The organism is Methylomonas sp. MED-D (assembly GCF_050276835.1).
GTDB lineage: Bacteria > Pseudomonadota > Gammaproteobacteria > Methylococcales > Methylomonadaceae > Methylomonas > Methylomonas koyamae_A.
In genome coordinates, this window is record NZ_CP189965.1 from 4418136 (window position 1) to 4475806 (window position 57671).

The 57671-nt window shown below is 55.8% G+C and carries 23 protein-coding genes and 3 tRNA genes (1 of these 26 only partly in view); 7 read left to right on the forward strand and 19 right to left on the reverse strand.

The window, feature by feature from the left end:
• The 10 genes from ACQE3E_RS19730 to parC all read right to left on the reverse strand — a co-directional run.
• Nucleotides 1-2810 carry the 5' end (the start) of a polyketide synthase gene (locus tag ACQE3E_RS19730; RefSeq protein WP_313730583.1) on the reverse strand. Its footprint begins 2842 nt before the window's first position, so the window shows 2810 of its 5652 coding nt (coding positions 1-2810); the start codon lies at nt 2808-2810; its stop codon lies beyond the left edge, outside the window.
• 8 nt (nt 2811-2818) lie between these two features.
• Nucleotides 2819-16978, reverse strand: coding sequence for an amino acid adenylation domain-containing protein (locus ACQE3E_RS19735; RefSeq protein WP_427500986.1), 14160 nt, complete (start codon nt 16976-16978; stop codon nt 2819-2821).
• 2 nt (nt 16979-16980) lie between these two features.
• Nucleotides 16981-22233 (reverse strand): type I polyketide synthase, encoded by a 5253-nt coding sequence (locus ACQE3E_RS19740; protein ID WP_427500987.1) that lies wholly within the window; start codon nt 22231-22233, stop codon nt 16981-16983.
• 2 nt (nt 22234-22235) lie between these two features.
• Nucleotides 22236-27578 carry a type I polyketide synthase gene (locus tag ACQE3E_RS19745; RefSeq protein ID WP_313730580.1) on the reverse strand — a complete coding sequence of 1781 codons (5343 nt, stop codon included), beginning with the start codon at nt 27576-27578 and terminating at the stop codon, nt 22236-22238.
• Nucleotides 27571-32904, reverse strand: a complete 5334-nt coding sequence (locus tag ACQE3E_RS19750; protein ID WP_313730578.1) for a type I polyketide synthase — start codon at nt 32902-32904, stop codon at nt 27571-27573. The genes ACQE3E_RS19745 and ACQE3E_RS19750 overlap by 8 nt, the downstream gene beginning before the upstream one ends.
• Before the next feature lie 359 nt (nt 32905-33263).
• The gene (locus tag ACQE3E_RS19755) at nt 33264-33371 is read right to left on the reverse strand and encodes a transposase (protein ID WP_409521127.1); all 108 of its coding nucleotides are present in this window, start codon (nt 33369-33371) and stop codon (nt 33264-33266) included.
• 839 nt (nt 33372-34210) lie between these two features.
• Nucleotides 34211-34286 (reverse strand) — tRNA-His (locus ACQE3E_RS19760).
• An 18-nt stretch (nt 34287-34304) separates the two neighbouring features.
• Nucleotides 34305-34381: transfer RNA gene (locus ACQE3E_RS19765), tRNA-Arg, on the reverse strand.
• Nucleotides 34382-34387: 6 nt separating this feature from the next.
• Nucleotides 34388-34464 (reverse strand) — tRNA-Pro (locus ACQE3E_RS19770).
• A gap of 143 nt (nt 34465-34607) precedes the next feature.
• Nucleotides 34608-36842, reverse strand: coding sequence for a DNA topoisomerase IV subunit A (gene parC / locus ACQE3E_RS19775; RefSeq protein ID WP_281021424.1), 2235 nt, complete (start codon nt 36840-36842; stop codon nt 34608-34610).
• A 236-nt stretch (nt 36843-37078) separates the two neighbouring features.
• Here parC and dusB point away from each other — a divergent pair, with 236 nt between their 5' ends.
• From dusB to purD, 4 genes are read left to right on the forward strand one after another with little or no spacing between them, the layout of a single operon-like run.
• Nucleotides 37079-38056, forward strand: coding sequence for a tRNA dihydrouridine synthase DusB (dusB, locus tag ACQE3E_RS19780; protein WP_071155713.1), 978 nt, complete (start codon nt 37079-37081; stop codon nt 38054-38056).
• Nucleotides 38057-38320 carry a helix-turn-helix domain-containing protein gene (locus ACQE3E_RS19785; protein ID WP_064024856.1) on the forward strand — a complete coding sequence of 88 codons (264 nt, stop codon included), beginning with the start codon at nt 38057-38059 and terminating at the stop codon, nt 38318-38320.
• A 29-nt stretch (nt 38321-38349) separates the two neighbouring features.
• Nucleotides 38350-39912: a bifunctional phosphoribosylaminoimidazolecarboxamide formyltransferase/IMP cyclohydrolase gene (purH, locus tag ACQE3E_RS19790; protein ID WP_427500988.1), complete on the forward strand. Its 1563-nt coding sequence runs from the start codon at nt 38350-38352 to the stop codon at nt 39910-39912.
• Nucleotides 39913-39930: 18 nt separating this feature from the next.
• Nucleotides 39931-41208 (forward strand): phosphoribosylamine--glycine ligase, encoded by a 1278-nt coding sequence (gene purD, locus ACQE3E_RS19795; RefSeq protein WP_427501658.1) that lies wholly within the window; start codon nt 39931-39933, stop codon nt 41206-41208.
• Between the two features lie 58 nt (nt 41209-41266).
• Here purD and ACQE3E_RS19800 read toward each other — a convergent pair whose 3' ends face one another.
• The gene (locus tag ACQE3E_RS19800; protein ID WP_064024900.1) at nt 41267-41671 is read right to left on the reverse strand and encodes a septal ring lytic transglycosylase RlpA family protein; all 405 of its coding nucleotides are present in this window, start codon (nt 41669-41671) and stop codon (nt 41267-41269) included.
• Between the two features lie 163 nt (nt 41672-41834).
• The gene (locus tag ACQE3E_RS19805) at nt 41835-42200 is read right to left on the reverse strand and encodes a SirB2 family protein (RefSeq protein WP_313730574.1); all 366 of its coding nucleotides are present in this window, start codon (nt 42198-42200) and stop codon (nt 41835-41837) included.
• A 375-nt stretch (nt 42201-42575) separates the two neighbouring features.
• Here ACQE3E_RS19805 and ACQE3E_RS19810 point away from each other — a divergent pair, with 375 nt between their 5' ends.
• From ACQE3E_RS19810 to ACQE3E_RS19820, 3 genes are all read left to right on the forward strand, one after another.
• Entirely contained in the window at nt 42576-42773 is a 198-nt protein-coding gene (locus ACQE3E_RS19810; RefSeq protein ID WP_064024863.1) for a hypothetical protein, read from the forward strand.
• Nucleotides 42774-42929: 156 nt separating this feature from the next.
• Entirely contained in the window at nt 42930-45218 is a 2289-nt protein-coding gene (locus ACQE3E_RS19815) for a Tex family protein (protein WP_313730573.1), read from the forward strand.
• Nucleotides 45219-45299: 81 nt separating this feature from the next.
• On the forward strand, nt 45300-45683 hold the full coding sequence (locus ACQE3E_RS19820; protein ID WP_071155722.1) for an exosortase system-associated protein, TIGR04073 family: 384 nt from the start codon (nt 45300-45302) through the stop codon (nt 45681-45683).
• Nucleotides 45684-45713: 30 nt separating this feature from the next.
• Here the strand turns inward: ACQE3E_RS19820 and ACQE3E_RS19825 are convergent, their stop codons facing one another.
• The 7 genes from ACQE3E_RS19825 to ACQE3E_RS19855 form a co-directional block, all read right to left on the reverse strand.
• Nucleotides 45714-49154 carry an AAA family ATPase gene (locus ACQE3E_RS19825; RefSeq protein ID WP_313730572.1) on the reverse strand — a complete coding sequence of 1147 codons (3441 nt, stop codon included), beginning with the start codon at nt 49152-49154 and terminating at the stop codon, nt 45714-45716.
• Nucleotides 49155-49274: 120 nt separating this feature from the next.
• Complete coding sequence (locus tag ACQE3E_RS19830; RefSeq protein ID WP_281021430.1) at nt 49275-51290, reverse strand: hypothetical protein; 2016 nt, start codon at nt 51288-51290, stop codon at nt 49275-49277.
• Between the two features lie 86 nt (nt 51291-51376).
• The gene (locus ACQE3E_RS19835) at nt 51377-51850 is read right to left on the reverse strand and encodes a pilin (RefSeq protein WP_313730571.1); all 474 of its coding nucleotides are present in this window, start codon (nt 51848-51850) and stop codon (nt 51377-51379) included.
• Between the two features lie 240 nt (nt 51851-52090).
• The gene (locus ACQE3E_RS19840; protein WP_427500989.1) at nt 52091-53881 is read right to left on the reverse strand and encodes an asparagine synthetase B family protein; all 1791 of its coding nucleotides are present in this window, start codon (nt 53879-53881) and stop codon (nt 52091-52093) included.
• Nucleotides 53882-53890: 9 nt separating this feature from the next.
• The gene (locus ACQE3E_RS19845; RefSeq protein ID WP_313730569.1) at nt 53891-55240 is read right to left on the reverse strand and encodes a phenylacetate--CoA ligase family protein; all 1350 of its coding nucleotides are present in this window, start codon (nt 55238-55240) and stop codon (nt 53891-53893) included.
• Nucleotides 55237-56445, reverse strand: a complete 1209-nt coding sequence (locus ACQE3E_RS19850) for a glycosyltransferase (protein ID WP_313730568.1) — start codon at nt 56443-56445, stop codon at nt 55237-55239. Before ACQE3E_RS19850 ends, ACQE3E_RS19845 begins: the two co-directional genes overlap by 4 nt.
• Nucleotides 56432-57652, reverse strand: coding sequence for a TIGR04063 family PEP-CTERM/XrtA system glycosyltransferase (locus tag ACQE3E_RS19855; protein WP_313730567.1), 1221 nt, complete (start codon nt 57650-57652; stop codon nt 56432-56434). Before ACQE3E_RS19855 ends, ACQE3E_RS19850 begins: the two co-directional genes overlap by 14 nt.
• Between the last annotated feature and the right edge of the window lie 19 nt (nt 57653-57671).

Below are 57671 nucleotides of genomic sequence, written 5' to 3' on the forward strand. Positions count from 1 at the left end.
CGCCATGGTTGCGAAGCCGCTTCCAAATCTAGTCCTTCGGCGCCGACAAACGCCAAATAGCCGTCCGCCGCCGGCAGATCGGTTGTCGGCGGCAACAAGCAGCGCTGCCAATTAACCGTAGAGAACCAATGGCTCAAATCCGCGCTCTCGTCCCGGCAAGGCGCTTGGCTATCGGCTGTTCTCGCCTCGACCCAGTAACGCTGGCGCTGAAAAGGATACGTCGGTAGGGCCAAGCGTTGCCGCTGCTGATCTTGATAAAAACGCTGCCAATCGACCGCGATGCCGGCGCGCCAAAGCTCGGCAACACAGGCCTGTAAATCGGAACCCGCATCGGCCAAGGTGCCCAAGGCCGCTTGTCCACCTTGCAACAGCGGCTTGGCCAAGACCTGCAAGGTATGTCCGGCACCGACTTCCAATAACAGCAATTGCCCGAATTCGGCGCACAGCGTCTGCAAGCCGTCGGCGAAACGCACCGGTTTCAGCATGTGTTGTTGCCAATACGCAGCCGACGAATCGGTCGCATCGTACCAGCCACCGCTCAAGTTGGAGACAAAGGGAATGGCATTGGACTGCAGACTAAGCGTTTGGAAGGACTCGGCAAACTGGTCTGCCGCCGTCCGCATCAACGGCGAATGGAAAGCATGGGACACCGCCAAGGGATGATAGGCAATGCCTTGCTCTTTCAGGGTCGGCAATAAGCGATCGATGGCCGTTTGACTGCCGCTTAACACGCATTGGTTTTCGGCATTCACCGCCGCCAACACCAAGTCTTCAGTCAACCAGTACCGGCATTGCGCTTCCGTCGCCCTGACCGCCAGCATACCGCCGGGCGGCGCTTCCGCCATCAAGCTAGCGCGTTCCGCCACCAGCGTTAAAGCCTGTTCCACGCTAAATACCCCAGCGAGACAGGCCGCGACGTATTCGCCCAAACTGTGGCCTATCATCGCCGCAGGTGCGATGCCCCAGGAAATCAATTGCTTGGCCAAGGCGTATTCGAAAACAAATAACGCCGGCTGAGTATGTTCGGTTTGCCGTAGCCGCCACTCCGCCTGTTGCTCCTGCCCAGGCTCTGGAAACATCAAAGCCCTTAAATCCAAATCCAACAGCGCTTGTAAATAGTCGCAGCAAACGTCCACTTCCTGCTTAAACACCGCTTCGCTCTGGTAAAGAGCCAGTCCCATGCCGGCTTTTTGCGTGCCCTGGCCGGGAAACATAAACACCAGCGCCGGTTTGACGGTCGCATCATAGCCTTCCTCCTCACGGCTCAAGGCTTGCGCCGCTTGCTGCAGGTTTTCCGCCAACACGAACCGCCTTAGCGGCAGTTCTCGGCGACCGACCGCTAGACTATAAGCCACATCGGCCAGCGACAATTCTTTCCGCTGGGTTAAATGCTCGGCCAGCGACACCGCCAGCCGCGCCAAGGCTTCCGGCGATTTGGCTGATAAGGGCAGGATTTGCCGCGCTCCGCCGGCGTCGGCGGAATGCAGGATTTCGGGGGCTTCTTCCAGCACCACGTGAGCGTTGGTGCCGCCGATACCGAAAGAACTGACGCCAGCGCGGCGCGGGCACTCGGTCCGCGGCCAATCCTGCAACTGTCGGTTGACGTAGAAAGGACTTTGCTGGAAATCGATGTTCGGATTGGCTTGATGGAAATGCAGCGACGCCGGAATTTGCTGGTGCCGCAACATCAATGCCGCCTTGATCAAACCGGCGATGCCGGCCGCGGTATCCATATGGCCGAGATTGGTTTTAATCGAACCCAACGCGCAATATTGCTTTTGCTTCGCCCTGGCGAAAGCCTGTTTCAGCGCGGCCACCTCGATCGGATCACCCAGCGGCGTCGCCGTGCCGTGGGCTTCGATATAACCGATACTATCGGCCGATACGCCCGCCACGGCCAGGGCTTCCGCAATAACCGCCGCTTGGCCGTTGACGCTGGGCGCGGTAAATCCCAGTTTATCGGCACCGTCGTTATTGACCGCCGAGCCTTTGATGACCGCATAAATCGTATCACTATCCCGTAGGGCATCCTCCAGGCGTTTGAGCAACACCAGCCCGGCGCCGCTGGCAGGCACCGTGCCGCCCGCCTGGGCGTCGAAGGCCCGGCAATGGCCGTCCGCCGAAGGAATTCCGCCTTCTTGGTAGAAATAACCCGCCCGTTGCGGCACCAATAACGTCGCCCCGCCCGCGATGGCCGCGTCGCATTGATAATCCCACAGGCTTTGGCAGGCGTAATGCACGGCAACCAGAGAGGTCGAGCAGGCCGTATTGACCGCGACCGCCGGGCCTTTCAAATTCAATTTATACGCCAAACGGGTGGCGGCAAAGTCTTTATCGCTGCCGATCAGCATTTGGTAAAAATCGGTCGATTCTTTCAGCCGGTAATCGCTCAACAAATGGCTGAGCAAATAGATATTCATGCCCACGCCGACATAAGCGGCAATATCGCCTTCGAAGCGGTCAGGGTCTAATGCAGCCCTTTCCAATAGCTGCCAAGCGCATTCGAGCAAGACCCGTTGCTGAGGGTCCATCAATTCGGCTTCGCGCGGCGTGTAACCGAACAAATGCGCATCGAAATTTTCGATGCCTTCGATCATGCCTTTGGCTTTGACATAAGCCGGCTGCGCCAACTGCGACGGCGAAACACCGGCGGCAAGCAGTTCCTCGTCGGAAAAAAACCGTATGCCCTCTTCGCCCTGAATCAACAAGCGCCATAAGTCCTCGATACCGTCCGCTTTCGGAAAGCGGCACGCCATGCTGACGATCGCGATCGGCTCCAATTCGTTTTCCGCTGACTGTTGTTCGTTCATGGTTGCGCTTAGCTGTTGATTAGATTTTTACGCCGGACGGTTTTTTGCCTCGACGCTTTAAGTTCGGCTTTGGCAACGGCGGCGGAGGCATCCGCGCCGCTGTCATCCAGAAAAGCCGCCAATTTGGCTATCGTCGGATAGCGGAATAAATCAACGGTTTGTAAGGCGGGATACTGTGGTTGCAGCGCGTTCCAGACTTGCATCAACAATAACGAATGGCCGCCCAAATCGAAGAAACTCTCTTCGGTGCCGAAATCGTCGCGCTGCAATACCTGCCGCCAGATGGCCAACAGTTGTTTTTGAGTTTGGGTTTTTGGCTGACCGGCAACGGGTTTGGGACCGTCGCTACGTTGAGGTTTGGGCAAGGCTTTGCGGTCGACTTTTCCGGAATGGGTCAACGCAAACGTTTCCAAATGAATAAATTCGCTAGGCAGCATATAGGCGGGCAAATACTCCGCCAAGTAATCGCGCAGCTCGCGGGCCGACGAAAGCTTGCCGCGATAGTAAACCAGCAATTGCTGGTTGTCCGCCTGCGTTTGATTGATGACGGCCACCGCTTGCTCGATATCGGCTCTATCTTCCAGCCGGGCTTCGATCTCGCCCAGCTCTATCCGATAACCGCGGATTTTGGCTTGAAAATCGAGCCGTCCCAAGTATTCGATGCTGCCGTCAAGATGGCGAACGACCTGATCTCCGGTGCGGTACATGCGTTCGCCGGCGGCCGAAAAAGGATCGGGGATGAAGCGCTCGGCCGTCAAACCGGCGCGATGCCGATACCCCCTGGCCACGCCCTCCCCGGCTATCATCAACTCGCCGGGAAACCCCGGCGGCAGCAGATTCAAGTCTTCATCGACCACGTACAACCGGGTGTTGGCCAAAGGCTCGCCTAGTTTGATCTTGCCGTCGCCCGTTACCAGGCAACGGCTAGACCAAACCGTGGTCTCGGTCGGACCGTAGACATTCCACACTTCGCCAGCTCGCTGCCTAAGCTGGTCGGCCAAATTTAACGGCAAGGCTTCGCCGCCGCACAACACTTTAAAACCGGGCCTGCCTTGCCAACCGGAAGCGAGCAACAGGCGCCAACTGGCGGGCGTCGCCTGCATCAACGTAATATCGTGCTCTTGCAATAAAGCCTGTAAGACGTGGCCGTCAGCGCTTTGCAGGCTATCGGCCAATACCACGGTGGCACCCACCGTCAGCGGCAAATACAACTCCAACGCGGCAATGTCGAACGCCAAGGTCGTCACCGCCAACAAGCGGTCGTCGGCAACGATGCCGGGCCGTTCCGCCATGGTCAGCATGAAATTAACGATATTTTTATGACTGATTTGAACGGCTTTCGGCTTGCCGGTCGAGCCGGACGTGTAAATCACGTAAGCCAGATTATCGGGCCTGACCTTGACTTGCTCGCACCGCGTTTCGGCGGCGTCGGCCGATAGCCGGGCGACATCGCATGTGGCGACCGGAAACGCCGGCGCGGTCGAACCATACACCAGCACCAACGCCGCCCCCGAATCTTCGACCATATAGTGCAAACGCTTGACCGGCAAATTCAAATCCAGCGGCAAATACGCGGCACCGGTTTTCAATACCGCCAGCAACGCCACGATCATTTCGATGCAACGCGGCATGCAGATCGCGACGACGCTTTCGACGCCGATACCCAACGCCTGCAACTGCCCGGCCATGCGCTCGGCCCGCTGTTCCAACTCGGCATAGCTCAGCGATTGCTCGCCGAATGTCACGGCGGTTTTATTGGCGGACTGCCCCGCCTGCCGCTCGATCAGACTATGCAAACACAGTCCCGGCAGACAATGGCTGGCGACCGCCCGCCGGTCAAGCTGCACCAAATCTTGCTGCGCCGCTTGCGACAACAAGCCTATCCCCGACAGCAAAGCGCCAGGTGCGCTTAACATCCGCGTCAGGATGCCTTGCAAATGCCGTAACACACCTTGAATAGCGTCGGCGTCGAAGCGTTGCCGTTGATAGGAAATTTTCAAGCTCAATTCCCGGCCCGGCGTCACCAGCAGCGTCAACGGCAAGTCGGTTTGCTCGTAAACTTGAAAATCGTTCAGCTGCAAGATCGATGAGGACTGGCTCAGCGCTTCGTCTATCGGATAGTTTTCGAAGATGAACAGCGTGTCAAACAATGCCTGACCCGCCGGCACTTGACTCCAGCCTTGCATTTCGGCCAGTTGCAAATAAGTAAAAGGCTCACGCTCCATGCCGTCGTCCATCAATTGTCGCAACAGTTGTTCCACGGTTTGCCCCGATGCCAACTTCGCGCGTACCGGCACGGTGTTGATAAACAGACCCAGCATGTCGCCGACCCGCTCCAACTCGGCCGGCCGGCCGGAAACCGTCAAACCGAACAGAATGTCGCGGCTGCCGCAATACCGGCTCAGCAACACGACCCAAGCCGCCTGCAACACAATGTTGACCGTCACCCGTTGTTGCTGAGCAAACTGTTGCAAAGCGGCTGTCGTCTTACGATCCAAAACCGCTTGCGCTTGAGCAAACTCCGCCTGCCGGCTATGGCTGTCGCCACCGCTATCGATCGCCAGTTTGTTAACGTCGCTAAATCCATCGAGTTGCCGCCGCCAATAAGCCTCCATCGTGCGGCTATCCTGTTCGAGCAACCAAGCAATATAGTCGCGAAAAGGCCTTCTATCCGGCAAACACGGTTGCCGGCCGCTTACGTAAGCGGCATAAAGACCGAAGGCGTCCTCGATCAGTTTCGGCAAACTCCAGCCGTCCAGCAAAATATGATGATAGCTGCAAACAAACACCGATTCCGTGGCACTCAAACGCAATAGGGCAAAGCGCAATAACGGCTGGGCTTTAACATCGAACGGCGTTTGCCTGTCTTGGCGTAAAAAGCTTGCCGATAATTGCTGCCGTTCCGCCGGCGACTTTTTGCTGTAATCGAGGTCCCGCCACACGAACGGCACGTCATCAAACACCACTTGCAGTGGCTGCCGCGCGCCCGGCCAATCGAAGCCCGTCCTTAAAATCGAGTGCCGCCGGATCAATTCCCGCCAAGCTCGCCGCCAGGAATCGACTTGCAGCTCACCGCTGAAACGCCAACTGACTTGTTGCAAGTAGCTGCCGGATTGGCTGTCGAACACGCTGTGAAACAGCAAGCCTTGCTGTAACGGCGCGAGCGGATAAACATCCCGCACGCCGCCGCGCCGCCTCATGTCGCTCAGCCTTTGCTCGTCCGGCATTGCCAACTCGAAGCCGGATTCGACGGGTGCCTGGGACAAAAGGCCACTCAAATGGCGTTTAAAATCGGCGAGCAATTGCAAAACGGTCGAACGATCGAACTGTAACGGGCTGTAACGCAACTCCAGCCTTAGACAATCTTGATGTACGGCGCCATTAAAATCCATCAACAAGCCAAAATCCTGCCGGCCGGAGCGCTCGTCGCCGCGTCGTTCTTGCGCCTGGGCGATGAATACCGAAGCCTGTTTAGCCTTCTCGAAACGCCCTAAGTAATTGAAGCGAATACCGGTAGCCCGTTGTTCCGCATCCTCCAGTTTCCTTCGCAGAGTCGCGTCGGCGCTCAAATAACGCAAAACACCGTAACTCAAGCCCCGATGAGGCAAAGCGCGCATGGCCGCTTTGACAGCGGCCAAGGCCGTTGCTAGGTTTGCCTCGACCGCTAACGGAAACAGCGAGGTAAACCAGCCAACGCTCCTGGAAACGTCCAAATCCTCGAACACATTTTCCCGGCCATGACCTTCGAGTTCGATGACTAGCGTAGTTTTGCCCAAGCGTTGCCACAAGCTTTCCAGCAGCGCCGCCAGCAACACTTCTTCGACGCTGGCTTGTAAAGCTCTCGGCGCCAGCATCAAGGCTTGAGTGATCTCATGGTCGAGTTGCAAGGACTCGACGACGGTATCGGCCAAGGTTATCTTGTTGCCGGCCGCATGGTCCAAGGGCAAGCGGGCAAAGCCATACTCACAATAGCGCAGCCAATAGGCTTGGTCGGGCAAGGTATTGGACCATTGCCGCAAGCGCTCGGCCCAAGCGGGAAAGGCACTGGTTTTTTTCGGCAAATTCGGGACTTGTCCCGCGCTTGCCGCCTGATAAGCCAGCTGTAAATCTTCCAACAAAATCCGCCAAGAGACGCCATCCACCAACAAGTGATGCAACACCAAAAACAAACGGCTATTTCGGTCTTGCCCCTTCGCTTGGAACAACACGACCTTTAGCAACGGCGCATTGAGCCATTGCAGCGAAGCTTGGACGGCTTCGGCCTGCTCGGCCAAATCCTCGGCATCGCGGAAGGTTTTCAACTGAAGCACCTGCTCTATCTCACCATCGGGTGGGATATAAAGCTCGACCGGCGACCTGACTTGCAGTCTGAGGACATCGTGATGATCGAGCACCGCCGCCAAGCTCTTCCGCAATGCGGCAACGTCGATATCCGACGGCACTTCCAACAGCACTGACTGATTGAAATGCTGAACGTCCTTGGTCACCGTCTCGAAAAAGTAATGCACTATCGGAGTAGGTATGACAGTCCCCGTAACCCGTCCTTGCTCGGCGCTGGATTTTTCGGCCGCCTCGGCCGATTCGGCGAGAACGGCAATCGTCTGGGCGGAAAACAACTGCTTCAAATCCAGCCGGATCCCGGCTTGTCTTGCCTTAGCCACGATCTGAATGCTTAAAATAGAATCGCCGCCCAATTCGAAATAGTTGTCGTCGATGCCGATGCGGTCCTGGTTCAAGACTTCCCGCCAGATACCCACCAAGCGTTGTTCCACGGCATTGCGCGCTTCCCGGTAGGGCTGTTGGGCTTGAATGTCCGGTTCTTTCAGCGCTTTGCGGTCCAGTTTGCCACTAGCGGTCAACGGCAATTGCTCTAGCCTGACAGTTTGGCTCGGCCGCATGTACTCGGGCAGTTGCTGCAATTGCTGCTTGACGACCTGATCGAGGTCCGCCGCGTGGCTCACCACATAGGCCACCAGGCGCTTACTTTGCCCTTGGCTCCAAACCTTGACCGCCGCCTCTTGAATCTCGGCATGCTGTTTGAGCACGCTTTCGATTTCGCCCAACTCGATCCGAAAGCCTCTGAGCTTGATTTGGCCGTCTTCCCGGCCTTGGTATTCGATGACGCCGTCGGCCCGGTAGCGGCATATGTCGCCGGTCCGGTACAGCCTTTCGCCTTGACCGAACGGATTGGGTACGAAGCGTTCCGCGGTCAGCTGCGGCTTTTGCTGGTAGCCGCGCGCCAAGCCGATGCCGGCGATGTACAGTTCGCCGGACACGCCGATCGGCACCGGCTGCAATTGGCCGTCGAGGATGTATAAACGTAGGTTGTCGATCGGTTTGCCGATCGCGACGATGGGGCTGGCGGTGTCGGCTGCGTCGCAAGCCCATTCGCTGACGTCGATCGCCGCTTCGGTCGGGCCGTAGAGATTGTAGAGACGCGCCGATGTCAATTTGCCGTAAACCTGTTGTTGCAGGCTCAACGGTAAGGCTTCGCCGCTGCAGATGATGCGCCTTAAGCTGCCGCAGTGCGCCGCTTCGGGGTCGTCGATGAAGGCTTGCAGCATGGACGGCACGAAGTGCAGGGTGTCGATGTGCTGGGCCTGGATCAGTTTGGCCAGGTAATCGCTGTCTTTATGTCCACCCGGCTTGGCGATGACCAAACGGGCGCCGGCGATCAACGGCCAGAAAAATTCCCAGACCGAGACGTCGAAGCTGTACGGGGTTTTTTGCAAGACCCGGTCTTGTTCGCTCAATGGATAACGCCGCTGCATCCAGTTGAGTCGGTTAGCCAGCGCTTGATGGTGGTTGGCCACGCCTTTCGGTTGGCCGGTGGAGCCCGAGGTGTAAATCAGGTAGGCGAGCTGTTGCGGATGGCATTCAAGGGCCGGCGCGCCGGCCGGTTGCCGGGCCAGCTCGGTTTGCAAGGCTTCGATGACCAGCACTTGGCCGGGATAATCTTGCAGCTTGGCGGCCAAGGCCTGCTGGGTCAGACACCAGCCGGCACCGGCATTGGCGATCATATAGTCCAAGCGTTCTTGCGGGTAGTCGGGGTCTAGCGGCACATAAGCCGCGCCGGCCTTGACGATCGCATGCAGGCTGACCACCAACTCCAGGCTGCGCTCCAGGCACACTGCCACCAAGCTTTCGGCGCCGACGCCTTGCGAGATTAGATAATGCGCCAATTGGTTGCTGCGCCGTTCCAGTTCGTCGTAGGTCAATTGGCGTTGTTCGAACACCAACGCCACCGCCGCCGGCGTCCGTTGCGCCTGACGGCTTAACAATTCCGGTATCAAGGCCTCAGGGTACGCGTAGTCGGTGGCGTTCCAGTCTTCGAGACAACGCTTTCGTTCTTGGGCCTCAAGCAAGGCAAACTCGGCCAAGGGTTTAGCGCCGGCCGACAACAGGAAATTCAACGCCGATTTAAAATGCGCCAACAGCCTGTTGACGGTAGCGGCGGCAAAAACCTCGGCTTGGTACATGGCCTTGATTTGCAATTGCTCGCCCGGCACGACGACCAGCGTCAGCGGATAATTGGTTTGTTCCTTGAACTGCGCGGCAACGATTTTCAAACCCGCCTGTTCGTCATTCAGCAAGCCGGCGTCCAACGGATAATTTTCCAACACCAACAAACTTTGAAACAAAGACTGGCCGGCCGCATGGCGGCCGCTGCATTCCATGATCTTGCTCAACGGCAAATAAGCGTGGGCATCGCGCTTGAACTGTTCGGCGGTCAGCGCTTGCAGCCAATCACAGGCCGATTGCCGGTTATCGATATGGGCCGCGACCGGAATCGTATTGATGAACAAGCCTACGACAGACTCAATCCCCGGCAATTGCGGCGGCCGGCCGGAAACTGTCATTCCGAACACGACGTTTTGCTCCGAACTGTACCGGCTCAGGATCAAGGCCCAGGCCGCCTGCAACAACACCGCCAGCGTGGTGCGCTCCTGTTTAACGAAAGCGCCGATGCGGCGGCTTAATTCCGCCTCCCAAACCGTCGCCGCGTCGGCATAACCGGCAGAGGTTTTCGGCTCGACGCAAGGCAGCACGGTCGCGCCCTGAATCGCCGCCAACTGTTGTTGCCAATATTGCATGGCCGGCTGCGGGTCTTGCTGTGCCAGCCAATGCAGATAATCGGCAAACGGCCTGAGCGGTTTTGCCTGGTAGGCCTGTCCCTGCACCAACGCTTGATACTGCTTGGCAACGTCCTGCAAAACCAAAGGCAAGGACCAGCCATCCATCAATAAATGATGGTAACTCCAGAGTAAACAATATCGCTGCTCGCCCAGTTTAATTAAGCTCAAATGCGACAACGGGCCACGGCTGACGTCGAAGCCTTGCCCGGCTTGTTGCTGCTGCAATAACGCCTGCCGTTGCCGCTGTTCGTCGGCCGCCATGTAGCTCCAGTCCAGTACCTGCCACGAGCAAAACCCGGTTTCGATCAATTGCTGATAAGGCTTGCCGCCGCTTTGTTGCCAAATAAACACCCTTCTTAAAGCATCGTGGCGCAGGAAAACCGCCCACCAAGCTTGTTTAAACAAATCGGCTTGCAGATCGCCCTCGAACGTCAAAACCACCTGTTGGCAGTAAACGCCTTTGTCGTCATCGTACAAGGCATGAAACAGCATGCCTTCCTGAGTCGGCGACAAGGGCAGGCATTGGTTATCGCCATCGGCGGCGAGCACCGATTGTTCGGCTTGTTTAGCCAAGCCGGCCAATTCGGCTATGGTCTGGCCGAGGAACAAATCCTCGACGCGCAACTCAAGGCCCGCCTCTCTGGCTCTGGCCACGATCTGAATGCTTAAAATAGAATCGCCGCCCAATTCGAAATAGTTGTCGTCGATGCCGATGCGGTCCTGGTTCAAGACTTCCCGCCAGATACCCACCAAGCGTTGTTCCACGGCATTGCGCGCTTCCCGGTAGGGCTGTTGGGCTTGAATGTCCGGTTCTTTCAGCGCTTTGCGGTCCAGTTTGCCACTAGCGGTCAACGGCAATTGCTCTAGCCTGACAGTTTGGCTCGGCCGCATGTACTCGGGCAGTTGCTGCAATTGCTGCTTGACGACCTGATCGAGGTCCGCCGCGTGGCTCACCACATAGGCCACCAGGCGCTTACTTTGCCCTTGGCTCCAAACCTTGACCGCCGCCTCTTGAATCTCGGCATGCTGTTTGAGCACGCTTTCGATTTCGCCCAACTCGATCCGAAAGCCTCTGAGCTTGATTTGGCCGTCTTCCCGGCCTTGGTATTCGATGACGCCGTCGGCCCGGTAGCGGCATATGTCGCCGGTCCGGTACAGCCTTTCGCCTTGACCGAACGGATTGGGTACGAAGCGTTCCGCGGTCAGCTGCGGCTTTTGCTGGTAGCCGCGCGCCAAGCCGATGCCGGCGATGTACAGTTCGCCGGACACGCCGATCGGCACCGGCTGCAATTGGCCGTCGAGGATGTATAAACGTAGGTTGTCGATCGGTTTGCCGATCGCGACGATGGGGCTGGCGGTGTCGGCTGCGTCGCAAGCCCATTCGCTGACGTCGATCGCCGCTTCGGTCGGGCCGTAGAGATTGTAGAGACGCGCCGATGTCAATTTGCCGTAAACCTGTTGTTGCAGGCTCAACGGTAAGGCTTCGCCGCTGCAGATGATGCGCCTTAAGCTGCCGCAGTGCGCCGCTTCGGGGTCGTCGATGAAGGCTTGCAGCATGGACGGCACGAAGTGCAGGGTGTCGATGTGCTGGGCCTGGATCAGTTTGGCCAGGTAATCGCTGTCTTTATGTCCACCCGGCTTGGCGATGACCAAACGGGCGCCGGCGATCAACGGCCAGAAAAATTCCCAGACCGAGACGTCGAAGCTGTACGGGGTTTTTTGCAAGACCCGGTCTTGTTCGCTCAATGGATAACGCCGCTGCATCCAGTTGAGTCGGTTAGCCAGCGCTTGATGGTGGTTGGCCACGCCTTTCGGTTGGCCGGTGGAGCCCGAGGTGTAAATCAGGTAGGCGAGCTGTTGCGGATGGCATTCAAGGGCCGGCGCGCCGGCCGGTTGCCGGGCCAGCTCGGTTTGCAAGGCTTCGATGACCAGCACTTGGCCGGGATAATCTTGCAGCTTGGCGGCCAAGGCCTGCTGGGTCAGACACCAGCCGGCACCGGCATTGGCGATCATATAGTCCAAGCGTTCTTGCGGGTAGTCGGGGTCTAGCGGCACATAAGCCGCGCCGGCCTTGACGATCGCATGCAGGCTGACCACCAACTCCAGGCTGCGCTCCAGGCACACTGCCACCAAGCTTTCGGCGCCGACGCCTTGCGAGATTAGATAATGCGCCAATTGGTTGCTGCGCCGTTCCAGTTCGTCGTAGGTCAATTGGCGTTGTTCGAACACCAACGCCACCGCCGCCGGCGTCCGTTGCGCCTGACGGCTTAACAATTCCGGTATCAAGGCCTCAGGGTACGCGTAGTCGGTGGCGTTCCAATCCTCCACAACCTGCGTCAGTTGCGCTTGAGTCAACAGCGGTATGCGCGCCAACGGCAAACGCGGGTTCTCGGCCAATTTTTCCAACGCATTAGCCAGCGCCGACAGCAAGGCCGTGATACTGGCTTGCTCGAACAAATCGCTGCTGTATTCCATCGCCAGCGACCAATGCTGGTCTTCTTCGGTCGCATATAACGTCAAATCGCATTTCGCCGTGGTGCTGGGCAAAACCATAGGCTGGACGTCCAAATCCGGCAACGAAAAAGCTTGCTGCCCTTGGCTTTGATACACGAACATCACCTGGAATAACGGCGAAACCGCCAAATTCCGCTCCGGCTGTAAGGCGTCGACCAAACCTTCGAAGGGATAATATTGATATTCGTAAGCCGATAACGCGGTCGCCTTGACCTGATCCAGCAATTGTTCGAAAGACTGCTGACCGTCGAGCTTGATCCTCATCAACAAGGTATTGACGAATAAACCGACCACATCCTGCACGTCCTGTCGATCCCGGTTCGCCACCGGCGTGCCGATCATGAAATCCGACTGCCCGCTATAGCGGTATAAGACTGCCGCAAATGCCGCCAGCAGCAACATGAAGTCGGTTGCCCCCTGCTGTTGCGCTTGCGCGTGCAACGCGGCCCGAATGGACGCCGGAATCGCGTGAAATTGCATCGCGCCGCGGAAAGTTGGCAGCAGCGGCCGGCTGTGGTCGTAATTCAATGCCAAGGTCGTCGGCGCATCGCCTAAAGCCGTCAACCAATAATCCTTAGCCGCCTTAAACCAACCTTGTTCGGCCAGCATCCTTTGCCAACGGCAGTAATCGCCGTATTGCACCGGCAAATCCGGCAATTCGGCGGCGGCGCCCGTCAGGCATTGGCGATACAAAAGCGATACGTCGTGCAGCAAGACCTTAACCGACCAACCGTCGGCCACGATATGGTGCATGACCAGCAACAGCAAATGGTGCCGAGGGGCGATTTCCAATAAACATGCTTTGAAGACTTGCCCGGCGGCCGGATTCAAACCGCTATTGACCTCCCGGCGCAGGATGGTTTCCAGCCCTTGGGCGGCGACCTCCAATTCGCTGTAGCGCACTAATTCCAATGGAGCGGGCGGTAACACCTGTTGCCGCAAGCCAGATCCTTCGCCGAAAATCTTGCTGCGCAAGGCCTGATGCCTATTCACCAAGGCTTGCAAGGCACCTTGTAAGGCCTCGCGGTTTAAGTCCCCATAGACATGAAAAGCCAGCGGAATATGGTAAACGCCACCGGCATTTTCCAGACTATTGACGAACCATAAGCGTTCTTGTGAGAACGATAAGGGCGCATCCGCCCGGTCTTGCGGCGATATCGCCGGCCAAGCCAGCCGCTGCCGATCGCCGTCCAGCAAAAGCTCGCTTAAGCCTTGAATACTGGGATGGTTGAAAACATCTTCTATGCTGAGTTTGATGTGAAAAACCGCCGCCAATTTGGCGATCAAGCGTAACGCCAGCAGCGAATGGCCGCCGACATAGAAAAAATTGCTGTGAATGCCGAACTCGCGGTGTTGCAGTAATTGCTGCCAAATATCTGCTATTTGCCGCTGCAAGTCGTTTTCCGGGGCGCTAAGGTCTTCATCCTGACTTACTACGTCCATAGCCGGCAAGGCTTTGCGATCGACTTTGCCGTTAGCCGATAAAGGCAGCTCGGGCAGCACCATAAATGCAGCCGGCAGCATGTAATCGGGCAAAAAGCCTTGCATGAACTCGCGTATCGGCTTAATCAAGGCCGGCGTATTGTCGACGCCGTCCCGCAAGGTCAGATAGGCCAGCAAGGCTTTTTCGCCGCGAAACGATTTAGCCGTCAATACGCAGTTTTGCACGGCCGGATGTTGTTTTAAGACCGCTTCGATTTCGCCCAACTCGATCCGAAAGCCTCTGAGCTTGATTTGGCCGTCTTCCCGGCCTTGGTATTCGATGACGCCGTCGGCCCGGTAGCGGCATAGGTCGCCGGTCCGGTACATACGTTCGCCTTGACCGAACGAATTGGGTACGAAGCGTTCCGCGGTCAGCTGCGGCTTTTGCTGGTAGCCGCGCGCCAAGCCGATGCCGGCGATGTACAGTTCGCCGGACACGCCGATCGGCACCGGCTGCAATTGGCCGTCGAGGATGTATAAACGTAGGTTGTCGATCGGTTTGCCGATCGCGACGATGGGGCTGGCGGTGTCGGCTGCGTCGCAAGCCCATTCGCTGACGTCGATCGCCGCTTCGGTCGGGCCGTAGAGATTGTAGAGACGCGCCGATGTCAATTTGCCGTAAACCTGTTGTTGCAGGCTCAACGGTAAGGCTTCGCCGCTGCAGATGATGCGCCGTAAGCTGTTGCAGTGTGCCGCTTCGGGGTCGTCGATGAAGGCTTGCAGCATGGACGGCACGAAGTGCAGGGTGTCGATGTGCTGGGCTTGGATCAGTTTGGCCAGGTAATCGCTGTCTTTATGTCCGCCCGGTTTGGCGATGACCAAACGGGCGCCGGCGATCAACGGCCAGAAAAATTCCCAGACCGAGACGTCGAAGCTGTACGGGGTTTTTTGCAAGACGCTGTTTTGGCCGCTCAATGCGTAACGGCGCTGCATCCAGTTGAGCCGGTTGGCCAGCGCTTGATGGTGGTTGGCCACGCCTTTCGGTTGGCCGGTGGAGCCCGAGGTGTAAATCAGATAGGCGAGCTGTTGCGGATGGCATTCAAGGGCCGGCGCGCCGGCCGGTTGCCGGGCCAGCTCGGTTTGCAAGGCTTCGATGATCAGCACTTGGCCGGGATAATCTTGCAGCTTGGCGGCCAAGGCCTGCTGGGTCAGACACCAGCCGGCACCGGCATTGGCGATCATATAGTCCAAGCGTTCTTGCGGGTAGTCGGGGTCTAGCGGCACATAAGCCGCGCCGGCCTTGACGATCGCATGCAGGCTGACCACCAACTCCAGGCTGCGCTCCAGGCACACTGCCACCAAGCTTTCGGCGCCGACGCCTTGCGAGATTAGATAATGCGCCAATTGGTTGCTGCGCCGTTCCAGTTCGTCGTAGGTCAATTGGCGTTGTTCGAACACCAACGCCACCGCCGCCGGCGTCCGTTGCGCCTGACGGCTTAACAATTCCGGTATCAAGGCCTCAGGGTACGCGTAGTCGGTGGCGTTCCAGTCTGCCAATAGCTGGCGTCGATAATCGGCGTTCAGCAGCGGCAGCAAGACCGCCGGTTTGTCTTGAAACTCCGGAAAGGACTGTAAAACGGTTTGATAATAATCGGCGAGTCTTTGGGCATCGTCGGCATCCAGTACCTCGCTATTGAATTTAAGCGAACCGACTAAGTCGCCGCCCGCTTCCATCAACTCCAACGACAGATCGAACTGCCCTTCCTGTTGAAACAAGGCATAGGGCGCCAACGCCAAACCACCCCAGTCCACGGTTTGCCCGGCAGTTCGACCGCTGCCGCTGGCATCGAGCAGTAGCTGGGCTTTTTGCAATTGCTGGAACACGAAAGCGGCCTGAAACAACGGCGGACGGCTGGTATCGCGGGACAGCGCCAGCCGCTCGATAATCAAAGCTAACGGGAAAGCCTGATGCGCCATGGCCGACAATACTTCCCGACGACAGGCGCGAACGAAATCGGCGACCGTTTGCCCGGCGGTTAATTCCGATAACAGCGGCAAGGGATTGACGAAATACCCCACGACGCCGGCATAACGATCGTCATCCCGACCGGCCAGCGGCGTACCGACACAAAGCCGTTGCTGACCGCCGCAGCGGTGTAGCAATAACTGATAAGCCGCGAGCAATAACACGTATAAGGTAACATCCAGCTCGACGGCTAGCGCCCGCAAGGCGGAGACTGTCCGGCTATCGATACGTAAAGGATACGAGGCGCCGCGGTAATTCCGCCGCGCCGGAAAAGGCCGCTTGGTGGGCAGGTTTAATAACGGTGGGGCTTGCACGAATTTATCGCGCCAATACCGCCAATCCGCTTCCAACGTTCCTGAATCAACCTCGGCCACCTGTGTTTCGGCATATTGACGATAAGAAAGCGATAACCTCGGCAAATCAGGCTCACGCCCGGCCACTAAGGCCGAATACACCTGAGCGAGTTCGTCGAGCAACAGCCACAGCGACCAGCCGTCGCCGATAATATGGTGAAAAACCAGCAATAACACCGATTGCCGGGGCGCGCATTGAAATAAACCTACCCTGAACAACGATCGCGAACCGTTCAAATCGAATGGCGCGGCGTAATGTCCGACCACCTGATCGCTTAAGGTTTGCTCGTCCCAGCCGGACGCATCGATGTGTTGAAAATCGATGCTTGCGCCAGGATCGATGAACTGGCGCGGCTCGCCGTCTTGCGCTTGAAAACGTAAACGTAGCGCAGGATGGCGCTCCGCCAAATAGCGCAAGGCTTGCTGGAAGCACTCGATGTCGACCACTGACAATATCCTGGCCGAGAAAGCCACGTTATAAGCCGCGCTATCCGGCGCCGTTTGGTGCAGAAACCACAAAGCCCGTTGCCCGTAAGTCAAGACAAAGGGCTCCCGCCGCAAGGCTTGAAAATGCTCGATTAAAGCTTGTTTATGGCTTTTAAGCGCGTCCAGCAGCGCCTCGTTGATGGCTTGTTTGGGTGCCCGGTAACGTAATTTATCGCCTTCCAGCCACAGTTCCACCCGATTGTCGGCCAAATCCCGCAGTAACCCTTGCACGCTCAAATTTCCCCCTCCAGCATATCTTCATCCTCGGCTATCGAGGCGGTCTTAATCCGCTCTATCGGCGATAGGTTCACTTGCAGATAATCGACCAAACCCCAACCTTCGCACTGCAATAGCTGGCTGACCGGCACTTCGGTTTGCAGGGTTTTGCGCATGACTGCGCGTAACTCCACGGCGGCCAAGGAATCCAAACCCAGAGAACTCAGCGAGCGGCTCAATTCGCATTGCGCCGCCGATAATTTCAAGATTCCCGCCAATTGCCGCTTGAGCCAATCGCCCAACATCGCCTTGGATTGTTCTGAGTCGGCGGAACGTAAAGCCCGCAAATATTCGTCGCCGTCAACGGCCTCCACGCCGACAGCCGGCATCAGTTCCGCCAGTAATCCCTCCGCCGCGCCATGCCCCGCGCTCTTGGCGGCCTGCCGCCAATCGAAATTCACCACGCAAACTTGCCCGGTCTGGCGGCCGCCGAGTAGCGCTTGCAACACCGTTCCGGCGCGTTCGCCATCAATCAAGCCCAAACCCGATTGGCGCCAAAATGTACGCACAGCATCGCTGCTCTGTTGTTGTATCCCGCTCTGCCAAGGGCCCCAGTCGATAGCCAGAGCCGGAAAGCCGTCATGCCCGCGTTGCCATGCCAAGGCGTCCATCGCCGCATTGGCCGCCGCGTAAGCGCCTTGGCCGACATTGCCCAACAAGGCGTTCAACGACGAATACAGCCAGAAAAAATCCAGCGGTTGGTTGCGGGACGCTTGATCCAGCAAAACCGCCGCTTGTAACTTGACCCGATTCAATTGTGCCAACCGCAACGCCGATTGCTTTAGCAACAGATCGTCGTCGGTAAAACCCGCGCAGTGCACAATGCCTTTTAGCGGCCTGCCGCTATGTTCGATGTTAGCAAACAGCCGCTCGACGGCCAGAGGTTCGCAAACGTCCAGCGTCATTACGATTAACTCGAGATCGGCATATTGGCCTTGCAAATCCAGCAAGCGGCTCGGCAACCGCGCATGCTCCCGGCGACTGGTCAGATAAAGATGACGGGCACCTTGCTCGATCAACCAACAAGCGGTCGTTAACCCTAAATCGCCCAAACCGCCGCTCACCAAGTAATTGGCGTGTTGATCGATCTCGACCGGCGAGTCGGTCGGCGGTTTATGACGCTGCAATCGTTGCGCCCATAGTTGATCGCCTATCGCGGCCAAGCGTTGCTCGCCGCTGTTGTCCAATAAGCCGGCTAGCAATGCCTCAGCGCTATCGGCATCGATGATGCGCGGTTTCAGCTCGCTATGCTCCTGGAACAAAACCGCCGCCATCCCCCACAACGCGGCACCGCCGTAATTCATTTGTCGGCAAAATTCGCCTTGCGCGTTGCGGGTCGTCAGCGTCAAATTCAGGCGATGGCCTTGCAACAACGGCAGCAAGGCCAACAACTGCCCCGGCGCCTCCATGGCATGTGCCGCGCCATCCGCCGCTAAAAAACCGCTCAAATCGACCAACTCATCGACGCCGAGTAAATCGGCAGCACTAAGCTGATTGAAAGCGACGACGCTAACCCGATGGCCTTGCCGGGTTAAGGGCTCGACCAAGGCCGGCTGGTCTTGGCCGGCAATGAACAGCCAGGACTTTCCGCCCCGGCCGACCACGGCACGATGCGGCCGCCAAACCGGTTGATAGAACCAATCGGGCTTGGGCGACAGCATTTGTTTCACACGACTTTCGCTGACAGTCGCCACTTCGACGCCGGCAATCGAAAACTGCAATTGCCGCTGAGCGTTGAAAATCGCCAAATCGGTCTGCCCTGATTCATTCAAGGTAGCGCTAGTCCAACAACTCTCGGCAAAATCCCCTCGCCAGCATTCGATCCGCCGGATACGTACCGGCAAACGCAACCCCCGGCTGTCCGGCTCGAACACCGCAGCCATCAATTGCAGCGCCGAATCGAGTACGACCGTATCCACTGCGGTAGCGTCCACCCGCTGCTGATTCAGCTGGGCAACGGCCCGACCTTGCTGTTGCCAAAGCGTGGCGATGCCTCGAAAACGGGATCCGTATTGCAAACCATGTTCGGCAAACAAGCGATACAACTGTTCAGCTGAGAATTCGTCCCCTTGTTCCGACAAGCCTGACGATACGGTGGCAGTATCGATGCTTGTGCCCAAGCGCTGCAAGGCGGCGCTGAGATGCTGCCTCCATTGCTCGCCATCTTCCTCCCGGCTGACTATTTTCAAGTCAGCCGAGTCGCCCACGCCGCTGAATATCCATTGCACGTCGACAGACTCACGCTCGGGAATCAGCAGCGCACGTTCTATTTCCAGATCGACGATCGCAAAGCCTGAGTGACCATCGCGCTTGAATAACGCTTGGTAAATCGTGGCGATCAACAAGGCCAGCGGCGCGACAACCAAACCATAAACCCGGTGTTCGCTTAGCCAAGGCTGGCTAGCAAGACTTAATGTCCAGGCGTAAACACTGCTATTTTCCGCAAAGGCCGGACTACTCAGCCAACGGCCTTGCCGGTCAACCGGCGGCAGCGTGTCAAACTCGAACCAATCGGGCCAATAACGCTGGCGCTGCCAAGGGTAAGTGGGCAGATCCGTCAGTTGGCCGGCGTTAAGCGATTGCCAATCCAATTCCAAACCCGAAGCAACGACCTCGGTCAAGGCTTGGTTAAATGAGCTTTCGTATCCGGGGCAAGCCGAAACGGCAGTCACATTCGTCGCCTGTTGCCGGATCAAGCCGGTCAACACCGGTTTAGGACCGATTTCCAGCCATAAATCCACATCCTGCCGTGCCAAGGTATCCAGGCTTTGTTGAAATAACACCGGCTGGCGCAAATGCCGTAACCAATAATCGACCTGGGCGTAGCAAGCCGTTTCAAGGCCGCCGGTCAAATTGGCAATCATCGGAATCGAGGCGGCGCTTAACGCGACCTCGGCAAAACAGGCGGCAAATTCTTTTAATATGGGCTGCATGCACGGCGAATGAAAACCGTGCGAGGTGTTAAGGCGGCGATATTCCAGGCTATGCTCGGTACACACTTGCAAAAACCTGGACAGTTCGGCCTCCTCGCCGGAAACCACTTGATTTTCCGGACTGTTATAAGCAGCAATACTCAAGCTTGGAAAGTCGGCCAACATCGTTTGCAGGCGCTCGGCAAACGTAAACACCGCCGCCATGCCGCCCCGGCCGGGCGCTTCTTGCATCAGTTCGGCCCGCTTTACGATCAGTCGCAAACCTTGTTCCAAATCGAACACGCCGGCAATACAGGCCGCCACGTATTCGCCCAAGCTATGGCCTACCAGGCACACAGGGGCGAGCCCCCAAGCTTGCCATTGTTTGGCCAGGGCGTATTCGAAGGCAAACAAGGCCGGCTGAGCGTTTGCACTTAAATGAATGTCCTCGGCCGATGGCTCGAGCAACAAGCGCTTCAAATCGATGGTACTGAACTGGCGCAGCAACCGATCGCAGCAGTCGATTTGCCGGCTAAACTCCGGATAAACGTCGTACAACTGCGCCGCCATCCCCGGCCATTGCGAACCTTGTCCGGTAAACGCCAAACCCACTTTAGGCTTGGCTCGCGAGACATGGCGATAGCTTGAAAAACCGGCGCCCTGCTCCGCAAACTCCAACAAACGCGACTTGAACTCGGCCGCCGAATCGGCCGTCACGGCCAAACGGTGAGCGAAACGCGAGCGCCGGGAATTGGCGGTATAACAAATATCGGCCACCGCCGCAGTTTCCGAGCCGAATAGCCGAGTCGCATAATCGAACGCCAGTTGCTGCAAAGCCGGCAAGGTTTTCGCGGATAACAGCAACAGGTTTACGCCCGCGGACGCCCCTGCGTCTATCGGTTCGGAAGGCGGCGCTTGTTCGAGTATCAGATGAGCATTGGTCCCGCTTAAACCGAACGAGCTGACCGCCGCCAACCGGGGTTGTCCTTCGGCGGGCCAAGCCTGGCGGGTTAGGGGAATATTTACCGGCCAGGCCTGCCAATCGATATGCGAGCTGGGGCGGCTGAAATGCAAATGCGGGAACAATTCGGCTTCGTGCAGCGACAACGCGGTCTTGATCAAACCGGCAATCCCGGCGGCCGCTTCCAAATGGCCTAAATTGGTTTTGACCGACGCAATGTACACCGGGCTGCGGTCAGGATGTTTACCGTAGCAGGCGGCTAAGGCCCGCATTTCGATCGGGTCGCCCAACGGCGTTCCGGTACCGTGCGCCTCGATATAGCCGACTTGTTCGGCCTTCACCCCGGCGGTCGTCAGGGCGGCATTGATCACGGCCTGCTGGGACGGGCCGGAGGGAATAGTCAAGCCGCCGCTGGCGCCGTCCTGATTGACAGCCGAGCCGCGAATCACGGCCCAAATGCGATCGCCTTGTTTTTCGGCATCGGACAAACGTTTTAATACCACCGCCCCGCAGCCCTCCGAGCGAATAAAACCGTCGGCGTCTTCGGCAAAAGTCTTGCACCGTGCGCCCGCCGAAAGCATCCCTGCACGGCTGAAAGCCACGTAAGTTTCGGGCGCCAAAATCACATTCACGCCGCCGGCTATTGCCATATGGCATTCACCGGCACGCAAACTCTGACAGGCATTATGTACGGCGACCAAAGACGAGGAACACGCGGTATCGATGGCCATGCTCGGCCCGGTTAAACCCAGCCAATAAGACAAACGACCGGCCAACATATTCAGCGAAGCGCCGGTGCCCAGATAAGCATCGACCTGATCCGACGGCAATTTTTTGGCCATAACCGCCGCAAAATCAAAGCTACTGGCGCCGACGAAAACCCCGGTTTGAGTGGCAAACAAATCGCCGGGAACGATATTGGCATGCTCCAAGGCTTCCCAGCAGACTTCAAGCCACAAGCGCTGTTGCGGATCCATGGCCATGGCCTCGCGCGGCGAAATACCGAAGAAATCGGCGTCGAAGCGATCCAGCTGCTCAATAAAGCCGCCTTCGCGGACATACATTTTCCCGGGTCGTTCCGGATCGGCATTGAAATAATCGTCCACCCGCCAACGCCAAGTCGGCATTGGCCCGATGGCGTCCATCCCGTGGCGCAACAAATCCAGATATGCCGCCAAACCCTCGGCCCCTGGAAATCGGCAGCCCATGCCGACAACGGCGATGGCTTCCCGCGATTGTTGGGCGGTTTTAAGTTTTCCTTCCAAGGCATCGATCTTGCGCAACGCCTCCAGCATCAAGGCTCGATAATCGGTTTTCGGTTCGCTCTTTTCGGTCATCTTCAATCCATAGCCGCCAAACGCCGTTCCAATAAAGCCGAAAGCTGCTGTTCCGAAAAATCGTCGAGATTGTCGCTCAAGGGCTCCTCTTCCGCGCCGAATTCCGTTGCCAACTGTTGACTAAGATAAGCCAACAGCGCCTCAATGGTCGGATAGTCGAAAAGCATAGTCGAGGCCAGTCGCAATTCCAACGTCTGGCCTAATTTTCGGCTTAACTCCATCGCCAATAAAGAGTCGAAGCCGATATCGAACAAACGCTGCCGGGGCGCCAACCCAAGGCTTTCCGGATTCCGCAACACCTGGGCGATTCCCTGCCGCACGGCTTGTTCCAATAAAGCCGGCCGCCGGGCAGCGTCGCTTTGCCGCCATTGTTGAATCAAACTCTCCGACTGAGTATCGTGGCCAGCCTCGTTAGCCGCCATCGTTCGATAATAATTCGGCACCTCGAACGGTAAGGCGGCAAAAAACGCCGGCCAGTCCACCGGCATCACCGCCGCCTGCGGTAAATCTTCAGTCAACAAACGCTCGAATAAAGCCAAGCCCTGCCGCGGTTGAATCAGGGCCAAGCCTTTTTCGGCCATCGCCTCAGCCGCGCCGGCCAGCATGCCCTCGCCGCTCCAGCCGCCCCAGTTAATTGTCAACGCCGCTAAACCTTGCTGTTTTCGGTTCAGCATCAGCGCATCGGTATAGGCATTGGCCGCCGCATAATTGCCCTGCCCCGGCGCCCCGGTCAATGCGGCCAACGATGAAAACACCGCGAAAAACGCCAGTTCCGGGAACGATTGATCTAAAAACCGCAACGCGCTGACTTTAGCCCGCCAAGGCCGCTCGAAATCGGCTTGATTCATCTTCAACAAAGACGCATCGCTCAATGCGCCGGCGGCATGGACAATGCCTGCCAAGGGCGGCAAGGACTGTAATTGCGCCATCAAAGCGCTGACGCCTTCCGCTTGCGCCAAGTCGGCCGCGACTCCGATAATTTTCGCGCCTTGAGCTGCCAATGCCTGCAACTTCAACGGGTCGATGGCGGTTAAGCCCTTGCGGCTGGCAATCAGCACGCTATCCGCGCCGTGTTCAACCAGCCACTCCACGACCGCAAAGCCCAAGGCGCCGGAACCGCCGGTAACCAAATACGTCTTGTCGGCCGCTATGGTTAATGCCGCGCGGTTTTCCGGACGCCAAGGCAACAATCTCGCGGCATAACATTGCCCGCCCCGCAAGGCCAACTGTTGTTCGCCGCTGATGCCGGACAACAACCGCGCCAGCTTGCCATTTTCGGCGGTATCGATAGCGTCTACATCCAATGCTTGCCAAATCCGCTGCGGAAACTCCAGTGCCGCGGTCTTAAGCAAAGCCACGCAAGCGCTTTGTTTCGGGCAAACGGCCTCGAGGTCGATCACAGCACCTCCCCGAGTCAGCAGAGTGACTTTAGCCGCGATATTCCGAATTTCCAACGTCTGAACCAACGTTAAAAAGCCTAAACAGACGCTGCTGTCCTCTTCGCCTAAAAAGTCTTCGGCGCAATAAACCAAATGCAGTGATGTCGAGCTTGGTGAAAAATCCCGCCAATACCCGGAATCTCGCAACTGTTCGGGACTCATCAAGCTCAAGCCCACGACTTGGGTCCCTAATTTAGCCAGCAAGCGGTTTGCCGTTGCCGTGCCGATGCACAATACGTGCTCGCCAGCCGGCTGTTCGGTCAGGTCGGTATCGGCTAGCAATGTCCAACCCGGCCGACAAAGCCAATCCTCCGGCCGTTGATCCGCCGCTACCGCCAACGCTTGTTTGGCTAATGGCTGAAAACTGACGCCTTGCATAGCCAATGTCAGGTTATCACGGTCTTTCAGGATCACATCGACCTGACAAGCCCGGTCTGTTCTGGACGACAATCTGGCAAGACATGAGCCGCTAAACTCGAGCGGCCGGTAAAAATCGATACGCTCTACCGCGAACGGTAGCCAGGTTTCGTCGCCGGCGGTTTCGCCGACCGCTATGCCGGCGGTTTGCAGACAACCATCCCAAATAGCCGGATGCAAGAGATGTCCCGGTTCACATGCTCTGGGTTTAAAGCCGGCAAAGACCGTCTGTCCGGCGATCTCAATGCTCTCCAGCACCTTAAAGGTCTCGCCGTACACGATGTCTTTTTGCCGAAATTGCCGGTAGAGCTTGTCCGCTGCTAGGCGTTGCCGCTCGTCGCCAGCCGCCGGCGCCTCGAAATCGGTAAAGCTCATGCAAACATCGGTTTCGGCACTGATATGACGATGCCAGCCGGCAGCGTCCAAGCGGGAAAAAATACCGAGTTGATATTGGCCGCCGACGGCCTTAGCCTTAATTTGCAACTGAGTTTCGCTATCCCGCGACAAAAGCAAAGGCCGTTCGATCCGCAGATTTTTCAGCGCCAGGGCCGACGATTTACTCAACTGTTGTCCGGCTTCGAACAATATTTCCAGCAACACCGCGAACGGTGCCAATAGCCGGCCGAAGACTTGGTGTTCGCTCAAATAAACCTGTTCCCTCGGCGCCAGCCAAGTTTCGAAATAAACCGACTCCGAATCGGCTAGCTCCAAACGCTTGCTCAGTAACGGCGATAAGGTTTGCGTTGTTTCTACTCGTCTACTTTTTAACGCGCTGTCGGGCAGCCAATAACGTTTACCGGAAAAAGGGTACACCGGTAGCGGCGGGCAACACACATTAGGCTCTTGGCCGAAAATCGCTTGCCAATTCAAATCAAAACCGCAGGTATATAAGCGGGCGGCGCAATGCAGCACACTATCGGCTTGCTTGGGCTGCAAACTGGCAAATATCCGCTCCGCCTCGATCGCGTTGGCCGACAACATCGGCGCCAAAACCGGCTTCGCTCCGCATTCCAAAAACACGTCGCAACCCAATTGCCGTAACGCGCCCACATTGTCGGCAAAGGCGACCGGTTGCCGACAATGTTGCAGCCAATAATCGGCCCAAACGATGTCATCGCCGATGATTCGTCCGGTGACATTAGACATCAACGGCATGAAGGCTTTGCCGTACGCCGCTTGTTCGAAGATCCGCCTCAACGCCGGTAATACTGGCTCCATCATCCGGGAGTGAAAAGCATGCGAGACCGCTAGCGGCGTACACTGTACGGCACTCTCCGAAAAATATTGCCTAGCCTGCTCGATCAGTACGCTAGAGCCCGCCAAGACGCAATGCCTAGGCGAATTGACCGCCGCGATGTCCAACTCCGGCCAGTTAGCCGCCAATAACTTGCCAACCTCTTCGCGGCCTGCCGCGACAGCCAGCATCGCGCCTTCGGCCGGTGCTTGCTGCATCAGTTGCGCCCTGGCGGCCACCAAGCTTATAGCCTGTTCCAAGTTGAATACGCCGGCAACGCAAGCGGCGACGTATTCGCCCAGACTGTGCCCCATCACCGCATCCGGCTCGATATCCCAAGACAGCCATAGGCGAAACAGCGCGTAATCGACCGCGAAAATGGCCGGCTGCGCATAGCAGGTTTGTTGCAATTGCGCGTCGCTGCTGTCGAATAACAGTTGCTGCAGCGGTATAGGCAACGATTTTTGCAAATATTCGGCGCATTGATCGATGGTTTGCCTGAAAACCGGCCAGCGCCGGTATAAATCTTGGGCCATGCCGGGATACTGCGAACCCTGACCGCTGAACACCATCGCCAATTTTGGCTTTTGCCGGCCTTGCCCGGAGCGGTATAAACGCCCATCGTCCCGACCTATTGCTAACGCCGACAAAGCCTGTTCGATCTGCTGTCGATCGGTGGCGACGATCAGCGCGCGGTGTTTCAAATCCGCCCGGCTAACGGCGGCGCGATAACACACCGCATGTAAATCGGCATCGTGCGCAGCCAGCCAGTGTTGATATGCCGCCGCCAGCGCCGTTAAGGAAGCCTCGCTGTTGGCCGAGAGCTTTAGCACCAAACCCCGGCCCCGTTCGACAGGGTGTTCCGCATTCCGAGCCGGCGCTTCCGCCAGCAATACGTGCACATTGGTGCCGCTCAAACCAAAGGCGCTAACGCCGGCTATCCGCGTTTGTCCTTCCTCCACTTGCCACGCCTCGAACTTTGTCGCCACTTTCAGCGGTATCGCCTGCCAAGGAATATGGGCGCTGGGGGTGGTAAAGTTTAAATGCGGCAGCAGCATGCGCTGTTGCAACATCAAGACGGCCTTAATCAAACCGGCAATCCCCGCCGCGCCTTCCATATGACCGAAATTGGTTTTCAAGGAACCGATATAAAGCGGATTGACCTCGGCTCTATCGCCGCCCAGGACGCTGTTCAAGGCGCCGACCTCGATCGGATCGCCCAAGGCCGTACCGGTGCCGTGGGCTTCGATATAACCGACATCGGCCGCCGTCAACAGCGCATCGGCCAAGGCCGCTTTCAATACGGCTTCCTGTGCCCGTTCGCTGGGTACGGTCAAACCGCTGCTACGGCCGTCGTGATTGGCGGCGCTGCCCTTGATCACTGCGCAAATCGGATCGCCTGCCGCCAACGCATCACTAAGCCGCTTCAATACCACCAGCCCAACACCGTCGCCACGACCGATGCCGTCGGCCTTCGCATCGAAGGTTTTGCACAAGCCGTCCGCCGCCAGCATCATCGCCTGACTTTCGGTAATCGCGGCACGCGGCGATAGCTGCAAATTAACGCCGCCGACCAAGGCCATATCGATTTCGTTGCCGCGCAGGCTTTTCACCGCCAAATGCACCGCCAACAACGATGAAGAACACGCGGTATCGATGACCATCGCCGGGCCTTGCATACCGTAATAATAGGCCAAGCGACCGGCCAGAATACTCGGCGCGTTGCCGGTACCGGTATGCACGTCGATGGCGCTGTCGTCCTTGATCAGCTCGGCGTATTCCTGCGTCATGCAACCGATATACACCCCGCTACGACTATTGCGTAAGGTTTTGGGATGAATGCCGGCGCGTTCGAAAGCTTGCCAGCTGGTTTCCAGCAATATGCGTTGCTGCGGGTCCATCTGTTCGGCTTCACGAGCGGCAATGGCAAAAAAATCGGCATCGAAGCGGTCGATATCGCTTAAAAAAGCGCCGTAACGGCTGCTGATTTTGCCGGGCGTTTGAGCGGATTCGGCATAATATTCGGCTAGCGACCAGCGCTGTTCCGGTACTTCGCCACGGGCATTTTTGCCTTCGGCCAAAAACCGCCATAAAGCCTCGGGAGAATCGCAAGCGCCGGGAAAGCGGCACCCGATCGCCAGCACTGCGATCGGCTCGTGCGCGGCCTGTTGATAGTGGGCCAACTGGCCGCGCAACTCGCGCAACTCGTCCAAGGCTCTGCGCATTAAGGCTTGTTGTTTCTCCGACTCAGTCATCGCTCTGTCCGCTTTCCCATTTCGACAATTCCCGCTCCAACAGCACCGCAATATCCTCTTCTTCCTGATCAAACGCTTCCGTCGGCGACTTTTCCTGTCCGGCCTGCTCGCTGAACAACGCCGGGAAAACCTCTAGGCTGATATATGCCAATAATTCGTCGACCGACGGATATTTGAACGCCAGCGTGGACGGTAAAGCCGTCTGGGTGGATTTTTGCAAACGATTGCGTAATTCCAGCGTCATCAAAGAATCCATGCCCAACTCGGCAAACCCGATTCCCGCAGCCAATTGCCCAAGGTCGTGCAAGCCAAGCACGGCAGCGACATGCTCGGTCAAATGCCGGTGCAAAAACCGCCGCCGCTGCTCGAGCGGCAACAGGCCAAGCTGTTCGGCCAGGGTCTGTCGGTTTTGCTCAACCGGCTCGAAGGCTTTGGTCAACGACGAACGGTTAAATTTGAAGTGCCGCCAATCGACATTGAATAAACCGACCGGCGCCGGAAGACGCTCTCGATTGTCGGACAAAAGCCGCTCGAGAAACGCAAACGCTTGCTCGGCGCTTAATTTGCCGATCCCCGCCAAAGCCAAACTATCGGCAGTTTGAATATCGGCCATGCCCGCGCCGGCCCAAGGCCCCCAGCCCATACTCAAGCCCGGCAAGCCTTGCTGCCGCCGCCATTGCATCAAGGCATCCATAAACCCGTTAGCGGTCGCGTAATTGCCTTGTCCGGGCGCGCCCAACCAAGCCGCCATCGAGGAATAGGCCACGAAACAATCCAAGTTCAATCCCTGGCTAAAACGATGCAAATTCCATAAGCCAAACACTTTGGGTTTCAGCACTTGCGCCAGCCGTTCACTATCTAGATTGGCCACAACGCTGTCCTGCAACACCCCGGCGGCATGGAAAATCCCACGTAAATCTTCGCCATGCTCAGTCAAAATGGCTTGTACTTGTTGCGCATCGGCAATATCGGCTTTCAGCTCGATCACTTCGGCGCCCAAACGCAAAATCGCCTCTAACCGGTCTTTGCCGCTGTCCCGAACGCCGTGGCGCGAGACTAACACCAGTTTAGCGACGCCTTTTTCCGCCAACCAGTGCGCCGTTTGCAGCGCCAAAGCCCCGGAACCGCCGGTCAGTAAATAAGTGCCCCGCGCGCTAAAACCCGGTTTTTGGGCGACGCTAAACGTATGCAACCGCGGCGAAAAACAAGAGTCGCCGCGTAAAGCGATTTCGGTTTCTTGCGCGTGACGCGTTAAAACTGCCACGACATGCTCGGCGGTAAGCCGGGTTTCATCCCAATCCAACCATTGGCAAGGATTTAGCGGATACTCGTGGTTAAAACTACGCAATAACCCGGATAAGCCCTCGAGAGTCGGATCGAGCACATCTGTATCATTAACCGGCCTGGCTTGGCGGCTTAACAGCGCTATTTTGACCCCGGCCCGTTCGCCGATGGCGGCGGCCTTTTGCAAAAATCGCAATAAAACAACGGCGTTTTGTGCCGCTTGCGACGCCATATTCTCGGCCAACGAAGCGCTATCCAAACACAACAAAACGCCTTCGGCGTTTAGGTCCGAGGCGATAAACCCGTCAAAACCCAGCCATTGCGCCCAGGCCGCCGTATCGGCGAAGGCTTTGGCCAAGGCATTCCCTGTCACCAGCCAACGCGAAGCAAGCGGTTCTACTGTCGCCTTGGACAGCGCCTCGGTTTGACGCCAAACGATGGCGTAAGCGTTTTTCTCCACCGTCAAGGCTTGCCGCATCGCATTGCTGTCGGCTTTACGCAAGCTAACGGCGGATAATTCGGCAAGGACTTGCCCCGATTCGTTGAATAATGTCACCCGGCCTTGAATGCTGCCTTGCCGGCCGATTTCCCCATCCGTCAAGCACGCATGGCACCATAACTGGGTCAAGCGGTTTTCCGCCGCCAATTGCAATTGCTCGACCGCTACCGGTATGTAAGTCTCGGTGTATTGCTCCGGCACGGCGGCGCCTAACAATTGAAAGCAAGCATCGATGAGTCCGGGCGGCAGTCCGAAGGTCTTATCCTGAGCTGTCAAGGGACGAATCCTGGCCAAAGCCTGATGTTCACCTTTGAATAATTGCTCGAACCAGCGAAAACTTTCGCCCAATTGCACGTGTTGCAGCGTCAGCAATTGGTAGAAATTTTGCACGTCAACCGACTCCGGGCATTGCCGGCGCAGTTCCTGCAAATCCAGATCGGCGAAGTTAGCCGGGGCCGCTACCATCGACGCCGTCAGATGCTCGGTAAACTCGGCAGGCTTTTCGTCGAACAAGCTAATCACTTTAACTTGATATTGCCGCTCGCCCAGCGGCGTCAGTCCCAGCTGTAATAAGCGCTGTTCCTGTTCCGCCAGTTGCAGGGCTTCGATAAACTCGATATCTTGGATCTTGAACGCCAACATCGGGTAGCGCTCCCGGCCGACCGCAATCAAGGCCGACAAGTGACACGCACCCGCGACCACCACGCGATCGAAGACTTTATGATCGAGTAAGAACGGCAAATGCCGGCAAGCCATCCGGCCTTGGTACAAATCACCCGCCCAAAAGGGCGTCTTTATCGCTTGTTGCAACATCGGATGGATGCTCTCGCCTAGCGAGACATCAGCTTTAGCCGGTCTTGGGCTGAACCAATAGCGCTGTCTTTGCCACGGATAATTCGGCAAACTCAGCAAACGCCGGCGCCGGCCTTGGTAAACGCTTGGCCAATCCAAGTCGTGGCCGGCTTGGTATAAAACCGCCGCGACTTGTTGGCAGGCGCGCCAGTCGTTGCCCTTGGCATCCAGGGAACACGCGCCGGCAAGATTCGTTTGTTGCACCAGGCTACTCAATACCGGCCGACCGCCAAATTCGATAAAGAAATTAGCACCTAGTCGCGCGGCCGCCGTCAATGCCTGTTTGAATAAAACCGGCTGCCTGACATGCCGAAGCCAATAGTCGACGCTACGCAAGACTTCGCTTTCCGCTTTGCCGGTCAGCGTTGAAATAAACGGCCATTGCGGTTTATTGAAGGCAATCCCGTGCAAACAGGTTTCGAAATCCGCCAACATGCTATCGATCTGGGGCGAGTGAAAACCCCGCTTGACCGGCAAGACTTTAGTAAACCAATCCTGTTGCCGGGCCCGCACGGTAAAGTCGTTAATCGCTTCGCCGGCACCGGACACCACAATCTGCTGGTCGGCGTTAACCGCGGCAATAGCCAGTTTGGATTCCAGACCGCTGAGCAATTGACGGACTTGTTCCTCATTGGCGTAGACGGCCAGCATAGCGCCGTCTTCCGGCAAGGCCTGCATCAACCGGCCTCGGCAAACCACCAAGCGCAAGGCCGCCTGCAAATCGAATACCCCGGCGATACAAGCCGCGGCATATTCGCCCAAGCTATGGCCCAACACCATGGCGGGCTTTACCCCCCACGACAGCCACATCTTGGCCAATGCGTATTGCAATGCGAATAAAGCCACTTGCTCGTGCTCGGTCTGCTCCAAACGAACCGAGGCTTGGTCGCCATAAAGCAATTCCGTAACTTGAGTCCGATTTTGTTTAACCAATTCGGCGTCGCAAGCATCCAAGGCGGCCTTGAATACCGGCTGCCCGTTGTATAAGGCCCATCCGGCACCGGCTCTAACGCTGCCTTGTCCGGCGAATAAAAATACCGGTGCAATAGGCGCTTTAAGATTCGATTGCCAAGTTTTTTCCGCCAACGAGGTTTGTAAAAACCCTTGCAACTGTTCGACGCTATCGACTACCGCAGCCAGTCGCCAATTAAAATCGTCTCGGCCGATATTGGCGCTGAAGCAAAAATCCGCCAAGTCTTCAGCTTTTAATGTAGCCAATTGCTTAAGGTGGCTTGCCAGCCAATCCTGCAAAGCCGGTTCCGATTTGGCCGACAATTTGAACAAATAGCTGCCTTCCGCATCGCTCGACACAGCGGTTTGCTGGCAATCGGCCGCCGCCACGAGTACCTGGGCATTGGTGCCGCTCAAGCCGAACGAACTGACGATCCCCGCTTTGGACGGTAGCGGCCAGGCCGCAGCCTGTGTTGCGACTTTCAGCGGATGATCCTGCCAGGGAATGGCCGGATTCGGCTGGTCGAAATGCAAACTGGCCGGAATCCGGTTATGGCCTATCGCCAAAATCAGTTTAATTAAACCGGCGATTCCTGCCGCGGCTTCCAAATGGCCGATATTGGTTTTCACCGAACCCAACAATAATGGCTCGGTCGATTGTTTGCGCAATACCTCGGCCAAGGCCTGGTACTCGATAGGATCGCCGAGCGAAGTCCCGGTACCGTGGGTTTCGATATAAGCAATTTCGTCGGCCTGTGCATTGGCAGTTTGCAGCAATTTTCGCAACAACGCTTCTTGGGCTCGGCCATTGGGCACCGTTAAGCCACTGCTGCGACCGTCATGATCTACTGCCGAACCGCGAATCACCGCCAAGACTCGGTCACCGTCGCGTTGGGCGTCGGACAAACGTTTCAGCGCCAGCATACCCGCCCCTTCGCCTCGCCCGTAGCCATCGGCTGAGGCGGCAAAGCTTTTGCATCGTCCATCTTTTGCCAAAGCTTTGGCGGCCGACATCAATATAAATGCGCTGGGCGACAGCATCAATTGCACACCGCCGGTCAAGGCCAAATCGCACTCTTGAGTCCGCAGACTTAAACACGCTTGGTGTAGAGCCACCAGCGAAGAAGAACAAGCGGTATCGATAGAAAAACTAGGGCCTTGCAGACCTAGTTGATAAGACAACCGACCCGAAGCAAAACAAAATCCGTTACCGGTACCGGTATAAAGTTCGGCGCCGGCCATATCCCCCGACTCACGTAATAAATGTAAATAGTCTTGCTGGCCGATACCAATAAATACACCGGTTTGACTGTTCTTCAAGCGTCGGCTGGCAATGCCGGCATGCTGTAAGGTTTCGTGGGCGAGCTCCAGTAACAGGCGCTGCTGAGGGTCCAGGCTGTTGGCTTCGCGGGGAGGAATGGCGAAGAATTCCGCGTCGAAACCGTCGATTTGCTGCAGAAACGCCGCTTCGCCGACATAGGTGCTACCCGGCCTTTCACCGCTAGGATCGAAAAATAAAGAATGGTCCCAGCGCTCTTTAGGGATGGGACCGACCGCATCCACTTCGTCCTGCAGCATTTGCCAGTATTGCTCGACGGAGTCGGCTTTTCCCGGAAAACGGCAAGCCATACCGATAACGGCAATCGGCTCAGTCTGCGAGCGCTGATAATGTTCTAACTTAGCCTGTAATCTTTCAATCGCCAAAAAGGCTTTTTGTAAAGGCGTTAGGGAGTGATCCACGTGATTTACCATGCTACTGATAGCACAACCCTCTTAATTTAAGAAAATCATCGAATAATTTCGTTAACTTGTAATATCTAGCGTGACAGTATGCGCCTCAGTTAACTGACAATTAAGGATAGTAAAAATCCTCCGCAAGGCCGGGAAATTTATAATGCGACCACTAACGCGCGTCCTTATCGTTAACTACCAATCGGTGGCGACTCGTGGCCAAAGGTGTATTTACGCCATTCGCGGGTCTTCCTGCCCTTGATGCCGGAAATTTTCCCGATCCATCGCCCCCCCCCCCTGCCGGCCATCTAAACAAAATACCGTCACGCCCCGTAATGCTGCCGCGCGAAGTCGCGCTTTTTCTCGCGTTAGAGCCTGGGCAAATGAATCGCGCTCTTGCCTTTGATGTCGTCAATAATCTGCGACATCGAAATTTTTGGCGATTGCAAGATCAGCATATGCACATGGCCCGGCATCGCTTGCCCGTCCAATGCTCAGCTTTCTATCTGGCTACTACTTGCCAAAACACTTCACGGAACGATCATGAAACTGCCGCATCGCCCCGGCGAATGCAAGATGCTGTGCGAGAGGCGGCGGAAAGAGGTCGATTAACTTTTAAGAAGCTAGAGCCCGACACCTAACATACCCCGTTGGGCTGTGGCTCAGCTAAGCTCACAGTTTGTGTGGTGTCAGAAAACAACTAGGGCGAGTTCGGCAGTCTTAAACAGAGCTGCGCGAGATGGCAATGGATGCGTCGCTTCAGCCGGAACTCGTTACGCTAGAAAGCACCGGCATTGAATGGCAAAGCCCATATGCGGCTTTGGAGTGGCACGGCTCAAGACCAGCCGAGGTCTACGCCAGCCATGTCAAGCAAAAGCGCAGGGGAAACACGTCACACCCCAGAACCTTGGCATCCACAGCCGCCAAAAACCGGCGTTGCCGCTCATCCAGCGCTTCTCGGATTAGCACCCAATGTTGGCGAATGCAGAATCAGATACCATGCATCGAAGAATATACGACTACAGGGAGTTGAATAAGCTATTTGTTAACAATACATTGCGATACAGCAACAAAACGCAAAAGTCATCTACCAATGCTGACGCCGAAAATTCAGAGGTTACCTTTTGATTTGCCATCGACAATTGACAGCTTTGCCGCAGAGCAGTTACGGGAGACCTAATTTATTAGAGCACCGCGTGTAGGCTTTACAGGGAGGGATTTGTTTTTTAGAAGGCGACGCCAGCAACAGCAATCTATTAAGATGCCTGATGGCTTTTTAAAGCGGAGAGCAACACTTGCAAGGCGCTGATTTTACTGGGGTGAACGATGGGGCTCGAACCCACGACAACCGGAATCACAATCCGGGGCTCTACCAACTGAGCTACGCTCACCATAACGTGAATTTGCAATGGCACGCTTGGCAGGACTCGAACCTGCGACCCTCGGCTTAGAAGGCCGATGCTCTATCCGGCTGAGCTACAAGCGCAAAACTTGGTCGGGGTAGAGAGATTCGAACTCCCGACATTCTGCTCCCAAAGCAGACGCGCTACCAGACTGCGCTATACCCCGAATTGATCTTGTTTTCTCCCCGCCACTCGCATGAGCACCGGAAAGACCGACATCTTACCTGTCCGTCCAAGCCACGTCAACCACTTTTTACGTTACCGAGCGCGGCAGACGTGTCGGTTCCCGAAAACACCACCGCATCTGAATCAAACCACACTTTCCAATCCATCGACTTTTTGAAAGCCTCTAGGCAATATATTTCCGCGGTTGGCGCGGCTGCCGGAGTATTGAGCGATGTCGATGGCCTTCAACGTGACGAACCGCTTACCGGACAGAATTTTCAGCTCACCGTGGGTCACCAAGGCCGTCACCGCGACCACCGCATCCTTACCGGATGCCAGATCGGCGGACGGAATCTGAATCAGCTTGTTACCCTTGCCCTTTGCCAATTCCGGTAAATCTGCGACCGGGAAGATCAGCAAGCGGCCTTGCAAGGTCGCAACCGCCAGCCACTCGGCGTCCCGCGGAATCGGCGTCGGCGTCATGACTTCGGCCTTATCCGGTACGGTCAAGACCGCTTTGCCGGCCTTGTTCTTGCCGTAAAGCTCCTTTAATTGCACCCGGAACCCGTAACCGGCGCTACTGCTCATCAACACCCAATCCTCGGCCTGCCCGGTAAACACGTCGGTGAAGATGCTGCCTGGAGGCGGATTCAGCCGCCCGGTCAACGGTTCGCCTTGACTACGCGCCGACGGCAGGTCGTGGGTGGTAATCGTGTACACCCGACCGGTCGAATCGAGCACATAGGCCGGCAAGGTAGTTCGCCCCTTGGCCGACGACAAATAGCCGTCTCCGGCCCGATAACTTAGGCCCTCGACTTCGATGTCGTATCCTTTTGCCGCGCGAATCCAGCCCTTCTGAGACAAGATGATGGTCACCGGTTCGTTGGCGATTAGCTCCGTGGTATCCAGGGCTTGGGCGGCTTCGCGGGCCACAATCGGCGAACGACGGGCGTCGCCGTATTTCTCGGCGTCACGTTCTATTTCCTTTCGGATCAAGCGGTTCAGCAAATGCGCGGAGCCGAGAGTCTTTTCCAACTCCTCCCGCTCCCGCTCCAACTCGTCCTGCTCGCCGCGAATCTTCATTTCTTCCAATTTCGCCAAGTGGCGCAGCTTCAATTCCAGAATCGCTTCCGCCTGCACGTCGCTCAAACCGAAGCGCGCCATCAATACTGGCTTGGGATGGTCTTCCCGACGAATGATCGCGATCACTTCGTCGATATTCAGGTAGGCGATCAGCAAACCTTCCAGGATGTGCAGGCGCGCCAGGACCTTGTCCAAACGGAATTGCAAACGCCGACGCACGGTTTCGGTTCGGAACGAAATCCACTCGGTCAGAATTTGCCGCAGATTTTTCACTTGCGGTTTGCCGTTCAGACCGATCATGTTCAGGTTGACCCGAAAGTTTTTCTCCAGATCGGTCGTGGCGAACAGATGCGACATCACGGCGTCGACATCGGTACGCTTGGTCTTGGGGATGATTAACAAGCGGGTCGGATTTTCGTGATCGGACTCGTCGCGCAGGTCCTCGATCATGGGCAGTTTTTTCGCCAACATCTGCGCGGCGATCTGCTCCAACAATTTCGCGCCGGACACTTGATGCGGCAACGCGGTGATGACGATATTGCCGTCTTCGACCTCGTATTTCGCGCGCATTTTCACCGAGCCGTTACCGGTCAAATACAGCTTTTGCAAATCGGCGGCCGGCGTGACGATTTCCGCGTCGGTCGGAAAGTCCGGACCCTTGATATGCGCCAGCAAGCTTTCCAGCGGTGTCTCCGGCTCGTCGAGCAGTTGCAGGACGGCGGCGGCCACTTCCCGCAGATTGTGCGGTGGAATATCGGTCGCCATGCCCACCGCGATACCGGTGGTCCCGTTCAAAAGCACATTGGGCAAGCGCGCCGGCAGCAGCGATGGCTCTTCCAGCGTGCCATCGAAATTGTCCACCCAATCCACCGTGCCCTGGCCCAACTCGCTGAGCAGGGTTTGCGCGTAGGCGGTCAGCCGCGATTCGGTATAACGCATCGCCGCGAAGGATTTGGGATCGTCGGGCGAGCCCCAGTTGCCCTGCCCGTCGATCAACGGATAACGGTAGGAAAAATCCTGAGCCATCAACACCATTGCCTCGTAGCAGGCCGAATCACCGTGCGGATGATATTTACCCAATACGTCACCGACGGTACGCGCCGATTTCTTGTATTTAGCTAGAGCTGTCAGACCCAGTTCGGACATCGCATAGACGATGCGCCGTTGCACCGGCTTCAAGCCATCGCCGATGTGCGGCAGCGCCCGGTCCAGAATGACGTACATCGAGTAATCGAGGTAAGCCTTTTCGGTAAAGTCTTTGAGAGGGAGAGTTTCGAAGTTTTCCTGTACGCCCATATCCAGTCGTTTGCAATCAATGGCTAGCCGCGGGTTGCGGTGAAGTTTTGTCTTTCTAAAATATCACAGGCGTCGAAACGGGTTAGCGAGAAAACGCGAAAGCGCGCCCATCGCGGCCCGATAGCGAAAGCCTGACGTCGGCAGCCGCGTTGGGCTCGTCGATTCGACCCGACAAAACATCGTGTCCGGCGCGGTTTTCGAGTATCATTTTCGGCCTTCCGAAGCCTCCCCAAGTTATGCGCATAGGCCCTTATTCCCTGCCCAACAATTTGCTGCTGGCGCCGATGGCCGGCATCACCGATCAGCCTTTTCGGCAACTTTGCCGCCGATTCGGCGCGGGACTGGCGGTATCTGAAATGGTAATCTCCAATACCGAATTGCAACAGCACCCCAGAACACTGCAGAAAACCGATTACACCGGCGAAACCGGCCTCAGAGCCGTGCAAATCTTGGGTAACGATCCGGTGAAAATGGCGGAAGCGGCCAAATTGAATCAACAACGCGGCGCCCACATCATCGACATCAACATGGGCTGCCCGGCCAAGAAGGTCTGTTCCACCGCTGCGGGCTCGGCCTTGTTGAAAGACGAGAAGCTGGTGGAAAACATTTTGACCGCTGTCGTCGCCGCCGTCGACATACCGGTAACGTTGAAAATCCGGACCGGCTGGGACCGTGAAAACCGTAACGCGGCCAAAATCGCCAGTATCGCCGAAAACTGCGGCATTCAGGCCCTGACGATCCATGGCCGCACCCGCGCTTGCAAATTCGAGGGCCAAGCCGAATACGACACTATTCGGCAGGTCAAGCAAACCGCGCGGATTCCGATCATTGCCAACGGCGACATCGACAGCCCGGAAAAAGCCCGACGGGTACTGGCGCACACGGGCGCAGACGCCATCATGATCGGCCGAGCCGCGCAAGGTCAGCCGTGGATTTTCGCCGAACTGGCCGCCGCGCTCAACGGCGAACATTGGCAATACCCTGCGCTGGCCGACGTCCAGGGCGTAATGAACAGTCATCTGGAGTATTTATACCGTTTTTACGGTGACGACTGCGGTGTTAGAATTGCCCGCAAACACATCGGCTGGTACTTCGAACGTCTGGGCGGCTTGCCCGCCGAGCACAAGCAGTCTATCAATCAAGCCCAACATCCCGTGCAACAACTGACGCGGGTTAACGCGTCGTTCAATCATCTCCTACCAAGAGCCGCCTAGATGGGAAGCCACGACAGCCAAAATGCCAGCGACAGCGTCGATACGTTGTCCGACCACGTCCGCCATTGCGTCGAAGACTATTTTTCGCATCTGAACGGCCACGATTCCAGCGGTCTGTACCATTTGGTGCTGGCCGAAGTGGAAAAACCGCTACTGGAAACCACGCTGAAATATTGCGATTTCAATCAAAGCAAGGCGGCGGTCATTCTGGGTCTCAGCCGCAGCACCTTGCGTAAAAAGCTCGACCACTACGGTATCGGCTAAATCGATTTTCTTTTGTTTTTGAGGTTTGCATGAAAAAACAAGTCAACCGGGCGCTGGTTAGCGTCTCGGATAAAACCGGCGTACTCGAATTTTGCCGAAGTCTCAGCGCGCTGGGCGTGGAACTGCTGTCCACCGGCGGCACCGCCAAATTGCTGGCCGAGCATAAAATCCCGGTTACCGAAGTGTCCGACTACACCGGCTTTCCGGAAATGATGGACGGCCGAGTGAAAACCCTGCATCCCAAGGTGCATGGTGGAATTCTGGGCCGGCGGGGGATCGACGACGCGGTAATGGCCGAGAACGGCATCAAAGCCATCGACATGGTCGTGGTCAATCTCTATCCCTTCGAACAAACCGTCGCTAAACCGGATTGCGATCTGGAAACCGCGATCGAAAACATCGACATCGGCGGCCCCAGCATGATTCGCGGCGCGGCCAAAAACCATAACGACGTCGCCATCGTCGTCGACCCGGCCGACTACTCCAGCATTCTGACCGAACTGCAAGCCGAGGCCGGTTCGCTGAGCCACGAAACCCGCTTTCGATTGGCGCTAAAAAGTTTCGAGCATACCGCCCGCTACGACACGATGATCGCGGCTTATCTAAGTAAGGTTGTCGATGCCGGCCATTTTCCGGAAACGCTGAATTTGCAATTCCATCGACTGCAAAGCATGCGTTACGGCGAAAACCCGCATCAGAACGCAGCGTTTTACGGCGAGAAAAACCCGCCGGCCGGCAGTATCGCCAGCGCCAAGCAACTGCAAGGTAAAGAACTATCGTACAACAATATCGCCGACGCCGATGCCGCGCTGGAATGCGTCAAATCCTTCGACGAGCAACCGGCCTGCGTCATCGTCAAGCACGCCAATCCTTGCGGCGTGGCCATCGCCGATAGCCTATTCGACGCCTATAACGCCGCCTATACCACCGATCCGACGTCGGCCTTCGGCGGCATTATTGCTTTCAACCGGGAATTGGACGAACAAACCGCCGGCGAAATCGCCCGCCGCCAGTTTGTCGAAGTCATCATCGCCCCGCTAGTTTCCGCCGGCGCCAAGGCCGCGCTAGCAAAAAAACCGAACGTACGGGTTCTGGAAACCGGCCTCTGGTCGCCAAACCAACCCGAGGCGCTGGACTTCAAACGCGTCGCCGGCGGTCTGCTGGTGCAGGACAAAGACACCGGCAGCATCAGTCCCGCAGACTTGAAAGTGGTCAGCAAGCGCGCGCCGACTGAGCAAGAGCTGGCTGATTTGTTGTTCGTCTGGAAGGTGGCCAAGTTCGTAAAATCCAACGCCATCGTCTACGGCAAGGGCGGCCAAACCATCGGTATCGGCGCCGGTCAAATGAGCCGGGTTTATTCCGCCAAGATCGCCGGCATCAAAGCCGCCGACGAAGGCTTGGAAGTGCCGGGCTCGGTGATGGCGTCCGACGCGTTTTTCCCGTTTCGCGACGGCATCGACGCGGCGGCGGCGGCCGGCGTCACCGCAGTGATACACCCCGGCGGCTCGATGCGCGACCAGGAAGTCATCGACGCGGCCGACGAACACAACATCGCAATGGTGTTGACCGGCATGCGCCATTTCAGACACTGATTGCGGAGTAAGTACATGATGAACGTATTGATCGTGGGTAGCGGCGGTCGCGAGCACGCGCTCGCCTGGAAGGCCAGACAGTCTCCGCTGGCGGGGCAAATCTATGTCGCGCCCGGCAACGCCGGCACCGATTTGGAGAACGGTATCGTTAACGTCGACATCCCGGCGGACGACATCGAAGGTTTATTAGGGTTTGCACTGGCCCGCAACATCGGCCTGACTATCGTTGGCCCGGAAGTGCCACTGGTAAAAGGCATTGTCGATCGCTTCTCGGCGGCCGGCTTGAAATGCTTCGGCCCCAAAGCACAAGCCGCGCAATTGGAAGGCTCCAAATCGTTCTGCAAGGACTTTCTGGCCCGCCATCGCATTCCGACCGCCGAGTACCAAACCTTCACCAACACCGAAGCCGCAATCGCCTACATTCGCCGCAAAGGCGCCCCGATCGTCGTCAAGGCCGACGGCCTGGCGGCCGGCAAGGGCGTCATCGTCGCCCAAAACGAGCAACAGGCGATAGACGCGGTCAACGATATGTTGGCTGGCAACAGTTTCGGTGAAGCCGGACATAGGGTTGTCGTCGAGGAGTTCCTGGTCGGAGAGGAAGCCAGCTTCATTGTCATCGCCGATGGCGAACACGCGCTGGCGATGGCCACCTCGCAAGATCACAAGGCTCGGGACAACGGCGATCTAGGCCCCAATACCGGCGGCATGGGCGCCTATTCGCCGGCGCCGGTGGTCACGCCCGCCATCCATCAGCGTGTCATGGACGAGGTAATTTATCCCACCTTGCAAGGCATGCGCGACGATGGCACGCCCTACACCGGCTTCCTCTACGCCGGTTTGATGATCGACGCGCGCGGCAACGTCAAGGTGTTGGAATACAATTGCCGATTCGGCGATCCGGAAACTCAGCCCATCATGATGCGGCTAAAATCGGACTTGGTCGAACTCTGCTTGGCGGCGTTGGACGGTAAGCTGGACCAAATTACAACCGAATGGGACGAGCGAGCCGCGCTCGGCGTGGTGTTGGCGGCCGGAGGCTACCCGGACGCATACGCCAAGGGCGAACTGATTTCCGGGCTGGACGGCGTCGATTCTGCAAATGCCAAAGTCTTCCACGCCGGCACGCAAAGCGCCGGAGGCACCATCGTCACCAACGGCGGCCGAGTACTGTGCGCCTGCGCGCTAGGCGACAATATCGCCGACGCACAACGCGAAGCCTATGCGCTGTGTAAACGCATCAATTGGCAATCCATTTATTATCGTACCGATATCGGCTTCAAGGCCATCAAGGCTTAGCGCAAACCATCGAAAACAAAAAGGCGCGATTGCCCGGCAATCGCGCCTTTTTTCCGCGCTAAGCTTCGCCCCAGCGCAAGATTTCGATCTTGACTTGAGCCAACCCGGCCTGGACAAATCCCAGCTCCTTGGCGGCTCGTTTGGAGACGTCGAGCAAGCGCTTGTTATGCCGGCCCGGCCGTCCGTTGACCCGCAGATCAACACTGCGGTTATTGTTGAGATTGACCACCCGCAGCAAGGTCCCGAACGGGAGATTGGCATGGGCCGCTGTTAACGAATTTTTGTCGTAGATTTCACCGCTTGCTGTCCGCTGACCATGCAGTTTGTCGCTGTAATAAGAGGCGACTCCGCTATGTGCAATGGACAATAAACCGTGTCTTTCTGTTTTCGCTAAACTTACAGAGCTAAAAGACGCTAGACTCATAGAAACCAGCATAACTGCCGTCCATTTCGTTTTTCGCATCCTACCCTCCTTTCGTTGAGTATTGACAGGAGGTAGGGAGGTTACCCCAGAAGGCATTGATTTGGCAAGCCTTTACGGCCAAACGGCTCTAGCGTCGCTCCAAAAACGTGACGATCCGCCAACAAAAATCCAGAGCCGGCAAGGGATAGCCGGCGTCAACCGATCAGCCAAAAAAGAAGAAAATTTGCTTGGTCATCGCGACTTTCGAAATATAAAACAGGCAAAGCAAGGCCACGCCAAACCACCTCCAGCGACTTGCGCCCTCCTCGCGGATAGTCCGAACACCGGCGATCATAAAGCCGACCAAAACCACTAATTTCGCGACAATCCACCCGAAGTTGCCGGCAAGCCAGTCGCCTTGAAATACCAAAATCGCACCACTCAACAACAACACGCCGGCGATGACATGCGGAGCCAGTTTCAGCCACTTCCGCGCCAATAGCTCCGGCTTAAATTGCGCCAACGCTACCCGCCCCAAAAAACTGACCACCAGCAATGCCACGAAAAACAAATGAATATGCTTAACCATGTAAACGTTTCTCCGAATGTAAAAAGACAACCAAACCGCCGAATACCGAAGCTATCCGCCCGATCAGTAGCGCTGGCGAGCTTAAGATACCCCGAACCGAAGCTAAAACCCACATCCGCCTCGATACCGGTCGCCTGTCTGCAAGCGACGCCTTGCGTCCCAGCCGCATACAAAACAAATTTTTATCAATAAATTCATAAATATAAGCCGACGCCAACACCAATCAGCACAAAAAAAAAATAATGTTTTGACACAAAACAAATTTAAGTGTAAAAAATACCCCGTCGACTAAAAAAACACTAAACATTCGACATACAACTCGAGTTGCCCCTGCTAGACGGGCTGATTATTACAACAAAGATGAGGATTATAAAAATGGCTGAACAAGAAAAAGACAATACCTTTACCGTCGTCGCTGTCGTAACCGCTATCGCTATTGCTGGCGTACTACTTCTGAAAATGGACGAAACTAAACATTTGAAAATGAGCGGCGAAACCACTGCTCAAGCGGAAGCGCAAGTCTTGGCTAAACACAAAGACTTCAACAACGATATTCTGAGCCAAGCAAAGTAATCGTTTTCCATAATAATAATTAAGTTCTTCTTTCGATTAGGCGCTGTTTCGATAGAAACAGCGCCTTTTTTGTGCCTCACGTAAACCGGTCCGACGCTTCGACTGGCGCTTAACTACGGTAAAATCACCGGTTTCCAACCATCTCTGCAAAGCTCAATGGATGTCATCAAGCGCATAGCCGCGGAACTCTCCGTCAAACCTCAACAAATCGCCGCCGCCGTCGCGTTGCTCGACGAAGGCGCCACCGTGCCGTTTATCGCCCGCTACCGTAAGGAAGTGACCGAAGGCCTTGACGACACCCAATTGCGGCATCTGGAGGAACGCTTAACGTATTTGCGGGAACTGAACGACAGACGCAATACGATACTCGACAGCATACGTTCGCAGGGCAAACTGACACCGGAGCTGGAACAGGCCATACTCGACGCAGATACCAAAACCTTGCTGGAAGACTTGTACCTACCTTACAAACCCAAGCGCCGTACCAAGGCGCAAATCGCCCGCGAAGCCGGACTGGAGCCGCTGGCCGATGCGCTATTGGACGATCGCGATCTGGTTCCAGAGCAAGTCGCCCAGCGCTATATCGATGCGGACAAAGGGATAGCCGATGTCGCCACCGCGTTGGATGGCGCCCGCCAGATCATCATGGAACGGATTTCCGAAGACGCCGAATTACTTTCCGAACTGCGGGAGCGCATTTGGAACAAAGGCATATTGCAATCGACCATCGTCGCCGGCAAGGAAGTTGAAGCCGCGAAATTCAAGGATTACTTCGATTACAGCGAAGCCATCAACAAAATTCCGTCGCATCGCGCGTTGGCCCTGTTCCGCGGCCGTAACGAGGACATGCTGACTTTAACGCTGAAACCGGCCGAGCTTGACCAGGAAGAACATCAACTCTGCACCCAATTCGTTTGCCAGCGTTTACAGATCACCGACACCGCTAAACCCGCGGACTCTTGGCTGGCCGATACCGCCCGTTTCGCCTGGAAGATCAAACTCTTCACCCGCATCGACATGGATTTGAAACTGCGCTTGCGCGAAGCCGCCGAGCAGGAGGCCATCCGCGTTTTCGCCAGCAATTTGCGCGACTTGTTGCTGGCGGCGCCGGCAGGTCCGAAAGCGACGATGGGTCTGGATCCCGGTATCCGCACCGGCGTCAAGGTGGCGGTGGTCGATGCCACCGGCAAACTGCTGGCCACCGAAACCGTTTATCCCCACCAGCCGAAAAACCAGTGGGACCAATCCATCGCCACGCTGGCGCGCATGATTGCTCAATTCGGCGTGCAACTGGTCAGTATCGGCAACGGTACCGCATCCCGTGAAACAGACCAATTGGTCGCCGATTTGATGAAACGGCATAAAGAACTGCTGTTCCAGAAAATCACCGTTTCGGAAGCCGGCGCCTCGGTGTATTCGGCATCGGAATTGGCCGCCAAGGAATTTCCCGATCTCGACGTATCGTTACGCGGCGCGGTATCCATCGCCCGCCGCTTGCAAGACCCGTTGGCCGAATTGGTCAAGATCGACCCCAAATCCATCGGCGTCGGCCAATACCAGCACGACGTCAACCAAGTGCAACTGGCTCGCATGCTGGACACCGTGGTCGAAGATTGCGTGAACGCGGTCGGTGTTGACGTCAATACCGCATCGGTCGCCTTGCTGAAACAAGTCTCCGGCCTGAGTGCCAGTATCAGCGAAAACATCGTCGCCTTCCGCAACCAAAACGGCCCTTTCGCCAACCGCGCGCAGTTGAAGAAAGTGCCGCGCCTCGGCGACAAAGCCTTCGAACAGGCCGCCGGCTTTTTACGCATCATGAACGGCGACAACCCGCTCGACGCCTCGGCGGTGCATCCCGAGGCTTACCCGGTGGTCAACGCCATCCTGGACGACACCGGCAAATCGATACGCGATCTGATTGGCCAAAGCCAGGCACTACGTAGCCTGAATCCCGCCAACTACGCCAACGCCGACTTCGGCCTGCCGACCGTCACCGATATTTTGCAGGAATTGGAAAAACCCGGCCGCGACCCGCGCCCCGAGTTCAAAAGCGTGCAATTCAAGGAAGGTGTCGAGAAAATCACCGATCTGGAACCCGGCATGACACTGGAGGGTGTGGTCACCAATGTCGCCGCCTTTGGCGCCTTCGTCGACATCGGCGTGCACCAGGACGGTCTGGTGCATATTTCTCACTTGGCCGACGACTTCGTCAAGGATCCGCGCGATGTCGTCAAAGCGGGCGACATGGTCAAAGTCAGAGTATTGGAAATCGATGTCGCTAGGCAGCGGATTTCGTTGAGCATGAAAAAGAGTGTCGACGAAGCCGACATCGTGCGCGGCGAAAAGCCGCAAAGGCCCGCGAACAAACCGGCGCTTAAAGGCAAACCACAGCCGGCCGTGCCGAATACCATGAGCAATGCCTTCGCCAAGGCCTTGAAAAAGTAAGCACACCCACTGCTATACTTGCTCGGGTACCGTCGCCCGCTTGCGGGCGGCGCCGATTCGTCAACAGATTCAGGATACGCTATGAAAGCAAAGCAAACCGTTTGGGCCTTCAGCTTGATCGCCGCGTTCGCCGCCGCCGCGCATGCCCAACCCGGTGAAAACGAAAGCTATGGAGAAACGGTAGGCCGCAAACTCAGTTCCGGGCTGGCCAATATCGCCACTGCGTCGCTGGAAATCCCTAAAAACATCATCCTGGTGAATAACCAAAGCAATGTCGTGTACGGTTTCGTTGGCGGCACTTTCAAAGGCTTGATCAATATGGGCGCCAGGATGGGCGTCGGCGTGCTTGACTTAATCTCGGCGCCGATTCCCACTCAACCCATCGTCAGGCCGGTCTACGTTTGGGACGATTTCAACGCGGACACCACTTACGGCAAAGCCTTCAAACCGACGCCAAATCCATGAACACCTGAACAGGCCCGACCGCGCCGGCGGTCAGGCCACCATTTTCAACTCGCTAAAACCGTTGGTGTTTTTGACCAACTCGATTTGGGTCTTAATCCGCTTTTTCACGGCATCTACGTGAGAAATCACCCCGACAATCTTACCTTGGGTTTTCAGGCTCTCCAGCGTCGTCATCGCCAGATACAGCGCCTCGGCGTCAAGATTGCCGAACCCCTCGTCCAAGAACAAGGAATCGATCGCTCTACCGTTGTTGGCAATTTCCGATAATGCCAAGGCCAACGCCAGGCTGACAACAAAACTCTCGCCGCCCGATAAGGTTTTCGGCAAACGCCGTACGTTGATCTGCTTAGTATCCTCGACTTCCAATGCCAAACCGTACTCGCTAAAGCCGTTACGTAAATAATAGCGACCGCTCAAGCCTTCCAAGATTCGATTCGCCTGCCGTAGCAGTTTCTCGACCAACAACTGTTGAATCCGCCGCCGCATCCCGCCCTGCTCGTGGTTGATCAAATTCAACTCCGCTTCCGCTTCGGCGAAAGCCGCTAGTTCCCGCCGCAGTTGTTCTTGCAGTTCGCCAAAGGTCTCCGCGTAAGTCTGTTGCTTGGCAAGTTTGTGCTCCAAGCTCCGGATCTCGTGCTCGGTAATGTCGATTTTTTCAGACAGCGCGCGTTGCATGACTAGTAAATCGGCCGCTGTGTCGGGCCCAGGCAACGCGGCATAGGCTTTTTGCAAGCGTAAATCCTGCTCGGCCAATTCTACGTTCAATGCCGCCAAGCGCTGCTCCATTTTCGCTAGAATCTCGGCCATTTCCGTTCTGCTATTCCATTGCTCTAACACCGACCTCAAGCTCTCCAAATCGCTGAAGCCGTCGGCCAACCATCGGTCGCGCAATTGGCCAAAGTGGACGTCGTAATCCGCCTCAAGCTGACCAAACCGGGCTTCAAGGTCGGCGATTGACGTTTGTTTCTCGAACAATGCCAAATGCAAACCCGACAACTCATGGTTTTGCAAGGCTTCGGTCAGTTCGGCAATTTCCGCTTGATAGCGAATAATGCGCGCCTGACCGGATTGCAAACCGTCCTGCAAACCGTTGATATCGGCAAGCACACCCTGTTTGCGCAAATCGCGTATTTGATAGTCCTGGCGCCGGACATTCAGGCGATCGAACAAAGCATTTTCCTTGGACTTGCCCGGTATTTTCTCCCCCAGAGGCATCAACGCTTTCTCCAGTTTGTCCAACAAGGCCTTTTCAGAAGCTTTCAACGCGGCCAATTGCTGTTCGCCTTCAATGGCTTCGGGCGGACGGTTATTCCACGCGGTTTCCAATTGCTCGACGACAGCCGCCAATTTGAGGATTTGCGCTTGTTTCACGCCGATTTCGTCGGTCCATTTCCCAATGTTGCGTTGCCACTGGCCGACATCTTTCAGCAGCAGTTTAATTTTTTCGAGTTCTTCGGTTTCCTGGTCCAAACACTGCTTTTGCAAGCTCAGATTTTCGATCGCCATACCGTCGCGGGCGACATTCAGCCGATTCACCAAAACCCGCCATTGCGCGCGCATTTCCTGCAAGCGCCGTTCCTTGGCGGACATCTGTGAACTACGTTTTTCCGCCGCGGTCAACTGGGCTTCGATATTGGCCATGGCAGCCTTCAAGGCTTGCATTTTGCCGCGCTGATCGACTAACGCCTTTTTCGAGTCGGTCATTACCGGCGGTTTCGACGTGTAAGGATGATGCAAGGAGCCGCATAGGAAACAAGGTTTGCCGTCCACCAATTTCCCGCGATCGGGCGTCATTTTGCGCAACAAGGCCTCGTTGGCGATCGCTTGTTCCAGCGCCGAGCCGATGTTTTCCTCTCGGCCGAATTCGTGTTTCAGCGCCGCCAATTTGTCGCGCAGTTCGCCCTCGTCGGGAAACTCCGACGACTTGTTCGTCGACAGCCAACCGAACAAGCCCTTTTTGGTCACCTTCGCATTGACACTGGCTAACGAATACAACTCTTGGAAATCGTTGACCCTCGCCTGTTGCTCGGATAACAGCTCGCGAATTTCATCGACGCTTCTACCCTGACCGTGCGTCGCGATATTTGCCTCGGCTGCCGCGATCCGCTCCTGTAACTCAACCAAGCCGGCCTTGGCATCGGTCAAGGCCGTTTGATTCTTTTTCAAGGCCGCCGAGGTATTTTTCGACCAAGCCAACTGCGTCTTCTGCTTGGCACCTAGTTCCGCGATCTCGGTTCTGAGATTGCGCAACTGCACGACATCCGGAAAGTCCGTTAGCAGAATGGCCTCGCTGCGATGCTCTTGCAACCACCCTTCCAGCTCGGTGAGCGCGGCACGTTTGTCGGCCAAGGTTTGTTGGGCCGCCTCCACCGCCGCCAGTTCCCTGGGCAATTCTAATTTCAACTCGCTGAGCCTGATCTTGATGTCGTCGATAATCCGTTTCTGCGAAGCCCAATCCCGGTCGCCGGCCGGCGGTTCCAGATCGCTGCCGCCAACGCCCAACTGCTGACGCAGGCTAGCCACTTCCCGGCGCAAACTCGCTAGCTCGCTTTGGAGTTCGCCGATTTTAGACTGCTTGGCATCCAATCCCGCCAACTGTTCACGATAGCTGTCGACATTGTCAATCGCGGCGATTCGTTGCAAATCCGATTGCAAAGTCTGCATTTGGGTTTGAAGCTCGGCGGTTTGCCGGGCCAGTTGCCGCTCTTCGGCCTCCAATGCGGCGACGTTTTCCAATTTAAGCTGATGTTGTCTTAAATAGTCCTGCTGACCGGACAATTCGGTGTGTTGATCTAGAAAATCCCGCAGGTCGGCGCGACTGGCGTCGAGTTCTGCTTCCTCGAGCAAGGGAATCGCGGCGCTATCCTGTTGCAATTGGCGGACGCGATCCGCGATTTGGCGATAGTGGGCTTCGACTTGTTGGCGGTATTGTTCGTAAATGTCGCCGCCGGCGATTTTTTCGAGTATGTCCATGCGCTCGCTATCCAGCGCATTTAAAAATACCGCGAAATCGCCTTGCGGCAACACCATCGATTTGCTGAATTTATGGAAATCCATACCGGTCAGTTCGGCAATCCGCCCACGCACCGTCGATGGCGTTTCGGCCAACAACTCGTCGCTCTCGCCAAGCTTGGTCAACGACATCTCGGTCTCGGCCCGCGACTGTTTATCGCCTTCCGCCCGCCTGGCATACCAATCGGAACGAAACTTCTCGCCACCCAACGAAAACTCGACGCTGGCCACGCTTTCGTCGGTCTGTTTGGTCATTACATGCTCGGCCGGCTTGTCGAAACGAAAGGTCTCGCCATAGAGGCCCAGCGTGATGACATCAAGGATACTGGTTTTACCCGAACCGTTCGGACCGGTAATCGCAAACACGCCAGCCTCAGCGATAGGCCCTTGATCGAAATAGATCCGCCCTTCGCCGGCCAGGGAATTGATGTTTTTGTAACGAATGTTCAGGATGCGCATGCCGGATGAATTCAGTCATTCGAAAGTAGGAGGCGTTCGCACGAACGCCATCCGAAAATCGACACCATGTTACACGATGGGCACGCCTTAGGAAACCGTAGCCCCAACCTTGTTCGGAATCTAACTATTAGAGTTTAAGTCCTTGACTCTACTCGCTCGGATAAAATCTCGAAGCGTCGAAAACTCTTTCCGATCAAATCCATTAACGTTAGGCCACTTTTCAACGACGTCAATTATTGCCTCTGCTTTTTCGTACTCCCTTAGCGTTATAAGCAAATAAGCTTTCTCGGTTTGAAAATATACTTTATCTGGCGCCGCCAAAATAGCTTTTTCCATAAAATCGAAAGCTTTTTGAACTTCTCCCCGCTTACAGAGAACCTTTGCTTTGATTAAACTCATCATTCCCTGATCATAAAACTCCGGCCGAGACAACGCTATATCAATCCACCCTTCAATATCGCCACTAATTTCACGACATTCGTAGTCGTCATTTATCAAACAATTCGCCACACTCCTCAGCTCTAACATCGTACGCAACGGCGAGGATTTTGCACTTATCCTTCTTATAACCTCTTGATTTAACAAGTGTCTAAGCTCTTCCATATATGCCATATTGATCTGTATAGAATCGTCATAGGATCTTGGAAGCGTCACCGGTGCCTCGTATACTTTTACACGGTTGAGATATATCAGTCGACTCAACTCAAGGTACGCCTCCACCAGTGAAGCAATTTCATAGTTATTCAACTTAGCTGCTTTCAAGTAATATTGATAACTCTCTATATTTGGACCAACCTTAAGTTCGACAGTGTTTGCATACACTGTATTTGCCCGAGGAGATGACGGGTGATTTCTAACCTCGAAATAAGCCAGGCTATCCAAATCAGCCCATATTGAAGCTCGCAAATACGTACCTGCTGACAAAGCGACAATCAAAGCTAAAAACAGCGCATTGATAAAGCTTTTACTTACGTATTTCGAAAGAAATTGATACACGCCTAACACAAAAAAAATCACCACACCTACGCTCGGCAGATAATTGCGATGCTCAAAAACCAGCTCCAATGGATATATCGTAGACTCGATGGAATGCCCTACCAAAAACCACATAATTGCAAAACCCACCAATGACTCTTTTCGACACAGCAGGGAACGGACTGGTACTGTGAGCAGTACAATTATTCCCACCAATGCTAACGCAGTAGTTGCCGGGTTAAATAAGCCAAAACTAATTGGGAAGTCATCATTAAATAATCCAAAACTACGATTATCCGGATAGAACAACAATCCGACATAGTAAAATAAAACTCTAGCCTCGGTCATCAAACGCTGACTTGGAGTAAACTCTCTAACGGCATAATCTCGAAATATAAAGTCCGGAGCGACCAACAACAGCACCAGACCGACCAGCATCGGAAGTACCAAGGTCAACGCATAATAGATACGTAATTTAGACTTATCCGATCGCGATCTATTTTGCTCACGGGGCAAAATAAAAAACTCGCAAACAGCGATCATGAAAGGCAATAACAATGCATTTTCTTTCGCCGCCACGCCGAATCCAGTCCCCGAGATGCAGCCAGCGAACATTAAAATCAAACTATATTTCGCATTTAATGCCAACCGACCTTTCAAAAACAGCCAAATCCCCATTAATACGAAACTCGTCGAAAGACTGGTCATACGTTGTACAACGTAAAGCACTGTACTGACTTGTAATGGATGTAACGCCCAGACCATGGCTACTAACCAAGCCACATAATCCGATGGACAGCTTGGTGCATACGCTCCAACTAAAAGCCTGGCGACCAAAAACACCAGTATCGCGTTTACGCCGTGAACGGCGATATTAGTCAGCTTAAAGACTTGTTTGTCGTAGGATTGTCCAGAAAAATAATAATTCAACGCAAAACTAACCCCCGCTAACGGCCTTTTAAATCTGGCCCCGGTATTCCCAACCATCGCAGAGCGGATAGAATCGACATCCAAGCTGTCAATGGCAACTCCAGAATTATCCAATATATTTGGAAAGTCATCGGCAACAAAAGGGCCATTTTTCCCGGGAAAATAAACCAGGACAACAGCCAGAAATAATATTGACAGCTTTAGATACAAATTAGAAAATACACTAACCATTAACAAATCACAGAAGATTAATGCCAAAAAGAAAAGGGGCTAAAAAGCCCCTTTTCAATAACCACCTCAAAATTACGCTTATAATCTTAGGTTTTTGGGTTGTACTTAGCGTTAACCGGGTTTGAAGTACCTGAGGCTGGTATGCTCCATTTCATGCCCGCTCCAGCAGTGCATTCGCCTCTATAATAAAGCTTATTCGACGTCGAGGTAATCGAACTCCCAATTACAGTATAGGTAATCGTAACCAGAGCAGTACTAGAGCTTGATGTCGTGAGTAAGGCCGAATTCACATACTTGCCGTTTATCGTAGTAGACGCTGCCAAACCATAGTCCAGATTAGTTTTAGTTGCCGTAGCTCCCAAATCTTGCTCACTACAAGCCACCCCCGCAGCAGTAAAAAGCGGAGAGGCCAAACTCGGACCTTCTGAAACTTTAGCTTTAACGGTGTAGTCTTGATAAGCCGGAATCGCGATAGCGGCCAAAATACCGATAATCGCGACGACGATCATCAGTTCGATCAAGGTGAAACCTTGTTGTGTTTTACGCATTTGAATGTTCATAGCGGTATCTCTCTGTCTGATTGAATAACGAACGCATTAACCAATACAAGACTTATGCCAGAACGGGCTTTTGCGATTACAACATAGCTAGTGATTTTTTTGAAAACAAGATCAACAGCTTACCTAAAACCCAGCCCTAGACCACTAAATCAAACAGCAACCCGCGGAAACCCGGCAAGCCTTGCACCATCGTTCCAAGTCGAAAACTGACGTTTTTTGTCACTCGCCTTGCCGCGTGCATCACGCCTTTTGTTTGCCGGCAAACCACAGTTCCAACATCATCAAAATCCAGATCAGTTCGCCGTAGTAGGCCGCGTGTATGCTTTGATGCATCGCAATCGCGTGATCGAGAAATTCCGGCTTGAAATAACCGCGCTTTTTCAACGCGTTGATCGCGTCGTAGGCCAAATCTTTCAAGGGTTGATGGTCTTTGAGCCAAATACCGAACGGCAGCCCGAAGCCGTGCTTGGATTTGTTGATGATCGCGTCCGGCAGAAAATCCGCCATCGCCTGCTTATAAAACCAACGTAATTTTTGACCGTGCAATTTAGCGGCGGACGGTATTTGGCAGGACAACTCAACGATACGGCTATCGAGCAACGGATAGCAGACCTCAACGCCGGCCAGTTCGCACATCCGATTGACCTTGACCAAATCGTTGTCGTGCAGCGTGGCTTTCCAGTCCATATACAGCATTCTGTTCAAGGTGCTCGCCTGATCCGGGCGCCGGTAATTGTCTCGTAGCAGTTGCAGCGGTTCGCCGGTATCGATTTGCGCCAGAAAATCGCCGACAAAAATGTCGGCAGCGGTGTGACGGTGCAAAAAGTTGTAATCCTGCAATCGATCCGGCATCGCGGCCTTGGCTTGCTCGATATAGCGTTTGGCCTTGAACGGCAATTTAGTATTCGCCAAGCCGGCCGGCAAGGCGTTCAACACCCCTTCCAAGCCGGCGCCAACCGCTCGGGGCAGCCGATGGTAATGCTCGAACAACATCTGCTTGGCGTAGCGCTCGTTGCCGGCGAAGATCTCATCGCCGCCGTCCCCGGCCAGCAAGCGCCCGACGCCGTTGTCCTTAGCCAATTTCGCGCAATAGTAGGCCGCCAAGGCCGAAGAGTTGCCGAACGGCTCATCGTAATACGCAGCAATCATCGGGACGGCATTTACCGTGTCTTCCGGCGTTACGTAATACTCGTGTTGACGCGTATTGAAATGTTTGACCGCAATGTTGGCGTATTCGATTTCGTTGTAACCTTCGACCGGAAAACCCATCGAAAAGGTCTTGGCCTTCCCGGGAAACACTTTAGCCAGCGCGCCAGCCACGCTGGAACTATCCAAGCCACCGCTTAAAAATGCGCCGGTATCGTCTCCGCTGCCGACCATGCCGCGCACGGTTTCGATCAAGCCGGCTTTCAAATCCTCGCCGACCTGCCTTAAATCGAGCGCGGATTCGTTAAACGACGGCAACCAATAACGGCGCAGTTCCAGTTTGCCGTCTTCGAAACTCAATTGCTGACCGCCTTCCAACTTCTTGACCTTGGTGTAGATGGTGTTTGGGCTAGGGCAATGGTGGTAATAGACGTAATCGTAAATAGCCTGCGCCGAAATTTCGCTTTCGACCGCCGGATGGCGAACCACGAAATCGGAACTGGAACCAAACACGATCACGGAATCGGTAACCGCGTAATAAATGTGACTCAAGCCGATAGGGTCCGTGGCAGCCAACAGCAAACGGCGGACGCTATCGATCAAAACCACGCCATCGCATGAGCTACCGCCATCGAATAAAGCGGCACCGTGCCGCCGATACCGCGCCAAGACTTCCCGCAAATGCTCCGTAGAAGCAGCCGTCTTCAAAGCAAACAACAGAATGCCATCGTCTCGGAGCAGCGCCGGCGCTTGACTGGCCAGTCCGAAATGACCGTCGTATTGAAAATCGAAGGCCGATCCGGCCCGACCGACCAACTCGGTCAGACTCGCGACAGCGCTTTCGTTCCAGGCTCCGCTGCCCACCCATCCCGCGAATTTTGTCATGTTGCTCGATTAAGGCTTGACGTGGCTGATAACGTACCGGAATTTGCCGGAACGCTCCTTGGGTATGTAATCGGTATATTCGATCGCAACGTTGACCGTATCACCCAATCGCTTTTTAAATTCCGCGACGATGCGTTGTTCGGATTCGGCTCGGTAAGCCTCGGTCTTGACGATTTGCACGCTGGTCTTATCCAGACTGTCTTGCGTGATCTTGAAAGCGTCGACACCTTCTAAATCGCGCAACACATAAATCAAGGCCAGGCCGTGCAGCACGGTGCCGTCCCGCGCCACAACGAAGTCGGTGGTGCGACCTTGTATGTCTTCGAGTAACGGCAGCCCTCGCCCGCAAGCGCAAGTTTTGTCGGACAAGATTCCCATGTCGCCGGTGCGGTAGCGGATAAACGGGAAATCGCGCGTAGCCAGATGGGTGACGACAATCTCGCCCAACTCGCCATTGGGCAGCGGCTTGCCTTGTTTATCGACAATTTCGACGATGATGTCTTCCGCCGTGATGTGCATCGCGCCTTCCGGACACTGATGAGCGATGAAACCGGCATCGCGGCCGCCATAGCCGTTGGCAACCGGACAACCGAAGACCGCTTGAATCTTGTCACGCTGATAATCGTATAAGCGCTCGGACGTGACGAACGCCACCTTGATACCCAAATCGGTCATTGCCACGCCGCGCTTTTCGGCGTGACTGGCAATATGCGCTAACGCCGACGGATAGCCGAACAGCATTTTCGGCCGGATTTGCCGTATCCTGGCCACGAAGCCGTCCAACTTTTCTTGAGACATCTCGAAAGCCGGTATTAAATGGGTCCGCAACAGCTTATCGCGAATCAGCCGAATTTTATCCTGCGCGCCCAGCTCGATCGGCGACCCCCATATCACCGCTTCGGGATCGCCGATGTCGACACCCCACCAGCGGGTGGCGCGCCATTTGGCGGCCACATCGTGACTGACGCGGCGACTGCCGATGTAAAAAATCAATGGCTCGCCGCTTGATCCGCCGGTGTTGAAGCGGGCCAAACCCTCGGCATCATCCGCCCGCATTTTATCCAAATTGGCGCGTATCGTCGGCTTGTCCAGCAAGGGCAGGCGCGCCAAATCGTTTAAACTGGCGACCTGCGCCGGCTTGAAGTCTAATGCCGCAAACAATGTCCGATAGTAAGGCACATGCTGGCCAATATCGGTTAGAAACCGTGTCAAGTCCTTGACCTGAGCCTGGCGAATTTCGTCCACGCCCAACCACTGGCTACGCTCCATCGCCTTGCGCACCCTGACGGTACTGTGTTTTTTTAACGCTTCGTGTAGAGGAAACAGCACGGAGGAGCACAGCGAAGTGTAAAGGCTCATGATCGATTTACCAGTTGGTTGAATTCCGCCACCAAGACAGCGACGCGTTGATCCCAGGCATTCTGAGCGGCATAGGCAATAATCGCATGGCGATCCCAGTCCCGCCCTAGCGCGGCATCGAGCGCCTTCAGCAAGGCATCGCGATCGCCGAACGGCACCACCTGCCCCAAACTATCGTCGCAAACCACCTCGCGATTGCCGCCAACATCGGTGGTTACAATCGGCAAACCGCAAGCCATCGCTTCCAAGAGCACGTTGGCCCAGCCTTCGTTAGCCGTCGCCAATACAAAAACGTCGGCGGCGGACAGAACCTCTTTCAAGGCTGCGGCGGGCATCGCACCCAGGAAACGCACCTGTTCAGCGAGGCCGAGTTCGGCGACTTGCTTCTCCAGACGCTGGCGAATATCACCCTCCGGACTGCCGCCACCGACAATCAAGTAGCGTAAACCGGGATGTTTTGCCAGCAGCGCCGGCAATATCTCGATGACTCGGTGAAACCCTTTGCGATCGACCAAGCCACCCACTGAAATCAGCACCGGCGCATCGACGTTGAGTTGCAAACTCTGACGAGTCGAGACTTTATCCAGCGGATAGAAGACATTCGTATCGACGCCATTCCCCACCACCAAAATTTTATCGGCTTCGGCACCGATGCTAACGACATGTCGTTTAAGCGATTCCGACACAGAGAACACTCGAACGGCCCTACGAAGCGCCGCCAACAGGCGCGCCCGCCGACTGGCGATTTTGGACAACGGTACTTCGGTGCCGCGTAACGTGATTGTAACCGGCACGTGGAAACAGCGCCCCAACCATCCTGCCGCGTAGCCGTCCGGATAGGCAAAATGCGCGTCAATCAGATTAAATCCGAAGTTGCGAGACAATCGGTATAAAGTCCGATAACTGCCCAACGCCATCATCAATCCGTCCCACCGGCGGCCTAATCCTGGCAAGGACAGAAACCTCGGGAAATAAACGTCGATACCGTCCTGACATTCGTAAGTGGCGGGCTGTGGCCGGTAATTGGGCTTGAATTTGCGGATCACCCCTTGAAACGGGAACCATGGTACCGGCGAGACCACCGCCAACGCACAGTGCGCCGCGACCCTGCGCATGCGCTCCCGGACGAATACACCGGCATTCGGGCGAACCTGACTGGGGTAGAGACTGCTGAAAACCACCAGCCTGGGATCAGTCCGTGTCATGCCCGTCCCGTATCAATCCGGCATACACCGCTTGATAACGTGCCACGCTGGTTTGCCAGTTACGGATTTGTTCGACATAGTGCCGTCCAGCTCGACGGATGTCGTCCCAATGCGATTTATCGGCCAAGGCATTCAAAACGGTCGACGCCAAGGCCGCTTGGTCGCCGGCTCGGAACAAATAGCCGGTCCGACGATCTTCGATCAATTCGTGATGACCGCCGACATCCGAAGCCACCAACAGGCGACCTTGCGCCATGGCTTCGAGCGGCTTCAGGGGCGTAACCAAATCGGTCAGTCGCATCGACAATCTCGGATAGACGAAAATATCGACCAAATTGTAATACCGTTGCACCTGATCATGGGGAACCCGTCCCGGCATCACAACCCAGCCCGCCAGCCCTAAGGCTTGAATTTTCTGTTGGATTTGTGCTTGTTGCGGACCGCCGCCAACCAACAGCAGCCGGACATCCGGCCGCTGCCGGACGATCTCGGGCAAAGCATCCAGCAACAACAATAAACCTTCGTACGCATAAAACGAACCAATGAAACCGAGTACAATTTTTCCCGTCAGGCCTAGTTGATCGAGTAGCGCGGGCTCGGCAACATCACCGAAACTGAATTTTTCGATATCGACCGCGTTGGGAATCACGGTGATTTTTTCGGCTGGAATACCCCGTCCGATAATATCGTTGCGGAGTCCTTCGCAAATCGTCGTCACAGCATCGGCATTCTTAAACACATACGTTTCCAGGGCTTTGGTAATACGGTAACGCAAGCTACCTTCCGCGGTCGTACCGTGGTCGACGGCGGCATCTTCCCAAAATGCCCGGCATTCGTAAACCAACGGCAATCGGTATTTTTTGGCCATTCTCAAAGCCGCCATCCCGTTTAATGCCGGAGAATGAGCATGCAGGATATCCGGGCGAATTTCCGGAATGATCTGGTCCAACCTCCGCGCCAGAGTCTGAACAATCGCCCATTGGTTCATAACGGGTAATTTTGCCTGTAAACCTCGCGGTTGGGACGAACGATAAAAATCCAAGCCATCCACCGTTTCGAAATCGCTACCGGGAGCCTGATGCTTGGCGGAAGTCACATGAAAAGTGTGCCAACCCAGCTTACGTTGCTGTTCGAGTATCGCTCGGGTACGAAAGGTGTAGCCGCTGTGCAATGGAATCGAGTGATCCAGAATATGTAAGATTTTCATGTCGAGAAGGTTCTTGTTT

Excerpts from the sequence above, each read along its gene's own strand:
- parC (WP_281021424.1), bottom strand. The coding sequence starts at position 36,842 with ATGGGCGTACAGGAAAACTTCGAAACTCTCCCTCTCAAAGACTTTACC.
- ACQE3E_RS19800 (WP_064024900.1), bottom strand. The coding sequence starts at position 41,671 with ATGCGAAAAACGAAATGGACGGCAGTTATGCTGGTTTCTATGAGTCTA.
- ACQE3E_RS19745 (WP_313730580.1), bottom strand. The coding sequence starts at position 27,578 with ATGACTGAGTCGGAGAAACAACAAGCCTTAATGCGCAGAGCCTTGGAC.
- ACQE3E_RS19740 (WP_427500987.1), bottom strand. The coding sequence starts at position 22,233 with ATGACCGAAAAGAGCGAACCGAAAACCGATTATCGAGCCTTGATGCTG.
- ACQE3E_RS19850 (WP_313730568.1), bottom strand. The coding sequence starts at position 56,445 with ATGACACGGACTGATCCCAGGCTGGTGGTTTTCAGCAGTCTCTACCCC.
- ACQE3E_RS19815 (WP_313730573.1), top strand. The coding sequence starts at position 42,930 with ATGGATGTCATCAAGCGCATAGCCGCGGAACTCTCCGTCAAACCTCAA.
- ACQE3E_RS19840 (WP_427500989.1), bottom strand. The coding sequence starts at position 53,881 with ATGACAAAATTCGCGGGATGGGTGGGCAGCGGAGCCTGGAACGAAAGC.
- ACQE3E_RS19755 (WP_409521127.1), bottom strand. The coding sequence starts at position 33,371 with ATGCCGGGCCATGTGCATATGCTGATCTTGCAATCGCCAAAAATTTCG.
- ACQE3E_RS19845 (WP_313730569.1), bottom strand. The coding sequence starts at position 55,240 with ATGAGCCTTTACACTTCGCTGTGCTCCTCCGTGCTGTTTCCTCTACAC.
- ACQE3E_RS19785 (WP_064024856.1), top strand. The coding sequence starts at position 38,057 with ATGGGAAGCCACGACAGCCAAAATGCCAGCGACAGCGTCGATACGTTG.
- ACQE3E_RS19830 (WP_281021430.1), bottom strand. The coding sequence starts at position 51,290 with ATGGTTAGTGTATTTTCTAATTTGTATCTAAAGCTGTCAATATTATTT.
- ACQE3E_RS19835 (WP_313730571.1), bottom strand. The coding sequence starts at position 51,850 with ATGAACATTCAAATGCGTAAAACACAACAAGGTTTCACCTTGATCGAA.
- purH (WP_427500988.1), top strand. The coding sequence starts at position 38,350 with ATGAAAAAACAAGTCAACCGGGCGCTGGTTAGCGTCTCGGATAAAACC.
- purD (WP_427501658.1), top strand. The coding sequence starts at position 39,931 with ATGAACGTATTGATCGTGGGTAGCGGCGGTCGCGAGCACGCGCTCGCC.
- ACQE3E_RS19820 (WP_071155722.1), top strand. The coding sequence starts at position 45,300 with ATGAAAGCAAAGCAAACCGTTTGGGCCTTCAGCTTGATCGCCGCGTTC.
- ACQE3E_RS19855 (WP_313730567.1), bottom strand. The coding sequence starts at position 57,652 with ATGAAAATCTTACATATTCTGGATCACTCGATTCCATTGCACAGCGGC.
- dusB (WP_071155713.1), top strand. The coding sequence starts at position 37,079 with ATGCGCATAGGCCCTTATTCCCTGCCCAACAATTTGCTGCTGGCGCCG.
- ACQE3E_RS19810 (WP_064024863.1), top strand. The coding sequence starts at position 42,576 with ATGGCTGAACAAGAAAAAGACAATACCTTTACCGTCGTCGCTGTCGTA.
- ACQE3E_RS19825 (WP_313730572.1), bottom strand. The coding sequence starts at position 49,154 with ATGCGCATCCTGAACATTCGTTACAAAAACATCAATTCCCTGGCCGGC.
- ACQE3E_RS19805 (WP_313730574.1), bottom strand. The coding sequence starts at position 42,200 with ATGGTTAAGCATATTCATTTGTTTTTCGTGGCATTGCTGGTGGTCAGT.